Source organism: Williamsia sp. M5A3_1d, from assembly GCF_053345315.1.
Window position 1 is genome coordinate 685,746 of the sequence record NZ_JBKEZX010000001.1, and the last position, 57,671, is coordinate 743,416.

The window sequence follows — 57,671 nt, forward strand, 5'->3', positions numbered from 1 at the left end:
ATCTCGAGGTGGAGTTGATCGCCGGTGGCCGGTCGAACCTCACGTTCATCGCCTCCGACGGCACCACGAAGTGGGTGGTGCGCCGACCGCCGACGAGTGGGCTCACCCCGTCGGCACACGACATGAACCGCGAATGGACGGTGACCCAGGCGCTGCAGCACACCGCGGTGCCCGTCGCCCCGACCATCGCGTTCGACGCCGACGGCGACGTTCTCGGTGCCCCGTGCACCGTCGTGGGGTTCGTCGACGGCACGGTCATCCGGTCCGCGGCCGATCTCGACGCGCTCGACGACGCGACCCTCGACCGCAACGTCGACGCGCTGATCCGGAGCCTGGCCGATCTGCATGCGGTCGACCACGTGGAGGTCGGACTCGGGGAGTTCGGGCGGCCTGAGGGTTTCGTGGCGCGGCAGGTGAAGACGTGGACCCGGCAGTGGGAGATCGTGAAGACGCGCGATCTGCCCGATGTCGAGAAACTGGCGGCGGCGCTCGCCGAGAACATCCCGACCGACAGCGCGAATGCGATCGTGCACGGCGATTATCGCGTGGACAACACGATTCTCGGTGCCGACGATCCCGGAGTCGTTCGCGCGGTGGTCGACTGGGAGATGTCGACGCTCGGCGACCCGCTGACCGATGTCGCTTTGATGTGCGTCTATCGGCAGCCCATCTTCGACAGGGTGCTGGGCTTGTCGGCGGCGTGGACCAGCGATCGCTATCCCGACACCGACGAACTCGCCCAGCGCTACGCCACCGCCGCCGGGGTGGAGATGGCGCACTGGAACTTCTATCTCGCGCTGGCGAATTTCAAGCTCGGCGTGATCGGTGAGGGCATCGCCTACCGGGCGTTGCAGGGCTCGTCGTCGGGGGCGAACTCCGACAAGGCCGCCGAGGCGACCGCCGAGTTCATGGCCGCGGGACTGCGGGCACTGCAGACCACGGGCTGACCCCGGGGTCCGGTCAGCGGAAGGTCATCAACGATCGGTCGGCGACGAGATCGACGTGGGCGTGATCGTTGATCGACACGATCGAGCACCCCGATCCGCCGACGATGATCTTCGTGATCGAGGTGTTGATCATGGTGCGGGCCAGGGTGAGCCAGCGTTCGTCGTCGAGACCCCACAGGCGGGCGAGTACCGCACAGATGGTGCCTGCCGAGGAGACCGCCAGCACCGTGCGGCCCGAACCGGCCTGTGCGACGGCGTCGTCCATCGCGGCATCGGCACGTGATCGGTACTCGGCCCACGTCTCCGACCCGACGACCCGTCGGGCGATCCAGTCCCGCAGGGAATCGTCGAGGTGGGCCTGGAACCGCTTCTCCGTCGGGCTCTCGGTGCGGTCGGTGTCGCTGATGATGGCCTCGAGGTCGTACTCGTTCCACCGCGGGTCGAGGTGGGGATCCGGCGCTGCGGTGTCGGGACCGATCGGGAACTCGGCGAGGATGCGCGCGAGCGTCTCGCGCTGTCGCGCCAGGTCACCCGACACCGCGTGGTCGATGCGGCCGACACGAGCCGCCAGTGCCACCCCGGCTCGGCGTGCCTGCTCGGCGCCGGTCTCGGTGAGGCCACCCTCGTGCTGCGCCCACGCGCCCGCCCCATACGCCTGCGCACGCGCCTGCCCGTGCCGGACCAAATAGAGAACACCCATGTCCCCATCATCGTTGCATCACTCCGCTGTGAGCGGAATCGGCTCGTCGTCGCGGCGTGACGCGACGGAGCCCCACTACGTTGGGGAGCACATATACCGACGACAGCCGGAGGCATCGATGGCAGATCATCTCCACGTGGTGGCACCGGCCGACCCGGAACCGGCCGCTGCGCCGCTGCTGCGCCAACTGCTCGGCGACACCCTGCGGTCGGCACGCCGACGTCAGGAGCGCACCCTCAAGGACGTGGCCGAGCGCGCCGGGGTGTCGATGACCTACCTCTCGGAGATCGAGCGCGGCCAGAAAGAGGCGTCGTCGGAGGTCGTCGGTGCGGTCACCCGTGCACTGGGCGGCAACCTCGTGGACCTGCTGACCGAGATGACGACCCGCGCCATCCCGGCACCCGCCCCGGCCGTGCACCCCGGAGGCGACAAGGTCGCCATGCGCGCCGTCGCCTGAGGCTCAGCCGCCTGTGATCCGTGGGCGGCTCAGCCGCCGATGTTCGGGTTGTCGTCTTCCTTGATGTCGACGCCGTTCTTGCTCGACGACGAACTGATCGAACTGATCGACGAGTTCACCGCGTCGACCCCCGACGCGTCGCCACCCTTGAGCTTGTCGAACGCGGCCTCCACCGTGTCACCGACCTTCGCGAGCGGCGCGGCGATCGCCTTGCACAGCGTCGGGTTCGCCTTCACGTCCTCGCTCGCCAGGCGCACCTCACGCTTGATGAACAGGGCCGCGACACCACCCTTGACCGTGGCGGTGATTCGCCCGTCGGCGCCCTTCTTGAAGGTGCCCGCTTTGTACGGCTTGTAGAGATACCGGTGGAACGCGCCGAAGGCGAGACCGCTGTGCAGCACGAACTTCGTCTTCGCGAACGAGGTGGTGTTGCTCGTCGGGCAATCGGTCGAACTCGAGTCGGTCGAATTCGGGCCGGGGGAGCTCGCGACCGCGGCGCTGGTGGGTGCGGCACTGCTCGAGGCCGAATCCGACGACGACTTGCAGCCGGACACGATCAGGACCGGCGCGAGCAGTAGGACGAGAACGGTCAGCAACTTCTTCATCGACACTGCCTACCACAGCGCGGCTCGACCGCCTAGGGATCCGAAAGGCATTGCGCACCAATCGGACACATCGGACACGCGGGCGGTTCAGGCGCGTTGCACGCCCGCGTCGTGGACCAGCAGCGCGATCTGCACACGGTTGGTCAACGCCAGCTTGTCGAGGATGTGCGAGATGTGGCTCTTCACCGTCGCCACCGTCACGAACAGTTCGCGGGCGATGTCGGCGTTCGAGAGGCCCTGTGCGACAGCGACGGCGACGCGCTGCTCCCCGGGGGTCAGTTCCGCGATCTGGCGGGTCGCCGTAGCCGACCGTGCGTCGCGGTCGGGTTCGGTGACCTGCTCGATCAGTCGTCGGGTGACCTGCGGCGAGAGGATCGGGTCGCCGGCGACCACGGCGTGCAGCGCGGCGACGAGATCGGCGGGTGGGGTGTCCTTCAGGAGGAACCCGCTGGCGCCGGCCCGCAACGCGGCGACCACGAGATCGTCGGCGTCGAACGTGGTCAGCATCACCACATGCGGGGGCGACGGGAGCGCACAGAGGTGTTCGGCGGCGGTCAGTCCGTTCACCCCCGGCATCCGGATGTCCATCAACACCACGGTGGCGCCGGTCTCGGCGACCAACTCCGCGATCCCGTCGCCGTCCGCCGCCTCACCGACGATCTCGATGCCGGAGTCACCGCTGAGCATGGTGCGTAAACCCGCGCGCACCAACCACTCGTCGTCGACCAGCAGGAGTCGGATGGTCTCAGGCATCCACAGCCCCTCTCTCCCAGGGAAGTCGCGCGCTGAGCACGAACCGGTGATCGACGACGCCGTGCACCAGCTCACCCCCGGCCAGGGTCACGCGTTCGTTGAGTCCGGTCAGACCCGTTCCGGTGCCGGGGATGTCGGGGAGTCCGATGCTGTGGTTGAGCGGCTGGCTCACCGAGATCGCCAGTCCGCGCCCGGGACCGCCCTCGATGTCGACGGCCACCGGCACGCGGCCACCGTGCTTGCGTGCGTTGGTCAGTCCCTCCTGCACGATCCGGAAGGCCGCACGCCCCACCACTCCCGGGACGTCATCGGCGCGATCGACCTCGATGTGCGGGGTGATCACCGCGCCGGCCAGACGCGCCTCGGCGAAGAGGCCCGGCACGTCGGCGAGCGACTGCGTCTGGGCGGCGAGATCGTCGGATTCCTCACGGAGCATGAGGATCACGTCGCGCAGGTCCTCGAGCATCTGGTGGACGCCGCTGCGGATCACCCCGGCGGCACGGGCGATGTCCTCCGGAGGCGCGTCGGGCCGATATTCCAGCGCACCCGCATGAACCGACAGCAGGCTCATCCGGTGGGCCAGCACGTCGTGCATCTCCCGGGCCAGGCGTTCGCGTTCGGTCGCCCGCGCGGCGCCCAGTCGTTCACGCTGTTCGGATTCCGCGCGTCGCGCGCGCTCGGCGAGCGAGATGAGGAGCTGCCGTCGATTGCGGACCGACGTGCCCCACCCGACTGCCCCGGCGATCAGCAACACCAGGAACACGGCGTTGAAGAAGGCGCCGTTCTCGGAGCCGATGATCGCGAGATTGGCCATACCCGCGGCGATCCCCAGCGCGGCGACGCCGACGGTGTGTCGGAAGGGGCGATGCACCGCGAGGGAGAAGATCGCCATGTACGCCGCCCCGCCCGCACCGGCGAACGGGATGGACATGATGTTGATGACGATCGCGATCGGCAGCGGCCACCGTCGGCGCCAGAGCAGCAGCAGGCAACTGATCGCTCCGACCGTCAGATCGACCGGCAGGTCGAGGGAGTTCCCGTGGAACCTCGGCAGGGCGCCGAGCAGCCCGATGAACGCGGCGAGCGAGATGACGAGGATGTCGACGACGACATCGCGGGGACTGCGGCGGCCGGTCTGCGGTCGCGGGTCGTCCTCGAGTTCGGCGCGCACCGCACCCGGCAGCCAGGGGCGGCGTAGCCCATGGGCCGGCGGAGTCACCGGGCCCGGCATCGCAGAGATCGACATGGTGGTCTCATCGTGACCCATCGGTGGCGTCGTGCGCATCCGGCCAAAGGCTGATCCGCGGCGATCTCGCGTCGACGTCACCTCAGCCCAGTGGTCGGGTGCGGGCGTCAGCCGTGTGCCGCGGTGGCCGGGAGGCCGAAGCGGGCGAACTCGGCCACCAGGTCGCCGGCGAAGAACGCCACCACGTGGCGCACCGAGCCGTCGGCGGCGAGATCGAGCACCTGCAGCTGGAACGGCCGATGCACCCCGTCGTCGCCGATCATGTAGAGCCCGAACGCCGGCTGCCCGCCGTTGGCGGTGGTCGGCAGCAGGATCTGATCGCCGGCCTTCTCGGCCGGGCAGTTGCCGCGGATGAGCTTGCCGATCTGCTCGCCACCGAGGTACCAGCCGGTGAACGGCGGCATCTCCCAGATGGAGGAGTCGGTGAACAGCGACACGATGGCGTCGACGTCGTAGTCCTGGAACGCGGCCACGTAGCGGTCGAGGGTCTGCCGCTTCGTCGTCTCGTCCAGCTCGACCACCGAGTCGCGCTCGGGGGCAATTTCTTTGAGCTGTGCGCGAGCCCGCTGCAGCAGGCTGTTCACGGTGGCGACCGTGAGCCCGAGGGTGTCGGCCACCTCGGCGGCGCGCCAGGCGAGCACGTCGCGCAGGATCAGGACGGCGCGCTGTCGTTCGGGCAGGTGCTGCAGCGAGGCGATGAACGCGAGCCGGATCGATTCGCGCGACCCCACGACCTGGGCCGGGTCGGCCGATTCGGGCGGCGCTGCGGTGTCGTCGGCATAGGGCTCGAGCCACGGGACCTCGTGGTCCTGCAGCAGCGGGGCCTCGGGATCGTAGGCGTCGCCGCCCAGGCCGCTGGGCAACGGTCGTCGCTTCTTGCTCTCCAGGGCGGTGAGGCAGGTGTTGGTGGCGATCTTGTGCAGCCAGGTGCGCACCGACGCCCGCTGGTCGTAACCGGCGTACCCACGCCAGGCCCGGATGTAGGTCTCCTGCAGCAGGTCCTCGGCGTCGTGGTGGCTGCCCATCATGCGGTAGCAGTGCGCCATGATCTCGCGACGATACGGCTCGATGATCTCGAGGAACTCGCGATCGGTCACCGTCTGCGCGGGTGTCTTCGCTGCCGGCGCGGTGGGCTGGGCTGTCATGCGTGTCAGGGTACGAAGTATCGGACAGCCGCGCAGGAGTTATGGCGCCGGAAACCGGCGTGCATTGCACGTTCCTGGAGGTCGAATTCTGAGTCGTCCACGTCTGAAGACGTCGACAACATGCGGTTGGATTGTGTCCGTGGCTCACAACCCCGTCATGACCCGAGGATCCGGTGTTCCGGTGCTGCTGATGCACGGGTGGGCCGTCGACCACCGGATCATGCTGCCGCTCGACGAGTCGTTCGCCTCGCACGCTCGTGGTTGGCGTCGGATCTATGTGGATCTGCCCGGATTCGGGAGCTCGGTGGACGGCGCGTCGTCGATGACCTCTGCCGACGACATCGCCGCGGACCTCGACGACGTGATCGACCGTGAGATCGGCGACCGTCCCTTCGCCGTGGTGGGCAGCTCGTTCGGCGCCGGTCTCGCGAGACGTCTCGCGGCGCGTCGCCGGGACCACATTCTCGGGGTGGCGATGCTGTGTCCGACCGCCGAGCCGATCGCGTCGCGCCGACTCCCCGTGGCCCGGTCGGTCGAGGTCGATGAAGCGCTCCTCGCGGGGCTCGACGACTCCGATCGTGATCAGTTCACCGCGGTCACCACTCGGCAGACCGCCGACGTGTGGCATCGGTTCGAGCGCTACGTGCTTCCCGGTCTGCGCGCGGCCGACCGCGATCTGCTCGAACGTGTCCGCCCGGCGCTGTCGCAGTCACCGGAGACGGCGGGCCCGCCGTACCTCGGTCCGGTCCTGATGATGTTGGGGCGCAACGACACCGTCGTCGGCTGGCGCGACCAACTGGAGCTCGCCGAGCACTACCCGAACGCGACCGTCGCCGTCGTCGACCGCTGCGGCCACAACGTCCACCTCGAGTATCCCGACCTCACCCACCACCACCTCCACGCCTGGCTCGACGCAATGCGCTGAGAATGTGTAAGTGGTGCTGACTGTGCGGAAAGCGGTCGGTGGTGCTGACTGTGCGGAAACGGCCGTCGAGTGTGCTCGCCGCACGACGTGAGCCAACAGCGCAGCGACGCACACTCGGCGACCGGCTTCCGCACAGTCAGCGGTAGTAGAACGCAACCACCCACCCGAAATACACCAGCTTTCAACAACTTTCACTGAAATCAACCACGCACCCCTCGAACATCCGTGCTAGTATGAACGTACAGAACCTGGGGAGGGGGCAGGCCGATGAACGACATCCAGTCGGATTACGCTGCCCTGGAACAGATTGTGGATAGAATCCTCATCGCTGACTCTTCCTCGTGCACCGAGGAGGAGGTCGCGGATCTCGCCGTCCGCAACGAGCGCATCGCCCGCCAGTTGGAGGCCGCCGGCAACAAGCGGATCCTCGAGGTGTCCGATCGCGACGCCCACCGTGTCGTCGGATGTGTGAACCTGGCCGAGTTCCTGAGGACGACACTGCGGGTGACGCAACCGAAGAAGCGTCTGAAAGAGGTGCAGGCCCTGGAACCGATGCACGCCATGACCGGAGAGAAGCTGCCACCGGCGTGCCCGAACACCGCTCGGGAGTTGGCGGCTGGTTCGATCGGCCCCGACCATGTCCACGCAGTCCTCGATGTCATGGCCAAGATCCCGACCGCGGTCGAGCCCGAGCACCGGGCGTTCGCAGAGCAAACCCTCGCCGAGTTCGCGACCACACTGACACCGAAAGAGATCACCGCCGCCGGTACGCGGATCCTGGCGCATCTCGATCCTGACGGGACGCTCACCGACGACCGCGACCGGGCGAGGAATCGGAAACTGAACCTCGGTTGCCAGGACTCGCAGTTGATGTCGAAACTCACCGCGACCCTCGATCCGATCACCCGCGCGCTGTTCGATGTCGTACTCGCGAAATGGGCCGCACCGGGGATGAACAACCCCGACGATGACCAGTCCCCGAAGGGCGATCACGGCGATGCCCATCCGGAGCTGCTGAAACAAGCAGCAGATCGGGACTGCCGGTCGCAGTCCCAACGCAACCACGACGCGCTCACAGCTCTGCTCGATGCCGCGGTCAACGGTGGGTTGCTCGGCGGCTCACATCGAGGGTTGCCGCCGCAGATCATCGTCTCCATCACCGACGCACAGCTGCGTGAGCACGCCGGCGTCGCACGCACCACCACCGGGTGTGATCTCCCGATCAGTGGCGTTGTGAAGCTCGCCGCCGACGCCCAGACGCATCTCGCGGTGTTCAGCGACGTCACCGGCGAGCCCTTGTTCTTCGGCCGGACCCGCCGGTTGGCGTCGCACGCGCAACGGCTGATGGCCTTCGCGCAATACCGCGGCTGCAGCAAAGACGACTGCGGCGTCGCCTTCGCCCACACCGAAATGCACCACGCCGAACAGGATTGGGCTGACGGTGGACTCACCGACTCTCGGCACCTAGCACCAGCGTGCGGGCCGCATAATCGGGCCGTCGGGATCGAACCGCATCAATGGTCGACGGAGAAGATCACCGACGGCCCAGACAAGGGACGCTACGGCTGGCGACGCAACACCGACCCACCCGACCAACTCCGCGCCAATCACCTGCACCGGATCGACGAACTCCTCGAACGCCACCTTCGAGGTGACGACCGATCGTGCCCCGAGCAGCTGGAACCAACGCCGGTACGCACGCTCGACATCACCTGGCCCCGACACCCGCTGTACCCCGCTGCCTAGCGGAGGGCTGCGTTCTACCGCCGCTGACTGTGCGGAAAGCCGTCGCCGAATGTGCGTTGTTCGCGTCTCGGCTCACGTCGCGCTGTGAGCACATTCGACTCGGCTTTCCACACACTCAGCTCTACCGACTCGACCCTGCACACACTCAGCCGTACCGACTCGCGCTCTCCACCCACTCGGCAGTACCGCCTTTCCGCACGGTCAGCAGTTCCTTCGGCGTGACTCTATGCCAGTGAGGATGAGGTCGAGGCCTGCTAGGAATTGGTCGCGGTCGTCGTGATCGCGGAGTTCGGCGGCCATCTGGCGGACGAACGGGAACTCGGCGGGATCGAGGTCGGCCCACCGATCGGACATTGCGGCGAGCTGCGTCGCCCGGTCACCCAGATGCGTACGGGTGCGCGCGGTCTGGGCGTTCTCGGCGTTTTGGCCCGCGACACCCAGAACGTAGTTGACCAACGCCGACGTCGCATCGAACGCATCCCGGGGCGACACGGCGCCGAGGGCCACCACTCGACTCCCGATGCTTTCGAAGAAGCTCATCAGCGACCGCTGGCCGGCCTCCCTCGGCAGTTGCCCCCCGACCCACGGGTGCGCGTCGATCGCGTCGAACATCCCGACCGCGACGGTGCGAACAGCCTGCGCCGGATCGGCCTCGTCGACAACCGACGACACGACCGGTTCGACGATGACCGCCGTCGCCGCGCCCAGCAGCTCGTCCTTGTTCGCCACATGGTGATAGATCGCGCCCGCGCCGGTGTGCAAGCGCGTCGCCAGAGCGCGAAACGTGAGACCCGCGGCGCCGTCCCGGTCGAGGATCGCGACCGCCTCGTCCACGATGCGGTTTGTCGACAACGCATCGCTGCGGCGCCCGGCCCGCTCACTCGGTGACATGAGGCCATCTTGACATTCATGGAACGCCGTTCCAAGCTGCACGAAGATGGAACACCGTTCCATAACAGCGAGGAGAGACCCATGACCACGAACGTCACGATCATCGGTGCTGGCCTGGGCGGCCTGGTCCTGGCGCGGGTCCTGCACATCCACGGCATTGCCTCGACGATCTACGAGGCCGAACCGTCGGCGACGGCCCGCACCCAGGGCGGCCAGCTCGACATCCACGAACACGACGGACAGGTCGCACTCGCAGCCGCCGGACTCACCGACGAGTTCCGCGCGATCATCCACGAGGGCGGTGAGGCCATGCGGATACTCGACCGACACGGATCGCTCCTGTACAAGGACGTCGACGACGGCACCGGCGGACGACCCGAGGTGCTGCGCGGCGATCTGCGCCGCATCCTCATCGAGTCGCTGCCCGCCGACTCGATCCGGTGGGGCGCGAAAGTTGTTCGTGCCCTCGCGCTCGGCGAAGGACGTCACCGGGTGGTGTTCGACGACGGGTCGACGACAGAGACCGACCTGCTCGTGGGCGCGGATGGCGCCTGGTCGAGGGTGCGGCCGCTGCTGTCGGATGCGCTACCGCAGTACTCGGGCATCACGCTGGTCGAGACCTACCTGCACGACGTCGCCGAGAAACACCCGGAGGCGGCCGACCTAGTCGGCAACGGCGCGATGTTCGCACTCGCCCCCGGACGGTCGATCTCGGTGCACCGCGAAGCCGGCGCAGTGCTTCACGCTTATGCCGCGCTGGTCGAGCCGCTCGAATGGTCCGACGGACTCGACGTCGCCGACCCCGCCGGCATGAACAGGGTCGTGGCCGGTTTCACCGACTGGGCTCCGGGGCTGACAGCGCTCATCACCGACCACGACGCGACACCCGTTCTCCGCCCCATCCCCGGCCTGCCCGTCGGACACGAGTGGTCACCGCGGTCGGGGGTGACCCTCGTCGGGGACGCCGCGCACCTGATGCCGCCGGCCGGCGACGGTGCGAACCTCGCGATGATCGACGGTGCCGACCTGGGCCTGGCGATCGCGGCACATCCCGACGACCTCGACGCAGCGGTCGCCACCTACGAGCAGACCATGTTCCCGCGCAGTCGGGCCGCCGCGGAGGACTCGGCCACGATGCAGGAGCTGCTGTACGGCGATCGCGCACCGGAGTCGCTCGTCGAGTTCTTCACCGGCGCGCAGTCGAATGCGTCGACCGCGGACCGATAGCGGTCAGACCGTGGCGTGCAGTGGTGGCGGCGTTCCACGTAGGACGAAGCGGCCGATGTGCTGGTACTTCCAGCGGACGGGGTCGTGCAGGGTGTGGGTACGGGCGTTGCGCCAGAAGTGCGACAGGTTGAGTTCGTCGACAGCACTGCGGGTTCCGCTCACCTCGAACAGCGCTGACGACACCTCGGTCGCTGCCCGATCCGACACGATCTTCGCCGTCGCGACGGCCGTGGAGGCCTCGGCGGCGAGCAGTCGGGGGTCATCAGATGAGGTGATGGTGGCGTCGACCGCACGGGCCGCGGCGTCGAGTGTTGCCTCGGCGGTCGACACGAGCACCGAGAGTTCACCGAAGCGCTGCACCAGCAGCGGGTCGTCGATGGCGTTGTCGACCCCGGCCTCGAACCACGGGCGCGACTCGTTCCGGACGAAATCGACTGCGGCGTAGAGTGCGCCGGCGGCGATACCGGTGTCGATGGCCGCGTGGATCAGCTGCGAAAACGCCCCGTAGCCGGCGGGAACCTCCACCGCAGGCGTGCGCGGAACCAGGTCGTCGGCGGCGACCGCGACGGAGGTGAACCGTGCGGTCCCGCTGCCGGTGGTGCGCTGTCCGATGCCGTTCCAGTCGTCGACGAGTTCGACTCCCTCGGCCTCAGGGGAGACGAACACGACGTACTCGCCGGGCTTGTGGTCGCCGTCGGCCTCGTCGAGGCGGGCCAGCACGGCCAGGCGTGTGGCGAACAGCGTTCCCGTGCAATAGAACTTCTCGCCGTCGAGCCGGAAGACGGCGCCGTCACGTGTGATGCGGGTGTCGACACCGTCGGCGAATGCAGTCGCCCGCTCGGCCTGGGCATTGGCGACCCGGCCGCCGGCGAGCACGTGCGAGAAGTGTCGCGCCTTCTGCTCGTCCGTCCCGGCGAGGCGGAGCAGGTTGAGATTGGTGAAGTGGCTGTGCGGGATCTGCGCCACGTTCGGGTCGGCCGCGGCGAGGATCCGGACCACCTCGGCCACCGTCGACGGCGGTAGATCGGGCCCGCCGAACGACGAGGGAACGGTGATCGCGAGCAGTCCCGACGCCGACAACGCCTCGATCTCGGCGTGGGGCAGCTGCCGCTCCCGGTCGCGCTCCGCCGCGCCCGGACCGAAACGCGCGGCCAGACAGCGAGCGGAATCGACTGCCTGGGTGTGCGTCTCGATACGGGCGGCGACGGATGCGGTCATGACTAGGCCGAGACCTTCTCGGCGGCCTCGAGCTCGCGGACCAGCGGGAGAACCTTCTCGCCGAAGTACTCGATCTCTTCCTGGAAGTGCAGGAAGCCACCGAGGATGAGATCGACGCCGAGCTTCTTGTAGGCGACGATGCGCTCGGCGATCTGCTCCGGGGTGCCGATCAGCTGTGTCTTGAAGCCGTCGTTGTACTGCACGAGGTCCTCGAACTTCGAGTCGGCCCACATGCCCTTGCCATCCGAGGTCGACTTCCCGGCCTGCTGCACCGAGTCCTTGAAGCCCTCCACCGCAGGCTTGTTCGCCTTCTCGATGATCTCGCGCAGGGTGTCGCGGGCTTCCTTCTCGGTGTCGCGGGCGATGATGAACCCGTTGAGACCGAACTTCGTCTCGCGGTTGTGCGCCTGCGCGACCGAGCGGAGATCCTCGATCTGCTCGGTGACGCCGTCGAAGTCCTTGCCGTTGGAGAAGTACCAGTCGGCGAACTGGCCACCGTTGCGACGGGCCGCGCTGGAGTTGCCGCCCTGGAACAGCTCAGGGTTGGGGCGCTCAGGGGTGTTGAGCGGCTTGGGCTTCAGCGTGAAGTCACGGATCCGGTAGAAGTCGCCGGCGTACTCCACGTTGTCCTCGGTCCAGATCTTGCGGATCACCTCGAGGAACTCGGCGCTACGGCGGTAACGCTCGTCGTGCTCGAGCCACGGCTCGCCGAGCGCCTTGAACTCACCGGCGAACCAGCCCGAGACCACGTTGATCGCGAAGCGACCGTTCGAGATGTGGTCGGCGGTGGCACCGAACTTGGCGAGCACGGCCGGATGCCACAGGCCGGGGTGGATGGCCGCGATCACCTTCAGCTTCTCGGTCGCGCCGAGAAGCGCGAGGCTGAACGAGGTCGACTCGTGCTGGAACTCCGCGCCGTAGGAGGCCATGTAGCGCACCTGCGACAGGGCGTACTCGAACCCGACACGTTCCGCGGTCTGGGCCAGCTTCTTGTTGTACTCGAATTCCCAGTTGGTCCGCTGCTCGATGTCGCTGGTGACCAGGCCACCGCTCACGTTGGGGACCCAGTAGGCGAACTTCAGTTCGTCGGCGATCTTCTCGGTGCTCATCTCATGACTTTCGTGTTCGGTTGCTGATCTGATTCGGTCGGTGGTCTGGTGGGTTCGGGACGGGTGTCAGGATGCGCCGGCGCGCTCCAGGGTCGGGAGGAACGCCCCGCCGACGGGTTCCGTGATGGCGGTGCCCCCGTCGATGAGACCACGCCGCGCGAGTGCCGGACGCACACCCTCTCCCACGTGGTAGGCCTCCTCGAGGTGCGGGTAGCCCGACAACACGAAGTGGTCGAGGCCGAGATCGGCGTACTCCGCGATCCGATCCGCGACCTCTTCGTACGACCCGACGATGGCGGTGCCGGCACCGCCACGCACGAGCCCCACGCCGCTCCACACGTTCGGGTGGATCTCGAGCGCGCGGGCGTCGCCACCGGCGACGAACCCCGATCCGCCGCCGTGGAGCTCGCGCATGCGCTGCTGTCCCACCGACTCCGACCGCGCCAGGGCCGCCTGTGCGTCGGCGACGATCGCGGGGTCGAGGGCGCCGAGCAGGCGGTCCGCCTCGGCCCACGCCGCCTCGGAGGTCTCCCGTGCGATCACGTGGAATCGGATCCCGAAGTCGACGGTGCGACCGGTGGCGGCGGTGAGGTCGCGGATCCAGTCGAGCTTGCGCCCCACCGCGGCGGGCGGCTCACCCCACGTGAGGTAGGTGTCCGCGTGTCCGGCGGCGACGGTCCCCGCGGCCGGTGACGATCCGCCGAAGAAGATCGGTGGCAGCGGATCCGGGCGCCGCGCGAGGGTCGCGCCCTCGACCCGAATGTGCTTGCCGTTGAACGTCAACGGCTCGTCCGAGGTCCACAGGTGTCGGACGATGTGCAGGAACTCGCCGGACCGCTCGTAGCGCGCGTCCTTCGAGAGGAAGTCGCCGAAGGCGCGCTGTTCGGCCGATTCGCCACCGGTCACCACATTGAGCAGCAGCCGCCCACCCGATTGACGCTGCAGCGTGGCGGCCATCTGCGCGGCGAGTGTCGGACTCGTGAGGCCGGGCCGCAGCGCCACCAGGAACTTCAGGGTCTCGGTCGATTCGACGAGCATCGCCACCGACAGCCACGCGTCCTCGCACCACAGGCCGGTCGGGGTGAGGACCGATTCGAAGCCGTTGATCTCCGCGGCCCCGGCGAGCTGACGCAGGTACCGGAGGTCTGCGGGCCGGTCGCCCGACATCGCGGCGCCGTGGCCACCCGCCATCAGGTTCCGCGAATCGCCGTATGTCGGCAGGAACCAGTGGAGATGTAGGGACACGGTGTCCTCTCTGGGAGATACGGGCCGGAAGTGAAGGGTCCGAGCCCGAGCGTGTTCGTGGACGAGGTCGCGCTCCAGTCTCGCCGTGCACCCATCGACGGGTAGGGGTTGGAATCGCGATGATCGAAACGGCGTGGTGCGGCTGCCTTTGCCGTGGTCGGCGGCTCTTGCTAGATTGCGCTCATGCCGAGCACGACGTCGTACATCCCGGAGGTCACCTACGTGATCACCGCGTTGGGCTGCCGTCTGCCGTTCGCACGTCTTCTCTGTCGCACGAATCTCTGACCTCTTTTCAGACATTCGTTCTCCACATCCACGCAGTTCACGCGCGGTGTGGCACATTCGACGAGGACACCTTCATGACCGCTTCACTCGATCAACTCTCGACCCGTACCCGGCGTCCGGCGCAGTCCCGCACCCGGCTGTCCGGCCCCCGACCCGGTAGTGGTTCCCGTCCGCTGGCGATCGGCGTCGCCGACGGGCCCCTCACCGGCCAATCGCTGCGAACCAGGACCCCGACCATCCACATCGCGACCCCTCAACTCCAGCTGTCGACACGACCGTCGGCCGTGGTGTTGCGGACCGCGCGACTGCAGGGCCCCATCTTCCGAGACGACGCCGCGGCAGGGTCGGGGTTGTCCATCTCGACGGTGAACCGGCAGGTCAGCGCCCTGCTGAAGGCTGGCTTGGTGCGCGAACGCGCCGATCTGGCCCCCGCCGGCGCCATCGGACGCCCCCGTCTGCCGTTCGAGGTCAACGTCGCCGACTTCCTCACCGTCGGCATCCACATCGGACTCAAGGTCACCTCCATCACGACCCACGACCTGCTGCACCGCGTCGTCGGCGCGATCCAGATACCGACCCCCGCCGGCGACAACCCCGAACAGACCCTCACCGCGATCGGCCTGTCGGCGCGTCGCTTCGCCTCCCGGTGGCCGTCGCAGCGACTCCTGTGGACCGGAGTCGCCATCGGTGGCCGCGTCGCCGAGGGCGGCTTCGTCGACCATCCGCGACTGGGGTGGACCGGCGCGCCCGTCGGCCCTGTGCTCTCGCAGACCATCGGATTGCCGGTGTCGGTCGCCTCGCATGTCGAGGCCATGGCCGCCGCCGAACTGCTGGTCAACCCGCAGCAGTCGCTGGGCACCGACGAGCCGGGCAGCTTCCTGTACTTCTACGCCCGCGAGATGGTGGGCATCGCGTTCACCGTCGGCGGCACGGTCTACACCCCGAGCGCCGGCCCGCCGGTGATCGGGCATTTCCCGAGCGGACCCACCACGCTCCTCGACCCGCGCCGGACCGGCACCCTCGAGGCGTCGGCGAGCGACACCGGGGTGGTCGACGCGGCTCGGGCCGCCGGACTCACCGTGGAGTCCATCGACGACGTCCACGCCGCGGCCGCCGCGGGCGACGAGACCGCGTCGGCGATCCTGCTCGAACGCGCCGAGGTCCTCGGTCGCGCGGTGTCGCTCATCGCCGACATCTTCAACCCCGACCACGTGATCCTCGGTGGTCAGGCCTTCACCGACGCACCGTCGACACTGCCCGCGGTGGCCCGCGCCGTGCGGGCGACCCCGGCGGCGAGCAACCGCGACGTCCGTGTGACGCGCGCGGGTGCCGGTGTGCAGCAGCAGGCCGCCGGCGCGGTGTCCCTCGACGCGATTTACAGCGACCCGCTGGGAGCGCTCGCCCTCACCGCGTGAGACCCGGGGCAGCTACCGGTTCGGTCTCGCTCGTGAAGTCGATCGCGGTGGCCTGCGTGCCCACCAGGGTGAGCACGGCCACCGCGACCGCGGCGATCGCCACGGTCACCGACAACGCCATCGGGTAGCCCCACCGCTCGGAGAGGTGTTGCTGGATCGGCAGGTTGAGCGCGGCGATCACGTTGCCGAGCTGGTAGGTGACGCCGGGGTAGAAGCCGCGGATCGCGTTCGGCGACATCTCCGACAGGTGCGCGGGCACCGACGCCCAGGCACCCTGCGTGGCGGCCTGGATGAGGAACGAACCGAGACACAGCATCCCGGCGGTGGTCGAGTAGGCGAAGATCGGGATGATCGGTAGCGTCAACACCGCCCCCACCAGAATCGCGCCCTTGCGTCCGATCCGGTCCGACGCCCAGCCGAGGACGAAGCCGCCGATGATCGCGCCGACGTTGTAGACCACGGCGATCCACGTGGCGGTCGTCGCGTCGAGACCCGCGCCGCGGTTCTCGTCGGATTTCAGGAACGTCGGGTAGAGGTCCTGGGTCCCGTGCGACAGGAAGTTGAACGCGGCCATGAGTATCACGAGGAACACGAAGCGCCGCAACACCTTCGGATTCAGGAACACGGTGCGCACCGAGGTCTTGTTCTTCTCGAGCAGCGCCTTGGTGTTCACCCACACCTCGGACTCGCGGACGTTCAGTCGGATGATGAGGCTCACGAACGCGGGCAGGATCGACAGAGCGAAGAGATACCGCCAGCTCAGCCCGAGCCACGAGTTCACCACCAGGAAGGCGACCGACGCCAGCAGGTAGCCGCCCGCGTACCCGCCCTGCAGGATCCCGGAGAAGAATCCCCGACGATGCGCGGGCACCTTCTCCATCGACAGCGCTGCCCCGAGCCCCCACTCGCCACCCATCCCGATGCCGTACAGCAGTCGTAACACGAACAGCACCCAGTAGTTCGGGGCGAAGGCGCACAGGAAGCCGATGACCGAGTACAGGCACACGTCGACGATCAGCGGTGTCCGGCGACCGATCTTGTCGGCCCAGATCCCGAACAGATACGCCCCGACCGGACGCATCACCAGGGTCACCGTGGTGAGGTAGGCCATCTTGTCGAGGGAGACACCGAAGTCGTCGGCGATCTCCTTGTAGACCAACACCAGGATGAAGTAGTCGAACGCATCCATCATCCAGCCGAGATAGCTCGCCGCGAAGGCCGAGCGTTGGTCGGTGTCGAGTCGCTCGCCGGCTGGTCGCATGCGTGAGTGTCCGTCCCGTCGCCATGGTGTCCGTGGCTAACGGCTTACCCCAGCGTGATGCGAAACACCAGACAGCACAACGGTTCAGACCGGATTACGCGCTATGTCCGAAATGGATCAGTCGACGGTGCGCTTGTTGTAGGCGCGCAGCGCGAACGGCGCGAGGATCGCGGTGAGGCCGATGGTCCACAGTACGGTCGCGAGCGCCGGGTGGTGCAGCGGCAGCTGCGCCGACGGGGCGGCGGCGGGTCCGTTGCCCCACAGTTCGCGCATCGCCTGCACCAGCGACGAGATCGGGTTCCACTCGGCGATCACGCGCAGCCAGGTCGGCATCGGCCCGGTCGGCACGAAGGTGTTGGCCAGGAACGTGATCGGGAACAACGCGGTGAACATCACGCCGTTGACCGCCTCGACCGACCGCATCAGCGAGCCGACGAGGATACCGAACCAGATCATCGCGAAACCGAAGAGCAGGATCAGCGCGAACGCGAGGATGGCATCGCCGAAGCCGCCGCGGATGCGCCATCCGATGAGCAGACCGGTCACGGCCATGACCGCGATGCCGATCGACGAGTGCATGAGGCTCGCGATACTGCGTCCGATCAGTACCGACGACCGCGCGATGGGCAGCGACCGGAAGCGGTCGATGATGCCCTTCTCGAGGTCGGAGGTGATGCCGGTGGCCACCACGAACGCCGAGAACACGATCGTCTGGCCCATGATGCCGGGCAGCAGGAACTCGCGGTAGGAGACGCCGCCGGTGTCGGTGATGGACGCACCGAACACGAACGCGAACAGCAGCACGAACATGATCGGCTGGATGGTCACGTCGGAGAGCATCTCCGGCATGCGCTTGGTGTGGATCAGGTTGCGCTTGACCATGATCCACGACTGCTGCGCGAGGTTGGTGTCGCGGATCTCGGGACGGGCGATGACGACGGTGGGTGCGGGGGCGGTGGTGGTCATACCGAAGTCTCCTGAGCTCGGGTCTCCTGTGCGGAGGTGGGATCGGTGTCGGCGTTGCCGTCGTCGGTGGTGTGGCCGGTGAGCGAGAGGAACACGTCGTCGAGGCTGGGACGTGACAACCCGATGTCGTCGACGGCGATGCCGCTCTCGGTGAACCAGCCGATCACCCGGTTGAGGTCGGCCAGGCCGTCGGCGGGGGCGGTGAGGCGGCGGGCGCCGAGATCGACGAACACCTCGCCACCGGTCTTGCGCAGCAATCCCTCGGCCGCGCCGATGTCGTCGGCGTGCGACACCGTGAGCACCAGGCTGGCCTGACCGGCCTGCTCCTTGAGCTGCAGCGGCGAACCCTCGGCGATGATGCGGCCCTTGTCGATGACCACGATGTTGTCGGCGAGTTGGTCGGCCTCCTCGAGGTACTGCGTGGTCAACAGCAGTGTGGTGCCCTGCTTGACCAACGCGCGCAACACATCCCACAGTTCGGAGCGGCTGCGCGGGTCGAGTCCGGTGGTCGGTTCGTCGAGGAACAGGACCGGGGGAGCCGCGAGCAGGCTGACAGCGAGGTCGATGCGACGACGCATGCCGCCCGAGTACCCCTTGACCGGCCGGTCGGCGGCATCGGTGAGCGAGAACTGCTCGAGCAGCTGATCACCGATGGCCTTGAGCTGCTTGCGGCCGATGCCGTAGAGCCCGCCGATCATCATGATGTTCTCGCGGCCGGTGAGGATCTCGTCGACCGTGGCGGCCTGACCGGTGAGTCCCATGGCGCGACGGATCTGCTTGGGCTCGCTGACCACGTCGTATCCGGCGATGCGTGCGGTCCCGCTGGTGGGCGGGGTGAGTGTCGTCATCATGCGGACGGTGGTGGTCTTGCCGGCGCCGTTCGGGCCCAGCAGACCCAGGACGGTGCCCTCGGGCACGGTGAAGCTCACCCCGTCGACTGCGGTGTGGTCGCCGAACTTCTTGACGAGGTCGATCGCCTCGATGGCGGGCGCGGAGGTGGGTGCGGACATGGGTGTCAAGGTAGCGGTCGAGTCCGACATATCGCCATCGGATTTGCGGGTCGTCACCTCGGGTGCAGGGGGCATGGGAACGGGCTCCTCGGGAGATCGGGCGTGATGGTCGCGGTTGCGTCGGCGGATGGCACTGGGGATGCAGGGGTTGACCGACGCGGTACGCGGAACTCATCGGTGATGTCGTCGGAAACGTGCGAAATCCGGCGGTATCGTCGGTACGCGCTCGCCGTAGTTTCCGGGGAAGGCTGGGAACAGATACAGCGCCCGTCCGCGTCCGGCCAGCGCGTGAAGTGCGGATAGACCGGCAAGGCCTCCGTCCTACGTCTCGCCGTCGATCGGTGCGCGGCGCTTATGTTCTTTTGCGTGCCCGCAGTCCGCGCAGCGGATCCAGCTCGACGGCAAAGCTCGGCCCGGCCGCATCAGCAGGGGAGCCGTTCAACACAACAGGTCCGCACTGGCACTTTGCCAAGTTCAGCACCGTCCCCGCCACGGGTCGAAGGCCGACGGTGGCTGAAAGTCGGTGATCGGGAAAAGCCAACGCTGGGTGGACTCGCCGTACAGCATCTCTTATCGAATCGGCTTTCGGTGAGCGCGTTGACCTTCGCGAATTGTCCTTACGCCTTTCGAATTGAGAATTAGGGCTGTACTGAAACATCAATTTCTCTGGTCGGGATGTCAACGCAGTTTGCGCCCTCGCTTATCCAGCCAGGTTTGCGTCTGTTGCAACCCCACGTCACACCTTATGATCGCGGATCATCGGCACTTCAAATTTACGCCTCTTCCGATCACTTCGACGAACGTTCGGGTATCTCAATCAGTCGTCACCCGCCTCTCGCTTACAAAGATCCGCGATTTTCGTACCCCGTAGCGAAGGGAAGCAGGACCTATGCGGCTGAGACCCACTTCGGTTGTGCGACCAGGCGCCCGCCCACGTACAGAAGGCCAGTCTGAATCAGCCGTTCGAACTACACGGTAAGCGCAAATCGACCGCTAGACTTTTCGCGTCAACCTCTCTTGATCTCTTCGGAGAAAGTGGGTCAATGTCCACCTCAAAGGGCCAAAGGGCTTGTACGTTCATTATCGCCTTGCTTGCCTCGAGCTCTCTTGCATTTTCGGCACCGGCGACTGCCAACGCCGCGCAATCAAATCTTAGTCAGACGAACCAGATTACTCCCTGGTGTGCAAAGAACATTTGGGGCAACAGCTGGCTGGCCTCAGCTAGTCCTGATGACGCTCTTAATCCGTATACATGGAGATGTAGATACGGAACCTCGTCACGTGGCATGGACATGAATGCCGTATGCCGAACCTACTACGGTTCGCGCGCCGTCGCTGTGGTGACCAATCAAAGGTGGGCGTGGTCGTGGGCCTGCCGATACTGATTGCTTGAAAGACCGCCCAACGATTTCGCATATTCTGAAAGTGCGCCGCGACACAGCCCACCCATCACGTACGTGGCGGCCGTGTCCAGCCGCTGGGCCCAGTCCCTGGGCACGTTGTGAACGGAGCTGCGCTCGGTGAGTGATTTGCCGCAGATCCGGTGGTTGGTCAGTGGTGCTTCTGGATGTGAATCCAGGCCTGCGATACGTCGTTGCTCGCTTCTCGCCGCTGAGAAGCGCCCGCGCGCAGACCCATTCCGCAGCCAGGGCGCGATTCAGTCGTTTTAACTCACTCTCGGTCTGCGGTGGTCCTTCATTCTACGGAGCGTAGTCTTCTTGACGCAGCGATCAGCGGCGGTTGTGTCCCGGTCAGGACTAGTTCCCGATCTTCGGTGTCGATCGTTCCACCCCGTGTGACGTACCGAAGGCGGATGACGATGCTGTTAGGGGTCGCCGGTGTCGAGTTCACCAGGCTGACCGAATCGATCGTCTTCCAGAAATTCAGGTAGCCGCTCCATGAGATCTCTGATTGATAAGCCGCTGTCAAGTGAGACCAAGTCGTCTGTAGGTCCGAAGGCAGAGATGCGTAATGACGCCGAGCGAATTGGGTCATCTCTTCGAACGAGGGCTTGGTTGTCTCGGCTTTCGACGGGGCTGGCGAGAACGGAACGGACTGCAGGGGTGTCGTGACCGATGTCGGCGCGGGCGCAGCAATGATGGTCTGGGTCCTCGTGACCATTACTGACCTCGTCGCCGGCTGCGAGGCTGACATAGGAGGCTCTTCATCGACGAGGGTGAGCGCAATTGCGATCGCCCCGACACATACGGTGATGCCGACGGACCACCACAGTCGGTGGTGAGAGCGCCGTCGCCCATTTGGCTCGGGCGAGACACCGGGTGGATGCGGGAAGATCGGGGCCCGATGTGGTGGATGGGTGCCGCGCCGCTCAGGTGCCCCGTTCTCGTGAGACATCACCTCAGCACCCGACCTCAGGCTCGACACCGGAACCGGGCGGTGTCAATGCTGCCTCCGCGGGCCTGGTGGGAACTCAGGCAACGACGCTACGGGCACAACGGAGCTCACTTTCGAATGTGATCTGCAATCCTCGGACTGGTTTCAAAGGGAACCCCAGGCGAAGGTCTCAGCGGGACTGACTGCCGATGGCATTGATCAAACCCCAGACCATCCCCGTAGCCAACCGGGTGAGGACGGTTGTCGTCTGAACATACCAATACGCATCTTCAACAGTCCTCGACCACTTCTCGGTCCCAGCGGTTGCCCTAATGTTGCGAGTCTGTGCTGTCGCACTCCGAACGGAGGCACTGTTTGAAGTCGGTCAAGTCCTTCCCTCCGTCTGTGATGCGGTCGTGTTCGTTGGTGATTTCACCGGTCGGGCTTCTGGGTCGCCGCACCCGCCGCGGTACACGCGATCGTTGTGATGGGTGACTTATTCACGATGAACGCACTGATCGCGACCGACTTCCGGGAACGAGGTGATAGTCAGTCCTGGGTCGGGTATCGCGACATTCTGTGCGGTTCCGGGCCAACAGGCAGCCATCCCGGGTTACCCGGTCTCTCTAGTGGGAGATCCGATCAGACGGCCCACCACAGTGAACTCTCGCTTCGTGCGTGGCGGTCTAGCAGGACCCACACCCGCCAACCAACCAGCGAACCAGATCATCTGCTGCCTCGACATGACGACGCGCATCGCCCGGAGGAGGATTAGAATAGTGGCCGACGCACCGCCGCCCGACTTCTCGGGCCGCAACCCCGACAACACATCGACCTACGCCCAGCCTGTGTTCCCCGGTCGTCCACTTCCCCCACCATCTGATGACAGCGGATCCCCCGGCCGTAAGAAGAGGGGGCTGATCATCGGCGGCTGTTCGGTCGTCGCGATCATCGCGGCCGTCGCTCTGGGACTTGCCGCCGTCGGCGACGAGGGTGGCCCAAAGGTGGCGGCGCTCAGCGCCTCTGCCGCGGGACCGGGAACGTCCGCCAATCCCTCAGAGGCGAACTGTGATCAGGTGCAGCTGTCGCCGGCGAATGTCCGGGGCGATGGCGACACGTTGGTGGCCGAGGTCGAGTTCAAGGGTCCCTGCAGCGAAGCGGTGCTTGCTAGTTCTGAAGTCCCGATCGTCATGCGCGACGGGCCGCTCATCGTGGGCGCCGCGGTCTTCGACTTCTCGAACACGCCGCTGTCGGTCTCGCGCACTGGTGGCACCGCACAGCTACGCTTCGGTCCGGACCAGCACTGGGCACTCCCGTCGTCGGTCACTGCAAGCGATCTGCAGGTCTCTTTCGGAAGCGCGGTCGAGGTCGACGCTGACGCGTCCACGTCAGGGTCATCGGCGGCCGATCCGGTGTCGGCGAGTTCCTTTTTGCCCGAGGGGGTCGACGTGCAGGGGGTCGCTGCGGAGGCGCTCCAACGTCTGCGGCAGGAGGACCGGATCTCCGTGGATCAAGATGCCGCGGAGCGGTGGGTTCCCCAGCTCAGTTCTAAGCAACCGGGTCTCGACGCCGAAGGTCGCATCTGGACGAACGTCGACATCCTGCGCGAGCAGTTCGAGCTTCGTGCCCGCTACCCGCAGACGCGGATCGTGTGGACCGATGACTGGTCCGCATTCGATCTACGCGGGTGGTGGGTCGCCATCGTCGCGCAACCCTCCTCCTCGCCGGACGAGGTCCTCGACTGGTGCGTTGCCCAACGTCTTGACCGCGACCACTGCATCGCGAAGAGACTGGCGCGCCAGGGAGGCTCGGCCGGCACGACAGTCCTCCAGAAATGACCGCGGTCCCGAACGCTGTGCCGTGTCGTTTGATCGTATGACTCATGCCGAGGCGCAGTGCGTTGTGGCGGACGGCGTCCTATTCTCACTCTTGCCGAGATGCGAAACCGCATCTGCCGCATAGAACTCAGCGAAGGAACGTATTTGCCGCCGCCATCGAACCCCTTCGACTTCAGCGACTATGGTTCCGGTGGATCTGGCGGTGTCAGAGAACCGCAGCAAGCGGCTGACGGCCGCCTCGCGAACTCGGACGACCCCTTGGGGCTTGGCGGGCCGCCGGACCTGACGGCACCTTCCGGACTGCGCCCCGACCTCGGCGGATCGGGAGCTTCCAGCTCGTTCGACATCGGGTTCGGTCATGCCCCGGCGTATCAACCGGACGCTGGCACCGCGTCCGGTCCACCGGTGGTCTGGTGCGTAATGGCGCTAGTCGCGGCCCTGGTCGGCATCGCGCTGGCGATCGTTGGGTGGAACGAAGGCCTGATCGCGACAATCGGTTGGGTGGCGACCGGCCCGGTTGCGATCGGGTTTCTCGCTCGGCACACGATCGTCGACACCTCTCGCAGCACCAACATCTTCTACTCGCGTCCTGCTTGGTCGGGTCCCTCGTACTACGGGACCCTCGTCTGCGCGATGGCCGGAGTCGCTTTGTGCGCGTGGCCGATCGCGCAGTGGGTGGCGCGCGCATGAGCCGGCACAGTCGTGCCGGGAATCTGCTCTGTGTGGCAATCCTGGCCGTTCTCGGACAGGCGTTCATGTTCTCGTCGACGGCGGCGGCAGCCCCCGAGGAGACTCAACCAGGAAACGCCGTCTCCAATTACGGAGCGTGTCTAGCCGGGAAGAAGTCCGGCGACCTGCTCCTGATGATCGACCAGTCCGCGAGTCTGCAGCGATCGGATCCGTCCGCTGCGCGTGTCCTTGCGGCGAACAACCTGCTGGACAGGCTCGTCCAGTCAAGTAGGGACAGTGGGATCACCGTCGACGTCGCGGTCGCGGCGTTCGCATCCGACTTTCAACCCGTTCGCCAATGGACCGCGCTGAACGGTGAGTCCGCACCCGCGGTCACCTCTACCGTGGACACGTTCCGTGCCCGCAACGGCGGACCGGACACTGACTACTGGACCGCCCTGACCAAAGCCGAGGCGTTCTTGGCCGAACACCGACCGGAGGGAGGCGGGAATCGCTGTCAGGCGATCGCCTGGTTCACCGACGGCAAGCTTGAGTTCACACCCCGCCCGGGTCTCACTCGCCCCTTCGCGCCAGGGGAGGTCCTGGACACGCGAGCTGCTGCCGACGGCGCTGTGTCCCGTGCGATCGAGTCCATCTGTCGACCGGGTGGCGTTGCCGACCAGTTGCGATCCTCGGGTGTCGTGACTTTCGGGATCGGTCTGGCCGCGGGCGGAACGACTCAGTCGGATTTCGACACGATGCGATCCATCGTCACGGGTGAGCCGCGGGGGACGAACGAGTGCGGTGGCGTCGCGTCGCCGAGGCCGGGTGAGTTCTTCCTGGCGCAGGACATAGACGATCTGCTCTTCGCCTTCGACACCCTTGGTACGCCCGGACAGGCCCCGCTTTCGACAGCAGAAGGTGTCTGTGTCGGTCGCGTGTGTGACACGGCACGACATCAGTTCGTGCTCGATGACTCGGTCAAGGACGTGAGCATCCTCGCGTCGGCGGACCGCCCGAGTCTTGAGCCGTTTCTCGTCGGGCCCAGCGGAGCGGCCGTGAGCCTGGGCAAGCGCGATCCGGTCGGCCGCGGAGCGACCCCTCTCGACGGAGCGCAGGTCGACTACCAGTGGAAATCCGACCGCACCGTCAACGTGACGATGGCCAAGTCCAGTGGTGCCTGGGCCGGACCGTGGGCAGTCGTCTTCGTGGCACCGGTGGATTCACCGCCTTCCATCCGCTCGAAGACCAACATCCACATCTCCGGTGGACTCCTCCCGTTCTGGTCGGACACGAAGGCGCTCCATGCCGGGGAGAAGACTTCCGTCACGTTCGGCGTAGCGGCCGGCGACGGATCGACGGTGTCACCGGCGGAGATCCTCGGTACCGCCTCCCTCACCTCAGAACTGATCACGGCCGAGGGGCGATCGATCGCAACGACAGCTTCACAGGACAAGCGAGCAATCGGGACACCGGTCGCGCTCGACCTCTCGCGGGCGGTGCCCGGTCAGGCCTCGCTGAGGCTTACCCTCGCCGTGACGACGGCGGACGCACGCCTCCCTGACGGCCGGCCGGTGCCTGGAACCGTGCTCACGCCGCGTGTGGTCGATGTTCCGCTGACCGTCGCGGCGCCAGAGGGATACCCCACGGTGGGCAGTTCGATCGACTTCGGTCGCCACGAGGGTGCAGGTCGGTGGGATCAGAAGGTGCCGGTGTCCGGTTCGGGGTGTGTCTGGATCGATGCCCCCGAGAAAGCGGTGCTACGCGGGGTCCCCGATGGGGTCGGCGCCGTGACGGTATCGTCCTCGGCGGTGTCGCGGGACACCTGCGTGAAGGTGTCGCCTGGTGCCACCGCACTCCTGCCGGTGTCCGTCAGTACACAGCAGTCGACGAACGGAACGCTTAACGGATCCGTGACCGTCATGCTGGCGCCGGACGGTGCTGGGGAGCCGGTCGCGCAGCGGGTGGACTTCACCGCCCAGCTCACGAACCCTCTGAACCAGCCACTGTTCGTGGGGGCACTGATCGTCACACTTGTGGTGGGCATCGGGTTGCCGTTCCTGTTCCTATACCTGGCGAAGTGGTGGACGGCGAAGATCCCTGGCGATCCCTTGGTGTTCGACGAGATCGCGATCTCGGTCGTCGACGGCATGGTGCTACGGGACGGAGCGCCCTTCACCCTGCAAGAGCAGGACCTCGTGACCCCGGTGACGGGCCTTGGGCGCGGTTCGCGGCGCGTCACGGTCGGATCGCTGGAGCTGCGGACCCACTCCGGACTCACCCCGTTCGGCGCGGGATACGTTCTCGTGGGGAAGAGCTCGCTTCTGAGCGGGTCGTCGGCGACGCCGTCGTCGGTGAAGTCTCCGCCGCGCGCTCGGCTGGGCCTCGCAATCCACAACTCTTGGATCGTTGTGGTTGATCCCGCGGGACCGGCCGATGGGGCACGCCTCGTCCTCCTCGTGGGCGGACTGACATCGCAGGATCAGCGAGAAAAGCTGGTGGAGGACATGTGTAATCGCGCACCCGGCGTCATCGCGGATCTGCGCAGCACCGCGACTGGTCTAGCGACCGATGCCGGACCGGAGTCGACACCTTTCGGGGCCGAATCTGGTGCCCGCCCAGGGACTGATCCCTTCGGGCCCGCCGGCTTCTCGGATGCGTCCCCGTTCGGGGTCGCGCCGACGCAGTCGGCGTCACCCGGCCCTGGTCCTTCCCTGGGCTCCTCAGCGCAGGGCAGCGATGGCAGTGCGGCTTCCGGCGGATTCGCGGACGCCCCCGACCCTTTCGGATCGTCTGATCCGTTCGATCCACGCTGATGTCAAACCTACAGGCGGCGAGAGGATGCCAAGGTATCCGATATGTCTGCGGTAGAAGAACTTTCGAGAGGTTGTAGACAATGAGGCGCTTTCTGATCGTGGGATGCGGCGGCTCCGGCGGCGCGACCCTGGCATACATGATGGACCAGTTGCGTTCCGATCTCGCAGCACATGGGGTCGACAGGCTCCCGGCCGGTTGGCAGTTCGTGCAGATCGACGTCCCTAGTGGCTCGGGCGGTGGACCCGAGGGGGTTTCCGGGCTCGAAGAGCAGGGCGGCAGCTACCTCGGAACCGGTCCCCAGGGAACGAGCTTTGCGATGCTCGACAGCGCGCTCAGTCAGCGGCTCGGTTCCACGCGGGCGCTCGACGCCACCGCGACCTGGGCCCCGCGGGACCCTGCTTCGGTCCCGATCCCCATCTCGGCAGGTGCAGGCCAGTATCGCGCGATCGGTCGCCTGATCACATTGAACAAGTCGAACGAGGTGTACGCGAAGCTCCAGGACTGCTGGGCCGTTCTCAACCACGACTCGACTCGTGCCGAGATGATGGAGCTCGAGAGTCGGGGTGTTCCTGGCCTCGGCGACTTCAATCCGAACCATGACCCGCTCGTACTAGTCATCTCGTCGATGGCGGGCGGTGCCGGCGCATCCATGGCACTGGACGTGTGTCGACTCCTCACTCTCGTCGACGGCGTCAACCCGAAGCTCATGGGTGTTTTCATGGTCACACCGGACATCTTCGACAGCCTGCCCGCGGCCGCTCGTACGGGCGTGCGGGCGAACGCGCTCGCGATGCTCGGTGAGATCGTGGCGAGCCAGACCGGTGCCGCCCAGCAGCACGACGAGCACACCTTGTCGACGCTGGGACTGTCGAGGGGACGTGGGGAGGTGATCCCGTTCGCACGGGTGTTTCCGGTCGGGCGAAAAGTCGGCGCCGAGGGCGCGATCTTCGGCGATGGCACACAGAACGTCGTGTATCGCGGTCTCGCAAGGGGTCTCGCGGGCCTCATGATCAGTGGTTCCGCGACTCAGCAGTTCGTCGAGTTCGATCTCGGCAACACGGGCTCGCCGGCGGGTAACCAGGATTACCTGGGTTGGGGGACGCAGATCTGGGACACGCTCCCCTGGGGCTCCTACGGGTTCTCGAGTCTGAGTATGGGACGCGACCGCTATGCGGAGTACTCCGCCCAGCGACTTGCCCGTGGATGTGTAGACAAGCTGTTGCGAGGGCATCTTCAGCCGGGGAACACGGCGTCGTCGGTTGAGCAGGCGACGTCGCTTCTCGACAGCCAGTGGACGAATGTCCTCTCTCGAGCCGGACTTCCCGTCGCTGCCGCCGGTGGGCCGACTGTGGGGCAGTGGCTCGCCACCGCTGCGATGGACCGGACCGTCGTGGATCGCACTGTGGCAGGCGTCGTCGACACCCAGCTCCGACCATTTCTGCCGCAGCCCGCGGGTATGACGGCCTCGCAGTGGGTGCCCATGCTGCGCCACGGGGTTGCAATGCGTCGTGAGGCCATGAACCAAGCGGTCCAGGCGGCTGCGTACGAATGGGCTTTTCAATGGCACCAGGACCTCGCGTCTCGCATCACCGACGTCGTCGGTGACGCGATCGCGACTTCCGGCCTCCCATATGCGATCGCCGTCGCCGAGCGTCTGCGTTCGTACCTGACCGATGTCGTGATGTCCTCCACCGCGGACCTGACGTCTCACGCGGACTCCGACATCTCGGCGATCCCAAGCACCATCGAACCCGCTCTCGGAATGCTCAAGAAGTCGATCCCCAACGGTCCCCAGATCCTGGAGAACCTCCTTGGTGGTTACCCAACCGCCGTCCGCATGCACCTCCTCGCTCGAGCTGCGGGCCATGTGAGCACCGCATCGGGCGCCATTGCTACCGAGGTGCTCGGCCCTCTGGTGGACGCGTTGAGCGAATCTCAACGACTCCTCGAACAAAAGTCGGTCGAGCAGGTTCGCGACCTCGGGCTGGCTCGATTGTCGACGGATCAGATCCCCGCGTGGCCCTCCGACTCGGACGAGCGGGTGCATGCTCGCTTCGCCGAGGCGAACAACGAGGTCCTCCTCACGAGCTCCGCACACTTCAAGGGCCAGTACGAGATCTCTGACCTGCCGAGGTCGGTGGCAGTGGAGGCGACCGTCCCGCCGTTCGTCGACGCGGTCCGCACGGCGAGTCGTCAGGTAATCTCCGGACTCTGGCCGACGACTGGAGGACTTCGGCCGCCCGGCGGCCTCATCGAGACGACCGCGCTGTGGCGGTCGAAGGCGTTCACCCTCGATCCATTCAGCGGCGATCCCCGGCAGCCGTCGCTCGCCCGGTACGACGTCCACTGTCGGCCGGCCGAACTTCTCTCGCGCGCTAGGGAGTTCGTGGCGCGACCCGGCGAGTCGTTCGCCAAGTTCGTGGGTGTTTCGCTCCGGGAGTACGTGACCGGTGCCGACGGTGCGCCGGAGTCGGAGATGACAGGACGGCGCGACGCAGTGTCGGTCAGGTTCACCGAGGCGCTCTCACTCGCGCGGCCACTGGCCACCGTGAGTGACGAGGCGCTGGGTGTCTTGCACGGCACGCAGCTGCAATACAGGTACAAGTTCTCGGCTGTCCCGTTCGGTGGTCATGCGCTCGGCGATGAGCTGCTTCGACTCGTCGAGAGCAATCCACGCAACGACGGACCCACCAAGGGGAATCTCGAGCGCTCCCTCTGTGACGAGACCGGCATCCGGAAGATCGACATCTTCGGCTCCTACCCGAACTACTCGCCGCTGGCCTTCTCGTCGGTCTTGAAGCCGGTCGCCGAGCAGTGGTCGCAAACCGCCGAACAGGGGCGAGAGTCGTTCTGGCGCTGGCGCCGCGCCCGACCGCTCGAAGCGGCGCTTCCGATGACCGACGTCGAACGTCGCACCATGACCGCGGGATGGTTTCTCGGTCAGATCATCGGGAGGATCGGCATCCCCGACGCTCCATATGACAAGCCTGTGCAGGTCTGGGACGGCTCGGCCGGGAGGTGGCTGGACTTCCCGCACCCGCTCCTCACCCCGCCGCGACGCTTCCTCGCGGCCTACGACTGGTTGCCAGCTGTGATGGAGAGTGTGCTCATCGCGATCGCCTATTCGCATCAGTCGCCGGCGATGAGTTCACTCCTGCCCTATCAGACACTTCGAGGGCTCTACGACGACGCGTCGAACGAGCCCAGTTCGGGACTTCTCGAGAAGTCCGCTGTCTCGTCGCTCGCCGGTTGGTTGCGAACGGGCCGCACGGACAGCGGGCGTCCTTCGCGGGTAAGCGCGGCGGAAGCCGAGACCACGCCACAGGGACGAGCTGCTGCAGTTCAGGCCTGGCTGTCGGGAATCGGCGCGTTGGCACGTGACAACTTCGTCCGGGAGGGGGTGCTGGGTTCCTCGGGGACAGGACAGTTCGCACACATCGATTCGCGGCACGTTGCGTCGTCTACACCGATCTTCCGTGATCTCGCACCGGATGTGCTCTGGGCGACGACTGAACTGTCCGGTGTGGTCGAGCGGGCGCTGGAACTCGCCACGACGCTTGAGCACTCGGCGAATGTCGTCGGCAGTGGCGGCTCGGGAAGGCCCGACGACATCTCGGTCCCGCAGGGCGGGACATTCTGAAATGACCGATCTGACCGTCTTCCTGGGCTCGTCTGCGGTGGGCGCAGCCGTCCTGGATGCACTCCGAGATCTGTCTGCGGGGGGCCTGACCGATAGGTTCTACTGGGTGGACAGCGGCGATGTCGTGAGTTCTTCCGTAGTGGCGCAAGAGGTCGACGCCGGTACTGCGCGGCGTGTGGATCTCGCGGACATCATCGCGTCCCGGAACCATGCACGCACCCGCCTCTGCGTGGTGGTCCCGCTCGTCGCGGGTGCGATGGCGCCGGCTGATTCGGCGATCGGGTTCGTGGACGACCTGCTCGCGACCTCCGCGGGTGCCGCGTCGATGACTCGTGTGCGCGCCATCGTCGCGCGGTCGGGATCACCTGCTGCAACCAGCATCGCGGTTGAGGGGTGGCACAACACCCTGATCGCAGCGGAGGATGCACGTGGGCCGAATGCGGGCCGTGTCGTTTTGAGTGACACGTCTGACGTGGTCGCTGTCGGTCGGCACACCGCTCCGGCGATCGCGAGCATCGTCGGGCTGTGGGGTGACATCGCCGACGGACCGTTTGACGCCGAACTCGCGGCGCCCGGGCAGGTGATCCGGGTCTGCCGCTCGTTCTACCGCAGATTCGACACCGACGACGCGGAGTCCGCCCTGCGGCGCGCGGTTTTCGACACCGGCAACACGTTGCCCGTTCCGCGTGGGTCCGCGGTGGGAAGTGTCCGCCACGTGGACGATCCTGCGCTCGCGGCGGATCAGATGGCGCGGGCTCTATGGACGAAGCATCGCGCAGTGCTGAGGTCCGCGCGCATCGCGCCGACGACCACGGCTCCGGAGAAGATCGGTGTTTGGGCCGCGATTAGGATGTTGGCGAGTTTCCTCGTCGCGGCGTTCAAGAACGCTCCGGGGCAGTGGTATGCATCGATCGTGCGGAGATCGTCCACCCGTGCTGCTCAGCTCGTACACACCACCGTCTACGGGACTGGCGACTCGGCCTACTCGGTCGTCGTGAACGGAATCGACGCGACCGGGTCCCCTGCGGATCTCGACCAGATCGGTGCGGCCGCCTCGCGCATGGACGATGCGTTGTCAGAGGTGGCCGGGGACCGCACGCATAGCGCATTGCCCGATCTCGGACCTGTGTGGGAAGACTTCGTCGGCGGTGCGATGACTCTGGCGGATGGTGGAGAGCGCGTGCAGGGCATGCCCCCGATTCAGATCGGCGCCCAGCGCGGCGTCCTGAGGTCTGTGTCGGACTGCGTCGCATCGGCGGAGGAGAAGTTCGACATCGCCGGGCCGGTCGCGGCCGTCGTCGGTTCGACGTCGATCGGAGCGAACGAGGGCCACCGGCTCACCGACCTCGCCAACCGCCTCCGTGCTGCGGAGGCGGACCCGATGGTCGGCGTGGCGGCGCGTGCGACGTTCGAGGAACTAAGGAAGTGGGCAGCGCGCCACAGCGCCAGCTACGGGGCCCGGGTTGGGTCCATCCTCCTCGGGGAGATCACCGCCTGCCGCCGCGAGATCCAAGGGCTCCTCGCCCGGATCGCGACCGGCGCAGCTCATGGCGACCCTGGCGCCGAGGCACAGAATCGGCAACGCGCGCTCGCGCGCTTGCTGCAGATCGTGAGTGTGGTCTTCGCGGTCGTCGTCGCGACCTTCGTGGTTCTCGCCGGGATCCGGATCGTCAATCCCCTTGTAGGAGCTGGCCTTGCGGTCGCAACTCTGGTCGTGTGGATGATCACAGTGGTGATCACTTTCGTCCGGGGCCAGCGGGATCTCTTCCAGGAGCTCTCGAGACGGCAGGCCGACGAAGCGCAATCCGAGGCGGACAAGGCCAACCTGCGTGCCGCCGTCCGCGACCTACGACGCATGGCTTTCGCGCACGGGCAGTACCAGTCCTGGGCGACTGTGGTCGGCGAGGTTCTTCGTCGTCCGTTCGGTGTGCATGACGACACCGAGAACATGTCGCCGCTGATCGGGTACGGTCTGCCTCTAAGCACGAAATTTGCTGTGGCACATCCTGATCAAGACGTCGTGGCCGACGCAGGTCTTCACTATCGACGCGAGTTGTTCACTGTCGGTTGGCTCGGTTCGGTATGGCAGGAGTGTCTTGTTTCGGCCGGTCGCGGGATAGGAGCGGTCGGCCAGGATGTGCGTGAGAACCCGCGTCTCATCTATTCCGAGCCCGGGGTCGGGTCTGGGTCAGCCCTGGACCTGTTCGCACGGAGGATCGTTGATGAGGCCGTCACCGACGAAGGTTCCGAGGCGCTGTGGTCCAAGGTCGTGGCTTCGCTGACCTCTCCAGGATCGGCAGTCGCTGCGACGTTGATTCAGCGGGTCACGACGGTGACCGATGGTGCGCTCCAGGAGTCGTCAATCGAGGATTTCATGGCCGGGATCGACTCAGAGGACCACGGAGTGCAGTACTTCGACGACGCATTGTTCTCCGATGTCGCTGTGGCCGCAGGAAGGAACCGGATCGCGACGACCTTCCGACGTGTAGTCCGCACCGGGCTGGGATCGGTTGGTGTCGCGACACAGCTGAGCGAAGCGCTTCCTGAGTTCGACTTCCGTTTCGTGACCACGGACCAGTCCGCGACGCCTCGACGCGGCGGGGTGGGCGCGAGCGCTGCGGACGATCCGTTCGAAGAGTCGTCCACTTCTCCGTCGACACCGGCAGGTGTCGAGGCTCCGGGGGCGGGATATGTCTTCTGACCTGGGTTTTGCAGGCGAGTGAGTTCGGTGACGGCGGAGAAGCGGCAGAAGGTCCTCCTGAACTGGCGATCCCAAGTCGAGGCCTCGGGTCTCGGGGTGCCGAGCGTGGAGGCGATTCAGCACATCGCAGCGAAGAACTATCTCGGAGTCGATGACTCCGACGAGGCAGTTGCGGTATGGCGACCGACACTCGAATGGTTGCTGCACCAAGTGAAGATGGGAGTGCACGATCCCGTGGCACAGATGCCGGATGAGCTCAGTCGACCTGCTGGCGAGGTTGCGCCGCCACCTCCCGCACCAAGAAAGGATTCCTCACCAGTTGCGTCGCCCGCCACGGCGATGGATGCCCTCAAGGCGTGGAGACGAGAAGGGATTGATTCGGCCCGTCGGGAGCTGGGCTCCCTGAAGGAGTCGTTCCTCGTACCGATCGCGCGGCTCGGACTCACGGAGGCGGACGAGATCAGGGAGAAGCTCCCGCCGTCTGCGCAGCCGCTTGCCGAGGAGATCGCGTCGGTGATGCGGGCGTTTGTCGGGTCGGGTCAGTCGGCCCCCACCCTGGTGCCGGACGAACCGCTGTCCGCGGATCCCTCGCTCACACCCCAGCCTGCCCCCGCGCCCGCACCGCCGGCAGCGACCGACCGAGCGGACCGGTCTCATTCCACGCCGGATGCGCTGGGCGACAGCGGAGTCGGACTCTCGCCCGACGACTTTGCCGAGTTCGACTTCACGACCTCCCCGGAGACCGTCCACTCCATCCGTGTGCGGGCCGGCGGGGCCGCAACGGCGGTGTCCTGGCCGCAGGCGCAGACCGCGGCCGGCCAGGTCGCGGTCTATCGACTGGTCTTCAGTGACGACTATCCGCCATACGCGCCAGAGAGGGCTGACTTCGTCACCGCGACGACGAAGTGCTCGGCGAGCTTCTCGATCCCGTTCACCTCTGCCGTACGCCATCTGCAGGTGTGGGTCAACATTGGGTCCGATACGGCGGACGCGGTCGCGGAACAGCCTGTCCTGCAGGCAAATCAGCCAATCGTCGCGCCGGTCACCGAGATCACGATCCGCGAGGACGAAGGTCGTGTCATCGGGGAGTGGTCGGTGTTTCCTGGGGTATCCGCGGTCCAGGTCTACCGGATCCCGATCGAGAGAGCGGCCTTCGGCGGCGACGACCCCCAGTATCGGATCCGCTCCGCGGACGCGAACCTGGGTGGGTTCGTTGACACCGGGGCAGAACGCGGTCGTCGGTACCTGTATCGGATGCGGGCAGAAGTCGAAATCGATGGCACAACAACCCTTTCGGCGCCCGCGCAGGCTGACGTCGAGGTGAAGGCCGTCCTCGAACCTGTCACCGATCTATCGGTGGCCTCTCCGAACGACCACGAGGATCTGAGTTTCGATCTGACGTGGACGGCGCCCGCAGCAGGAAAGGTGGTCATCTTCAGGACCACCGGAGGCCCGAACGCGGGATCGGACTCGACGGCCATCCCTGAGGGCTCACTCGCGCTCGCAGGTCTCTCGCCGGAAGACAAGCTCGCGCATCCGATTGTGGCAGGTGCCGACAGTGTGAGCGCGATGCGCGATGTGCCGTGGCCCCGCGAGTGGAACAGGGCCTACTTCACCGCGGTGACGGTTCTCGCGGGACAGGCGCGGGTGGGTTCGACCGTCTCGAAGACACGTACCGGTCGTCTCCAGGACGCGAGGGTCGTCGAACGGGTCCACAAGCAGATCGTCACATTCGAGTGGCCTGACGGGGCGGCTTCAGTGCTGGTGTACGTCGCGCCCCGGGGACACTCCGCTGAGGCGGGGGTCAGTGGGCATCCAATCGAGGTCACGTCGGGTGTCTACGAACGCTTCGGCGGTCTTCACCTGCCGAGTCCGCTCCCGAATGGGGGATGCGCCCTGCACCTCGTGCCCGTCGCGTTCTCGAACGCCCGTCGGGTCCTCGGCACGCCGATCACCCTGGACTACCCTGGCCTCTTACGGGTCTCCTATGACATCGAGGCCATCCGCAAGCGCGGAAAGGACTCCGGTCACGCCGTCGTGCGTATCGCGGCCGAGGTCGCCGTCGACGGATCACCACCTTTCGTCCTCGTGCACAACCTGGACCGCCTCCCGCTGAGCGCATTCGACGGCTCGGCGTTGTCTGTGACGCCGTTGGACCGACCCGATGTGCCCGCCATGCGACAGTTCTCACCTCGGCGACTCACGACAACCTTTGACGGCGAGCAGTACAAGGTCGACCTCCAGGGGCTCACCGGATTCGTCCGACTGTTCGCGCAGCTGCCCGCCGAGCGACTCCGCACGTTTGCTCTCCTCGATCCTCCGATGGCGAAGCTCTCGCTCGGGCAGTCGGGCCGACGATGATCAACGGCACAGGGACCGCCGATGTGGTGGCTGGCGTGAACGCGGTGTTGCGCGACGCGGCGCAGATGACCTACTCGTCATTCGACGACGGGTCAGGCGACGGCGGTGGTTGGCAGGTCAAGCAGACCGTGGGGGTTCTGAGCAATGCGGAGCAGATGGCGCTCAAGTACTGGGTGTCCACAACCTTCGACACGGTGGACCCTCTTCCCCAGTACCCCTCGCCCGAGGACATCTACGCCTTCCCCCGCCGGCTCGTCTACACGGCGATGGAGAGTGGACGAGTCGGTTTCTGGCACACGGCTCCGGCAGGGGCGGACGGTTCGGGGCGTCCCGGTAACGTCTTCGCGCACCTGATCCTGACCCGCGGGGGTGATCTCCACGATGAGGCGCTTCGTCCCATCGACCTATGGCGCTCGCCGGACTGGCTGACGCCATACGGACCCGCAGAGGTCACCGCTGCCGTCATCACGTCCCCGGGTGTGAGGCGAGGAACCGAGGTCAACCGCGACCGTGTCATCGACTTTCTCTGCGATCCGACGGAGTGGCGAGCGGGTGTCCTGGCAGTGCTGCTCGATGCCGCGGCGGCCGCGATCACCGGCGGACCCACTGTGGTCCTCGGCGTCGCGTCCGCAGATGCCGCTGCGATGTGGATAGGGTGCGTCACACACTTCATGTCGGCGCCGGTGGCGAAGTCGTTCCACTTCTCGACCTTCGAACGCGCGGACGATCTCCCCATCGTGATCGCTCGCGGCGTCCATCTTGTCGCAGTTCCTACTGCGGATCTCGCGCGCCTCGGTGAGGTCGAGAACCTGGTCGTCGTGTCCGGCGATGAGACCCCGGGTCTCGGCGATCTCGGCGGAGCTCCGCACACGACCTCCTCGGGCTCGGTGGTGGAGGTGACCCCATGGTCTGTCATGGCGCAGAGCGCACTGACTTCGACCGAGGTGGCGCACGACATCCTGCATAAGCAGGACGCCGTCGCAGCGGCTCTGGGTCCGGTCGAGACACATCCGGCATGGGCCGTCGCCATGGCGGTCGCCGCCACCGACGATTTGCACGACGAGCTCGTCGATGAGGCCGCCGCGGTCATCGCCCGCCACTCACCGGAGGGGTTGCGCTCCATCGCGGCGCTGGTCGACAGCGCGGCGAGTCTCCTTGGTCGCGCGATAGGTCAATCTGCTCAGGACGCGTGGGAGTGGCTGGACGGTGCGAAGCCGACCGCCGAGGGTTACTCCGTCAGCGTCGAGATGATTCTGGCCGTGTACGTGGAACGCGCACTCGCGGACGAGGACTGGCTGGTTGCCGGCGAGCGTGTGCCTGCGCTCCCGAGTCCTCCCCGGGCAGAATGGGTCCCACGCCACCTGGCAGACGTCGTCCGGCGACTGGTCGACCGTCTGTACGAGATGTTCGTTCGTCCGGATGCGAATGCGTCCATTCGACTCGTTCGGGTGCTGGACCTCTTGGTGCGGTGCGGGTGTATCGGCCCGACCGCAACTAATGTCGAGCACGGTTCCACCCCAGGCACTATGGCGCCGGATCAACTCCCTGTCATGGAACGCTGCCGGGTGATGTTCGATCGGTCGGTCGTGCCTATTCTGGTCTCGCCCGATGCAGACGGTTTCGTGGATCGATGCGGCTCGGTCAGCGCCAGGACCTCGGCGATGATCTTTATACCGGTGATCGCTGTCGCACCTGCGCTTCATCAGGGCGCTATAGGGTCGCGTCTGTCTACAGTGGTCCTGAGTTGGCTGCTCCCACAACTCCCTGACCCGCCCCGCACCGACAGCCTCGCGGATGGCATCGTGCGCCGGCCGGACCTCGTTCTCGCTGCGGAAGCGGCCTATATGGGATTGCACGGACAGCTGTCGTCGGCCCGACCGATGGCACGTTATGCACCTCTCGTGCTGACGCGGATGTGTGAGCAGTCGTCGAATCCGCTGGTCGTCCCGGCGGATCCGTCTCCCGTCTTTCGGTTCCCCTTCCGTGACGTTCGTCTGTTGAGTTCGCTGTTGGCCGGTGCATCAGACGCACACCAGAGTCTGTTGCCAGCGCGGTTTCTCAGCTCGCTCCTTGTTACGGAGCCCTGGTCATCAGATTTGCAGGATTTGGCGGTTCGTGCGGAATGGAATACGCCCGAGAACGGTCGGCGCCCGCTTGCCGATCCGTCTCCGTCTGATGTCGCCGGAGTTGCGATGGCGGCGATCCGGCTCCGATCTCAGTGGTCGGAGATCGGCGTCGAGGAACTTACGTCCCTACAACGACGGCTTCCGACTGTGTTGACGTCACTCAGATCGTTTACTCCGTCGGAATACGCGGCGGGAATCGCTAGGACCGTGACGATCACTGCGGTGGTTGCCATGACCATCGATCCCGAGGTTGATCTCGATCTCGATGTCTTGGAACCGATAGTTCTGCACGCGCATGCATCCGCTCGACCGCATCTGATCAGCTCGTTGTCGGAAATTGCGCGACGGCGGCTGATCGACCAAGGGCATCTGGCGGTCGCGGCGATCATGGGTACGGCGCAGCCATCCCGGCTCCCCACCCCCATCGAGCAGCTGTTCGGCTCACTCTTTGTCGAGGAGGACGACGGGGACCAGTCGCTGCTGGACGCGGTGGTGAACGATCTTGTCGAGCGGGGGGTCTATCGCGGACCCCATGACGTAGAGGAGGTGGAGGTGCTCCTCGGCTCCCGGATGAGGCTCATGTCGAATGACGGGGCCGACAAAGTGTTCGGGCAACATCGCAAGCTCATCCGGCACTGGCTCGACGATCGAGGGCTCGGTTCCGGCGGACTGATGTCCAAGCTGAGGCGCAAATGACAAGCCAACCAGTACTTGCATACGAATCCGATGATCGGGAGATGACCAGATGCCGACATACGTACTAGAAGGAAGCGGACGTGCTGTGTTCGCCACCCGACCGCTCGTCGCCTCGATGACGGTCACCGGGGCGTCTGGCGATGTCAAACTGGAGGTCATCCCTACAGGCGACGCGCGTGTGGACGTCGTGCGGCCTACGCCGACACTTGCGATCCTGCCCCGGATCGTCACGCCGGTCGTACTCCGCCTCGTGCCTGCCCCGGGCATCGCCGAGTTCCCGTTGGGCACCGAGGTCCATCTGGCGTTGACGGTCGAGGACCGATCCAACGCAGATCCAGACCCCGACCGCGCCGTGCTCGGTCCGATTGCGGTCGGCGGGGAGAAGAAGCTCGACGTGGTCACGATCGAACCCTCACCCGAGGGCCTGGTGATCGCAGCACTCCGTGCCGCACCCGATGTGGATCTCGGTGAGGTAGGGAACCGCGCTCGTAGTGAGGCGAGAGCTCTGGCCGGCGTCGATCAATTACCCGAAGCGGATCAGGTCGACCTCCGGATCGCCGTGGACCCGTCTGTTTCGATGCTGCCTGTCATGAACAGCGGACTCCTCGCGGCAGCATGTGACGTCGTCGTTGGTGTCGCGGCCGTGGTGTCACCCCGGTCAACGCCACGATTCTGCATCGCGACAGGATCCCCCGGTTGGATCGAGACTGACTCGCCCGCCGACGTACCCGGAGCGGTCGTCGCGGCTTTGCGCCGCTCGCCCATGGCAGTCGGGTTCGCGAGTGCTTCCGTAGCAGTACCCAGGGACACGAGAAAGTCTTCGTTCATCGTCGTCATATCGGACGCTGTACCCGCCGACTGGCCTGAACCCACGAGTGACTCCGCGGGCGGACCAGGCCGCCACCTCCTGGTCGCCGCAAAGGAGGGGCAGGCGGTCCCGGACGCCCGGCCCGCGACGACCACGGTGATGATCACGTCGCAGGCGACGCCCCCGACCGTTTCCCCCGAGTCCTTGCGGTCGGCGGTCGCGGGTTTGGTCGCTCAGTGTGGCGCCCTCACGGGAGGTTCGTACCTGTGACCAAGTGCCCGAGATGCTTCGCATGGATTCATCCGGACACCTACAAGTGGATGTGCCAGTCCGGCCGGTGCGAGACAGCCCCGGATCCGATTGCCACGGCGTTCACCGGCGGTCCTGTTTCCTCGGGTCCGTTGCTGTCCCTCGAGCGGGCGTCTGTGCATCGCGACTTCTGGCCGCCTCAGGCTGAGGCCGCGCAGTGTCCGGAATGCGAGGTCACTGCGCCCGAGGTCTGCTCGGTCTGCCACTACGTGTATCCGGCTGGCTGGAGGTCGGCGCAGGCGACCTGTATCGCGATGGCGGGCGCGCGTGCGACGGGGAAAAGCTTCTTCGTAGCTGTGGGAATCCAACAACTCGAGACCGCTCTCGAGCGACTTGGTGCGTCGCTGGAGCCTGCGACAACCGCGACCCAAGAGACCTTCAGAAAGGTTTACGTCGAGCCGCTGTACGAGAAGCGGGGTCTGTTGGCCGTTACCCGCAAGGCTGAGGTGGAGGGGTCACATCAACGGGAGCCCTTGATCTTCCGCATCGGCGTGTGGGGCGGGGTGACGCGGTATCTCGTAATGCGTGATGTAGCAGGGGAAGATCTCGAGGACGTCGAGGCGGGAGGGACGAATTTCGGGTTCTTCGCCCACGCCGATGCGGTCTTCTTCATGTTCGACCCGCTGAAGTCGCAGGAGATCAGGGATCAGCTCCAGGATCTCATCCCCTCGCAGCAGCGGCTCGGCGGCGACCCGAAGACGGTCTTGAACAATCTGTCTCGGCAGATCGCGTCCGGTCGTCCGAAGGTGGCGGTGATCCTCTCGAAGTTCGACGCACTCCAAGCATTGGAAAGGGTGGAGGGTTCGGAGTGGGGGCAGGTCATGTCAAACCCCGGTGCGGCGTTTCACCGGGAGCCGGTCCAGACGCAACAGTACGACGACAACGACGGACTGTTGCTTCACCACGAGACGAGAAGCCTCCTGATGAAGTTGCATGCAGGACCGATCGTGGCTGCCGTCGAAAGCAGAAGCGGGGGAGTCGATTCGCCGAATCACCGATTCTTCGCCGTGTCGGCCTTAGGTGACTCGCCGGTCGGCGAGTTGGTCAACGCCAAGGGGATCGCGCCGTTCCGGTGCACCGATCCCATTCGGTGGGTACTGGCCGGAAACGGCGTCTTGTGAGCTGTGACAACACGATCAGAGAGATCAGATGATGAGCAATCCATTCAGTGCAGGTGACCCATTCGGGCCTTCTCGCGGGCGGTCAAACGATCCGTTCGGGGCACAGGCAGGCCTCGGGTCTCCACCGCCGATCCCGACGGGCTCGTTCGCCGCAGATCCTTTCGGCGCCGGCTATCCGTCGACGCTCTCGGGCGCGGCCGCTGCGGGACCGGGGTTGCCTGTGGCTGTGAGCGCGGTCACCCGTGTGCCGAACACGATCTGGGTTGGTTTCGGTGCGATGCTCGCGGCGGCCGTGGTCTGCCTCGTGTCCGCGGTGATGCTGATCTCCTGGGTTCTGGACCTGAAGGGCCAGGCCACGAACGCCGCAGACGGATTGCTGTCCGAAGATCCCACCGGCATCTCATCGGCCCAGGTCGGCTCGTGGGCGCAGAATGTCGCGACGTCGGTGAGCTTGACGATCGCCGGTCTGATGATCGCGACCGCGTCTGTATATGTCGTCATCGCGTTCCTCACCAAGGCCGGAAGAAACGGCGCGCGGGTCACCGCTACCGTGTTGGCCGCCTTCTCTGTGTTCGGATTCCTTTTAGGGCCCCTCGCTATCGCAATCGTGATGCTCGGAGTCTTCGCGGTGGTGATGCTCTGGCTCCCGCAGTCGTCGGCGTACTTCCGCTCTCGCCGCGCTATCCGGTAGGCGCGGCGATCAGATAGCTCGTCGGTGACCGCCTTGTGTCCGTGCGCAGTGACCGCCGCACTGACGTCACCTGCGGCATGCCGTTCCCGCCAGTCGTGGTGACCATTTGAGCACCCAGTTCGAGAGTGTGTCGATGAGGCGCACACCGGAGGCGAATGTGCCGTCGTCGGGCCTTGCGGCGATGGCGACCCCAATGTTCGCCCCGCGAGCGGGGATAACGGCCATCTGGCGCACGAGATAGCGACCGTCGGCATCGGGGCCCCATCCGCCTTTCGCGGCCATGCCGCGGGCAGCAAGCCCCCATCGCTGAGATGTAGTGATCTTGCGCATGAGCTCGTAGACAAAGCGTGCGCCTCTGATGCACCGCATGTGCGCCGCCCACGAAGCCTGCTCAGCGATCGGCCACATCGTTTGACCGAAAGCTGTGAAACCAATGCGGATCCTCTCGGTCTGTACCCGGGTCGTCGTGTCTCCGCCCGCCGCGAGTACGTTCTCGACATCGCGCCCGGCCGACGTCGGCGCGCCCAGCTCGCTCCACAATGATTCCGCGGCCGAATTATCCGACTCAGTGATCGCAGCTTCAACAAGACCGGCGGTCCGGGCGTCGCCCGAGGCGCTCGTGGCGGCTAAGGCCAAGGGGACCTTGATCGTCGACCAGGCCGTGATCGGGACGTCTGCTCCGAACCGGCGCACTCCTGCGTCGGTTGCGATCGCCACCCCCAGGAGACCATCAGAGTCGGCCTCGATCCGGGCGAAGTCGGCAGACATCTGGTCGAGAACGCGTCTACCCGACGCTGACGGCGGATGGATCTGTGATCGCATAGTCGAGCTTGCCGGTCGTGCAGGGGAGGTTACATCGAGTGCGATTGGTGGTTCTGTGGCGCAACCGGTGCACGCGACCATCAAAGTGCAGAGTGAGGACAGGGTGAATCGCGTTGTCAATGCAACCATGTCAGTAGATGTACACCCGTGCGTTCTTACCGCCCTGGCAAGTGTTCCACGGATCGCCACCCAGAACTTGGCACTGCATCACGAAGTCGTCGCCGCTGCACCGAGCGCCCGTCGTCAGACACGAGACTGTGCCCGCAGCGGTGATGGTGCGTGGCGCAGGCGACGGTGTCGAGTTCGCCGAGAGGTATGCCCTCAGCACGCTAGCCGCGAAGGCGCACGAGGTCTCCTCAGATCCGCGAGCGGAGTGGGTTCCCCAGTCGCTTCGACCGGGTGTCGAGTACCCAGAGCTGCAGTCGACCCCAAATGTATCGGCACCCGCTACCGGTGGCGGTGCGATCACCGGCCGAGTCGACGGCGCTGCCGCCAGTTCAGACGTATCGTTTGTCTCGGTCGAAGGTGGGGTGGTTGTCTGCTCGATCATCGAAGCGGCTGACTCGGATTTTGGGCGGTCACTTGCCGAAAAAGCTCCTGCGACAACCACGCCGACCAGCGCAAACGCGGCAGCCATCGAGATCGCAAGTACTCGAATACGTTTGTGTCGCTGCGACTTTGTCTCCCCCCCGGCAGCAGTGTCCGTTGCGTTCGGCCAACCCGGGAACACTGGCGCCGGGTAGTGCTGGCGCCGCGGCTCGGAGAAATCGGGTTCTCCCGGCGGCTGCCGTTCACCATCGGACATCCACCAACCTCCTGACCTCGCGGTTGCGTCGGCGCCGAGCGCACGACCGCACGAACTCTCCTTCAGTTCGACGTTAGACGATCTGTTCCGCTGGCCACAGGTCAGTGAGAAAAGACGACTTTTGGAGCGCTTATTCGGCGACATTGGTCCGGACGCCGACCTTCACGACGAGGCGATCGCCTCAACGGCGGGCGGGGAGGCGGTTACCGGGGGCCGTGGAAGCGGCTCCTGAGCGATCGGGCGGGATGGTCGCGGTTGCGTCGGGTGCGGCTGTGTCTGGTGCAGGGGTTGACCGGCGCGATACGCGGAACTCATCGGTGATGTCGTCACGGGAGCGGAGAATCCGGCGAAAGCCGAAACCTACGGTACCGTAGGTTCATGGCAACGACGCCGCCCATCGCGGTGACCCTGGACAACGTCGACGAGGTGTACGGCTACTACGCCGTGCATCGGCAACCCCGCCTGAAGGCGCGATTCGCCTACATCGCGCTCGCGGCCAAGTTCCGTCCGCGGGTGTCGTACGAGGGCGACGCGCGGGCGGAGCTCGTGCAGGCCGTGAGGGGCCGGGTCAGGCTGGTCATCTGCATCAATCATCTCGCCGACACCGACCAGTACATCGCGGCCGCCGCCGTCGCGCGCTCGCCGATCCGAGCGCTGATCGGCCACATCCGGGTGTTGGCGAAGAACGATCTGTTCGACGATCCCCGGCAACGCGCGAACCTCGACATGATGGGGTGCATCCCCGTCTTCCGTGCGCGCGACAACCACCCAGAGACCGCGGCGGCGGCGAGCCGACGCATGATCGAGGTGTGTGTCGACCGCGGTGTCGCCGGCGACAGCATCGCGGTGTTCCCCGAGGGCACGCGCAACGACGTCGACCCGTCGACGCTGCTGCCCCTCGCATCCGGGTTCGCGCAGATCGCCGTGGGCATCGCCGCGCAGGCGCCGGTCGCGGTGGTCCCGATGGCGATCGCCTACCGATCCGGTACCCGGGTCGGCGCCGAGGTGGTGCTGGGTCGCCCACGCGTCGTGTCCGAGGACGAGGCGGTCGCCGACGTGGCCGGTGCGCTGCGTGATCGCCTGCAGCACGCGGTCGATCTCGCCCGGTCGACGCACTGACTCGAGGAAGGCAGGGGCCACCGGTGGACGTCACCCTGGAGAACGCCGACGAGGTCTACGCCCACTACGCCGTGCACCAGCAACCGGTGATGCGGGCGCGGGCCGCCTACGGTTACCTCGCCGCCAGATACCGGCCCAGAGTCGGGTACCAGGCGGACGCCCGTGAGCAGATCCGTGCGCTGCTGAGAAGTGACGTGCGATGCGTCGTGTGCGCCAATCATCTCTCCGACACCGACCAGTTCGTGCTGGCCGCCACCGCATTCCGGTCACCGCTCCGACGACGGATCGGACACACCCGTGTCCTGGCCAAGGACGAGCTGTTCGCCGACGCGAAGCAGCGAGCGCAGATCGACATGATGGGTGGGATACCGGTCTTCCGCCCCAGGGATCACCAGATGCGGGCCGCCGTCGCGGCGGGTCGACTGATGATCGATGTCTGCGTCGAGCGGGCGGCCGCCGGGGGCGACAGCATCGCGATCTTTCCCGAGGGGACCTGCAACGAGAACCCGGCGGTGTTGCTGCCCATCGCGAGCGGGGTCGGACACATCGCCTCGGGCATCGCGCGGCGGACCCCGGTGGCGATGGTGTCGATCGGTATCGCCTACCCCGATGCGAGTCGCCGCGACGCCGAGGTCGTCATCGGTGAACCCCGCACGATCGCCGCCACCGACACGCCCGCCGCGATCACCCGCGGCGTGCGGGTCGACCTGCAGCACACCGTCGACATCGCGCGCGAGCGGCTCGCCGACCGGGCCCGTCAGCCCCGGTCGAGGTAGAAGTCGGCCGTCTCGGTCGCGACGGCCGCCACGTCGCGCGCGGTGTCGGTGTCGATGTCGTGCTCGGAGTGCAGGGCCGCGGCCAGCGCATCGCCGCGCAGATCACGGGTGCGCAGCAGATCCCACGCCAGCTCCACCAACCGCACCGAGGTGGGGTGATCGAGGGTCGGACGGTTCGACCTCAGCGCCGTGGCGGCCCAGTCGGCGTCGAAGGTGCCCCGCGGCGGTCCGAAGACGCGCTCACCGGACGAGTAGGGATCGGACACCTCGCGACCGTATCAACACTGTGGCCGATCAGGGATTTGGCGAACTCCGTCCACCGGTACCGCCGGGTGGGTGACCATTGAGCCCGACAACGTGCCCGTAATGCAACGAACGTGGAGACATCATGTCCACCTACATCGTCACCGGTGCGACCGGCTTCCTCGGACGTCGGGTCGTCGCCCGACTTCTCGAGCGTGAACCCGCCGCAACCGTCCACGCGCTCGTGCGCGCCTCGTCGGTCCCGCGGATCGAGCGGATGGCCTCGGAGTGGGTCGGCGGCGATCGCGTGCACCCGCTCGTGGGTGATCTGACGCAGCCCGAGCTCGGGCTCGGCGACGAGCCGCCCGCGGCCGATCACATCATCCATCTCGGTGCGGTGTACGACATGACGGCGTCGGCCGCTCAGTCCGAGGCGGCGAACGTGCAGGGCACGAGGGCGGTCATCGACCTCGCCCTGCGTCTCGACGCCGTGCTCCACCACGTGTCGTCGGTGGCCGTCGCCGGCGATCACGCCGGCCCGTTCACCGAGGACGACTTCGATCTCGGGCAGGGGCTGCCGTCGCCGTACCACGAGACGAAGTACATGGCGGAGAAGATGGTTCGCGACGCCGTCGGGCTGCGGTGGCGGGTCTACCGGCCGGCGATCGTGGTCGGCGACTCCGAGACCGGCGAGATGGACAAGATCGACGGTCCGTACTACTTCTTCACCGCGATCAGGCTCCTCGGGGCGCTGCCGCAACTGCTGCCCGCGGTGGTGCCCGAGGTCGGCGACACCAACGTGGTCCCGGTCGACTACGTGGCGTCGGCGATGGTGGAGCTCATCCACGCCAGCGGACTCGACCACCGCGCGTTCCACCTGGTCAACCCGCGTCCGCAGTCGACCCGCGAGATCTTCGGTGCACTGGCCAAGGCGGCCGGCGCGCCGACCGTGGTGGGCTCGGTGCCCGCACCCATCTCGACCGGAGCGCTGCGGCTCAGTGAACTGCCGGGCATCAAGATCGCCCGCGACCTGCTCCTCGATCAGGTCGGGATCCCGCCGGTGGTGATCGACCACCTCACCTTCCCGTCGGTGTTCTCGTCGGAGAAGACGCAGAAGGCGTTGGCGGGCAGCGGATTGGCCGTCCCCGAGTTCGGCGACTACGCCGACGTGCTCTGGCGCTACTGGTTCACCGAACTGGACCCGAACCGCGCGCGTCGCCCCAATCCAGCGGGCGAGCTCGCCGGGCGCCGGGTGATGATCACCGGTGGCTCGTCGGGCATCGGGCTGGCGACGGCGCACAAGGCGGCACGACGTGGTGCCCGGGTCATCCTGGTGGCCCGCGGGGTCGAGGATCTCGAGGCGGCCGTCGACGAGATCCGCGCGTCCGGGGGCGACGCCCATGGCTATCCGTGCGACATCACCGACGACGAGTCGGTCGACATGATGGTGAAATCGGTTCTCGACGAACACGATCACGTCGATTTCCTCGTCAACAACGCGGGCCGGTCGATCCGGCGCGGGGTGGTGTACTCGACCGAGCGCATGCACGATTTCGAACGCACCATGAGCGTCAACTACTTCGGCGCCGTGCGGCTGGTGCTGGCGCTGCTGCCGGGGATGCGGGAGCGACGGTTCGGCCACATCGTGAACATCTCGTCGATCGGTGTGCAGACCAAGGTCCCGCGCTTCTCGGCGTACGTGGCGAGCAAGGCCGCGCTCGACGCGTTCAGCGACGTGATCGCCTCGGAGGTGCACGACGACGGCATCACGTTCACCTCGATCAAGATGCCGCTGGTGCGGACACCGATGATCGCGCCGACGACGATCTACCAGTCGTTGCCGACGTCGTCGCCGGATGACGCCGCCGACATGGTGATCCGCGCGCTGGAGAAGCGGCCGGTCCGCATCGACACCCCGGTCGGCACCATCGCGGAGTTCACCGGGATGTTCGCGCCGCGTTTCAAGAACGCCCTGCTGCACCAGGCCTATCGACTGTTCCCGGAATCGGCCGCGGCCAAGGGCGAGAAGCCGGTGGAGTCGTCGAGCGCGGACAAGGGTGGCAAGAAGTCGTCGCGTCCGCCGGTGCCGGTCCCCAACGCGGGACTCCCGGAGTCGGCCAAGCGCATCGCGCGGCTCATCCCCGGCGTCTACTGGTGAGCTCAAGAAACCACTCTGTTTCGCGGACGCGCCGATACACGAGCAACGGTGTGGCGCTTGAGTGAAGGTCAAGCGGCGACTCTACGCAGCCTCGGTACCCAGGATCAGCAAGCAAGACATTTTTGTCCACTGAACGGGTTATAGCGACTAGCAGAGCCGTCTGGAACCGTCGGGTATTCAACCACGATGAAGAAGGAGACTTCATGAAGGTCGATTACCTGATCAAGCCGGGAGAACCGGGGTTACCGCTCATTGCGGCGGCACCGGTCCGACTCACGATGAACGAATCGGAGGGCGAACCGCTTTCGCATCTATACGACGCGGCCACTCAGGAGACGATCGGTCGGATGGAGCAGTCCTACTGCAACATCGACGAAAGTATCGGAGTGCCCTTTAACTCTACGGCAGACTCCAAGAAGGACGACTGACCCACTCAAGCGACGAGCGCAGGAAGGCGGAGGCGACTGCCTTCGCCTTCCTGCGGCCATGAAATTGGGAGCGCTAATCTATGGGTGAACCAAAAGTCCTTGCAATCACAAGTCAACCAGACACGCATCTGAATGGGGTCCTTCGAGAGCTAGCTGCGGGCGGTCTCGAAATGATTCGCTTGAATAGCGACGACCTATTTACCAACTGCGTTGTTGATCTGACTCCCGCTGATGGGTCCGGTCGAATTTCCATAATTGATAGCGGCCAGTCGTTCGAAATCGAAGATGTAGTCGCTGTCTGGTACCGGAAACCTGAAACTCCGTCTATTGCGCACCTCGCGGTTGACGAATTCGCGGAAAAGCAATTCTTCGAGGCGGAAGCGTACGAAGCCATGCTAAGTATCTATTCGGTGCTGCAAGATGTCCCGTGGATCAACAACCCCCTCACCACGCGTCTTGCATTTCGTCGATTCCACCAGCTAAGAGTTGCAAAGACGCTGGGCTTTCGCACGGTGCGGTCTCGATTTTCGAACGATGAAGACGCGGTCTTGGATTTTGCTGAGGGGATTCAGGGTCCAGTGGCGTTAAAGTCTCTCAGCTCGCTTTCGGTTAGTCGAGTTGCGGACTCAAACATCGAAATTATGAATCAATACGGAATTCTCACTAGAACCATTGATCAACGAGAGCTTTTGGCGTTACGGGCTAGCATCGGGGCCATGCCTACATTTGTGCAGGAGTACATCGACAAATCGGCCGACCTCCGGGTTGTGTGTGTGGGTCGGGAGGTCTTTGCCTGTCGGATCGACAGTCAGGTCGATGACCTCACACGGTTAGATTTCAGGATAGGTACTAAGAGGTTAAGCCACGAGATAATTGATCTTCCAGATCAGTTAATCGTCAAGATACAAATGTTTCTCGAACGGCTGAATATTGAGTTTGGATGCTTCGACTTCCTGGAAGACGGAGATCGTGAACCCTACTTCTTAGAATGCAATCCGAATGGTCAGTGGTTATGGATCGAACAGCAAACCGGTGCGCCGATTAGCTCGGCGGTCGCCAAACACCTCACGGATCTGGCCGGATCGCGATGAGCAAAGACTCAATTAGTGAGGGAACCCTTCTCCGTCTCCTTGACCCGGTCACGCCGGGCGAATTTTTCAATTCTTATCACGGTCTGTCTCCTTTGCATGTGGGGCGAAAAGACAAGCGGTACTTTGCGGATATGCCCACGTTGGACGACATTGATTCGATTCTCACCACAACCGTCGTGAAAACGGATTCTGCGAACGGGCAGTTGGTACGGACCACGTCGCCTGATACTACGGAGAAATTGTCTTTCCCATACCGGAATGACGGCCGAATTGATATCCAAGCTGTTTATTCTGCTTACGCAGACGGGTATACGCTAATCATAAACTGTGTCGAGAAGAGGTCCGCTGCGGTAGCGGTCATCTGTCGCAATTTGGAAGCCGAGCTCGGCTGCCGTGTGAGTGCGAACATCTATTTGACGCCGCCAGCATCGCAAGGGTTCGTGGCGCATTTCGATTCGCACGACGTCTTCATAATTCAACTGTCGGGGTCCAAGAATTGGCGTGTGGGGCATATGCCATACGTCGGGGAGCGCGAGCCAGGCTTGGCGCGCCCCGATTTCTTGAATGAGTCGTGGAAGAGGGTGCTTAACTCAGGGGACACGATGTACTTACCGAAGGGCTGTCCACACCAGGCCTTGACCGGGGAACGCTCGTCATTACACATCACCTTTGGAATCGTGCCGTTATCGTGGTCTGACTTGGGGGTCGATGAAACGTTAGTTGATAAATTCCCCGTGCCGCTGACGCTCGAGGAACTTATGTGTACAAATGACCTATCGAATAGTTCCCTGTCGAAAGCCGTAAGCGGGCGTCAGCGGGCCGAGTACGTCAGCCAGTACTTTGACAGATTTACTTCGCGTTCGGGACACTTTAAATCCCTAGACCTGCTGGCTCATATTACGACTGACTCTTTGATTGAAAGATCAATTTCGGGCACGATTCGTTTTCGCTACGACAGTGGCTTCACGCGCATCGATTATCCCGGAGGCCTTATATCGCTTCCGGTCCTACCTCCTCCCGCAGTGGTGTTCCTGAAAAATACTCGTCGGTTCGCCATAAAAGATCTTCCGGGGTTTGTTGACGACGCAGCTAAAATTGAGTGCGTAGACACTCTAATCCGAGGAGGACTGATGCATCTTTGGGAAGATCTACAGGCTCGCGAATCGATACCGTGATACTGCCTCTTAGCGTGACCGGGAAAGATGATCGTGGATCAGGTTCGTCGACTCAACTGTTCAGAGGACTGTTGTCGTGAACCACGTTATATAAGCTATTGCCATGACTTCGGTTAGAGAAATTTTGATCGAGCGCCTTCACTCGCAGCTCGCACTGCAGCACGGCGAATTAGGGTTCGATTGGGGAGTTTTTCCGAGCTCTGACACCCCGATGGCAACTTGGATGCGGGATGGCACGGTGTTCTTCCACGTAAGCGATGAAATCGAGAAGCTCACCGTGCGTGTCGCTCTTGTAAGTAATCTGAGTGTTAGTGAAGGCATTTTGGATTGGATACACGAAAGAAACTCGAAACAATTTGCGGGGCACTACTGGCTGCGCCCAGGTGCTGATGAAGCGCACTGGCAGCTTGTATGCGAGCTGAAGTTTCCTTGGGTGTGGATTGACGAGCACCTCGCGGAGGTCATCTTGCAGTCATGCCCTGGGTTGGGTGGGGTTTTGAACGGGGCCATCGCGACGGAGTTTATGGCCAGGTTTGGCGGCGAGTCTTGGTGGAACTCGCAAGGCGACGCGGATTTTATGAATTCTCAAGTTCTCGCATTGATGGACTGAATAACGGCAATAATGTTTGGTCTTGATGCCGCGGGCCGGATGATCGCTGGTTTACTCCGATGTTCCGGCGTCGAATGGGACGCTTTCCAATCAGCGCCAGGTGATGTCGGCGTCGGCGAGGCGCTCGAGCCGGACTGCGACCTCGGCGTCGAGATGTCCACTCACCGGCACGATGCTCAGGCTGATGTCGCCGCCGCGGATGGTCGCGACATCGGTGCCCGGCAGCGGTTCGGGGCCGGGTTCGAAGGTGAGTGCGTAGTCCGGTCCGTCGCCGGTGTAGCCGATACGCCCCATCGGGAAACGATCCGGGGTGGTGGCCACGAGCCGTGCTCCCGCATCGTGCTCGGGTGCGGGCACGTTGACATTGAGGACTGTCCCGTCGGCCACGAGTCGCCTCGGTTCGGCCCAACCCAGCAGCGCCACGACCACTTTCGTCGTCGCGTCGAACTGATCCCTCTCGGGTTCGGTGGCCCACGGCAGGTCGGTCGACACCGCCACCGCGGGGACGCCGAAGCTCGCGGCGGTGACCGCAGCACCCACCGTGCCCGAGAAGTGCACCGCCTGACCCGCATTCGCACCGGCGTTCGCACCGGAGACGACGATGTCGGGGGCGGCGTCCGCGAACACCTGGGAGAGCCCGAAGATCACCGAGTCGGCGGGTGACCCCTCGACCGACCACACGTCACCCACGCCGTCGGGACGGGTGACGGTGAGGTCGCGACCGGCGCTCAACCGGGCGCTGGCCCCGCTCTGGTTGCCCGACGGCGCCACGACGGTCACCGTGTGCCCGGCCCCGCGGAGTCCCTCGGCCAGGGCGGTGATGCCCGGTGCCTGCCATCCGTCGTCGTTGGTCAGCAGGATGCGCAGGCTCATGGACACGACGCTATCGGCCGCCGGACACGCGACGCACGCGGGCCGGGCACGATGGGGGAGTGCCCGAAGGTGACAGCGTCTATGTGGCCGCCCGCAAGCTCGACGTACTCGTCGGCCGCGTGGTGACCCGCGGCGAGTTGCGCGTCCCCCGGCACGCGACCGCCGACCTCTCCGAGCACACGGTGCTCGGCCTCGACACCCACGGGAAACACCTGCTCACCCGGTTCTCCGACGACCTGACGCTGCACACGCACATGCTGATGAGCGGCACCTGGACCGTCTCCAGGGCCGGCAAATGGCTGCCGCGTGACCTGATGGCCGAGGTGCGGGTGCTGCTGCGCACCGCCTCGGCAACCGGTGGTGAGGGCCCCGCGGCGTACGGCATCTCGATGCCGATCGTCGAACTGATCCGCACCCGCGACGAACACACCGTCATCGGACACCTCGGGCCCGATCCGCTGCGCGCCGACTTCGACGCCGACGAGGCCGTGCGCCGGATGACGGCCGAGCCGGGTCGGGCGGTGTCGGCGGTCCTGCTCGATCAGCGGTGCGTCGCCGGCTTCGGCAACCTCTGGGTCAACGAACTGTGCTTCCTGCGTGGACTGAACCCGTGGACACCGATCGGCGAGGTCGACGTGCCCGCACTCCTCCGCCTGGGCCGCACAGCCCTCCACCACTCGGCGACGGTGCGCGGCGCCTATCAGGTCACCACGGGCAACAGTCGCCGCGGAGAGCAGCACTGGGTCGCCGGGCGACGCGGTCGGCCGTGCCTGCGGTGCGGTACACCCATCCGGGTGGTCGCCGAGGAGCCCAACGATCCCGAACGCCGCCGCACCTGGTGGTGCCCGCGGTGTCAACCCGGCCCCGACGCCCCACCGCGACGGTGATCCCGCAGTAGATCCGCACGTGCGGATCAAAAAGCCGACTGGCGACGCGTATGCGTAGACTCCGACGGGTGGAACACATCCGCGTGCGACGCGCCGCTGAACTGCTCGGCGTCAGCGACGACACCCTGCGCCGATGGATCACCGCCGGCGAACTCTCGTCGTCGACCGACGACGCCGGTCGGACCGTCGTCGACGGCGCCGATCTCGCGCGGTTGGCCAGCCGCCGTGCCCCCGACCCCGTCGCCGACGGCATCGGCGTGGAGCGATCGGCCCGCAACCGCTTCGTCGGGTTGGTGACCGACGTCCGCTCCGACACCGTGATGTCGCAGGTGACCATGCAGTGCGGCCCGTTCGAGGTGACGTCGCTGATGAGCACCGACGCCGTTCGCGACCTCGGGCTCGACGTCGGCGTCGTGGCCACCGCACTCGTCAAGGCCACCACGGTCATCGTCGAACGCCCGGACAGCTCCCTCGAGAAAGAGAACTGATGACCCGCAACCGGATTCGCGTCGCCGGCCTCGTGATCACCGTCGCCGCCCTGGCTGCCGCCTGCTCGGCGGGCGACAACTCGGGCGCGTCGGGCGCGTCGAGTTCGTCGGCGAGCGGCTCGCCCGTCACGCTGACGGTGTTCGCCGCCGCATCGCTGAAGAAGGGCTTCACCGAGATCGTGCAGGACTTCGAGAAGGCCCACCCGAACGTCACCGTGACGACCACTTTCGACGGGTCGTCGGCGCTGGTCACCCAGATCGAACAGGGGGCGACCGCCGACGTCATCGCCACCGCCGACGAGAAGACGATGACGTCGCTCGGCGATGCGGCCGTCGACCCGACGACCTTCACCCGCAACGTGCTGATCATCATCACCGCGCCCGGTAACCCGAAGGGCATCAACGCCGTTCGAGATCTCGCCCGAAGCGGTGTCACGACGGTCCTGTGTGCGCCGCAGGTCCCGTGCGGCAACGCCGCGGCGACCGTCGAGCGCAACGCCGGAGTCGACATCCGACCGGCCAGCGAGGAGACGTCGGTGTCGGGCGTGGTGACCAAGGTGACCAGCGGCCAGGCCGACGCCGGTCTCGTCTACACCTCGGACGCCAAGGCCGCCGGGTCGAAGGTCGCGACGGTGAACGATCCCGCCTTCGCCGCGGTGGTCAACGAGTACCCGATCGCGACGGTGAAGGGCACGAAGCACAGCACCGAGGCGAAGCAGTTCATCGATCTCGTCACCGGCAGCACGGGTCAGCAGGTGTTGCGCGAGTTGGGGTTCGGCGCCGGGCGGTGAAGCCTGTCCGCGGAGTTCCCAGCTGGCTGTACCTACCGGCGTTGATCGGGTTGGCGTTCGTCGTCATCCCGCCGATCGCGCTCACGCAGCGTCTGCCGTGGCGCGACTTCTGGTCGTCGATCACCTCCGAATCATCCCTGCAGGCACTGGCACTGAGCCTGCGGACCGCCGCGATCAGCACCGTGCTGTGCGTGATCATCGGGGTGCCGATGGCGGTGGTGTTCGCCCGGTCCGACGGTGTCGTGCTGCGGATCGTGCGCGCCCTGGTGCTGCTGCCGTTGGTGCTGCCGCCCGTCGTCGGAGGGATCACGCTCCTCTACGCCTTCGGTCGCCGAGGCCTCATCGGCGAGCACCTGACGGTGATCGGCATCGACATCGCCTTCTCCACAACCGCGGTCGTGCTCGCGCAGACCTTCGTGGCGTTGCCGTTCCTGGTGATCAGTGTGGAAGGGGCGCTGCGGGTCTCGGGGTCGTCGTACGAGCAGGTGGCCGCCACCCTCGGCGCCGGTCCGACCCGCACACTGTTGCGGGTGACCATCCCGCTGGTCGCCCCGGCGCTCCTGAGCGGACTGGTGCTGGCGTTCGCTCGGGCGATGGGGGAGTTCGGGGCGACGATCACGTTCGCGGGCAATGCGCCGGGTGTCACGCAGACCGCGCCCCTGAAGATCTACGTCGACGAGATCAACGATCCGCAGCAGGCGCTGCCGCTGTCGTTCGTACTCATCGTGGTCGCACTCGTCGTGGTGATCGCGGTGCATCTGCGTCGACCGGGCGCGCAGGCGGCCCTGTGACCGGCCTCCGGATCCGGGCGACCTCGGTCGCCCCCGACCTCGACGTCGACATCACGGTGCCCGACGGGTCGACGGTCGCGGTGCTCGGTCGCAACGGCGCGGGCAAGAGCAGTCTGCTCCACCTCGTGGCCGGGCTGCTGCGCCCGGCGTCCGGCGAGATCAGCGTGCACGGGCGACCTCTCGCCGACAGCGACACCTTCGTCGCACCCCACCGCCGGTCGGTGGCGCTGCTCGGGCAACGTGCCCGGCTGTTCCCGCACATGACGGTCGCCCGCAACATCGCCTTCGCGCCCGCTGCGGCACGGTTGGGCCGCACCGAGATCCGACGCCGCGTCGAGCACTGGGCCGACGCGGTCGACGTCACCGACCTGCTCGACCGCAAGCCCCACCAGCTGTCCGGAGGGCAGGCGCAGCGCGTCGCGGTCGCTCGAGCCCTCGCCGCCGATCCGGCGGTGCTGCTGCTCGACGAACCGTTCTCCGCGCTCGACGTCGACGTCGCGGCACGCCTGCGCACCCTCGTCTCCACGGTCCTCGCCGACCGTGGACGCATCGCGATGCTGGTCACCCACGACCTCGTCGACGCGGTGACCCTCGCCGACACCGCCCTCGTGCTGGCCGACGGCCGGGTCACCGCGCAGGGGCCCGTACGCGACGTACTCGCCCGCCCGACCGACGATTTCGCGGCCCGCCTCGCGGGACTGAACCTCATCGCGGGCCGGTGGGACGGTGCGGGCGTGACGGTCGGCGACATCCGCGTGGTCGGTGCGGTCGGCGCCGAGATCGCTCCGAAGGTCGGAGCCGCGGTCACCGCGATCTTCGACCCGTCGGCGGTCGCCGTCTACACCGATCCGCCCGTGCACGGGAGCCCACGGAACGTCCTCGCCGCGACGGTGCGCGAGATCGCCCCGGTGGGTTCGAGGGCTGCGGTGCGCTGCGCCGTCTCGGGTGTCGACATCACCGCCGAGGTGACCTGGGCCGCCGTCGCCGATCTCGCTCTCGTCACCGACACCGACGTGTGGTTGACGGTGAAGGCGGGCGAGGTGCAGGTGTACCCCTCCGCCTGAACGGTCAGTCGGCGTGGACGACGTCGAAGATCTGCTTGGTGATCCCGTTGCCGTACGCCTCGTTCTCGACGAGCCGCAGGTGCGTGGTGTCCTTGTCGGCCTCGCTGAACAGGCGCTTGCCCGCGCCGAGGAGAACCGGGAACACCAGCAGGTGGTAGCGGTCGACGAGTCCGGCGTCGGCGAGTGAGGCACCGAGAGTTGCGCTGCCCTGCACGAGGATCGGTCCGCCGTCGGTCTTCTTGAGCTCGGCCACCTCGTCGACCGAGCGCAGGATGGTCGCCGGCCAACGCTCGTCGTCGGATTCCAGCGACGTCGAGACGACGTAGCGGGGGAGGGTGTTCATGTGGGCGAACTCCTCCATCGTCGGCCACACCGGAGCGAACACCTCATAGGAGGTGCGACCGAACAGCAACGCCCCGGTCTCCTGCTGCTCCCGACCCTTGATCTCGTAGGCCGCGGGGTCGAACTCGATGCCCTCGAAGGTCCACCCGGAGTTGCGGTAGCCGGGCTCCCCGCCGGGTGCCTCCATGACCCCGTCGAGTGAGACGAACGCGGTGACGATCAGCTGGCGCATGGGAACTCCTGGGGAAGCGGGATGGTCGGTCGGCGATGTAGACCGTGACTGTCGCCGGAACTCATCGCGAGCTGTCGGACTTGTCGTGATCGCGGTCGAGCTCGATGACCCGCGCCTTGAGATGCCGGTACCCGCGGACGCTCAGCGAACCGATCGACTTGAAGAAGTACCGCTCGTCGTCGACGGCGTCGGCGAGCTCCGCGTCGCACAGCGATGTGCCGGGGCGCGCCGAGCCGGTGAGTCGTGCCGCGATGTTGACCGGTTCGCCGAACACGTCGCCGAACCGGGTGAGCACGCGACCGTAGGCGAGACCGACCCGCAGCGGCGGGATCTCGTCACGCTCGGTGAGCGTGTGCAGCTCGAGCGCGATCTGCGTCGCCTGCACCGGGTCGGCCACGGTGAACATCACCGCGTCGCCGAGCGTCTTCACGATCTGTCCGTCGTGATCGGTGATGATGTCGTTGGCGCGACCCTCGAACGACTCGAGCAGCGCGTTGAGATCGTCCATCCCGATCTTCCGGGACAGGCTGGTGTAGCCGACGATGTCGCAGAACCCGACGACGAGTTCGTGCCCGACGGCGTCGTCGGGGACACGGTCGGAGTCGATGTTGCCCCGTTCTGTGTCGATGTTGCCCCGTTCTGTGTCGATGTTGCGCAGTGCGGCCGCGAGGTGACGCCGCCAGATCAAGGTCTGCACACGACTCATCGCCATGGCCATCTGCCCGAGGCTGGTGTCGACGCCGCTGTCCCGGTCGAGTTCGTCGAGCCGGTAGGCCTGCCAGTCGGCCAGCCGCGACATCGTCTGTCCGATGGCGCGCGCCGCGGCGACGGCCTGCCCCTCCGGCGCCGAGCGGTAGGCGGCGATGACCAGTCCCATCGCCGACAGGTCGTCCTCGGTGAAGATCGGCTGATCACGGGAGTCGTGCGCGAAACCGAACGCCCGCCAGATCTCGTCGGCGAATTCCGAGTCGATGTCGAGTTCGTCGACGGCCTGATCTCGGGTGAACACCCGGGGCCCGCCGAGCAGCATCTCCTCGACCGCGGCCAGTCGATCGTGCGGGGGATCGCCCTGCGGGGTGTCCTCGGCAGCGGTCACAGTCCCAGAACGCCTTTCATCATCAGCGCGAGTCGTCCGGGGAGCTCCGGTCGGTCGCGTCCCCGCCGCATCCGCATCGCGTCGTTGGCGATGCTGAGTGCGGCGTGCACGGTGACCGCGGCCTCGGCCCGGGGGAGCCCGGGATCGATCTCGCACACCAGCTCGATCCAGCGTCGCACGTACTGGCGCTGCGCGGCGAGCAAATCACGCGCATCGACATCCCGCAGCACGGTGCCGTTGTGGAAGGCGACGGCGAGGTCGGGGGTCGCGGTGAGCACCGTGACGTAGGAGTCGGCGAGCCGCGACAGGAACTCCTGCGGGGTGCGCGACGCGGCGTGGGCGGCCATCGCGCCGGCCTCGAGGCGCGCTGCGCTGCGCTGACCGATGCTGGTGAGGATCGCGACCTTGCTCGAGAAGTGCCGGTAGACACTGGGTCCGGTGATGCCCACGGCCTCACCGATCTCGTCGACACCGACGTTGCCGAACCCGCGTCGCTCGAACAGGATCGACGACGCGTCGAGGATCTCGTCGCGCCGACCCATCGGCTCGGGTCCGGGTAGCGCGTCGGTCGCGAGCATCGGTGCGTCGGCGGTGCGCACCGACACGACCCGGGTGATG

The 57,671-nt window shown here is 66.0% G+C and carries 46 protein-coding genes and 1 pseudogene (2 of these 47 cut by a window edge); 29 read left to right on the forward strand and 18 right to left on the reverse strand.

Translation table 11 applies throughout. From position 1 onward, the window contains the following. Positions 1-947: the 3' portion of a phosphotransferase family protein gene (locus ACLBW1_RS03315; protein ID WP_447810069.1), read on the forward strand. Its footprint begins 85 nt before the window's first position; the window shows 947 of its 1,032 coding nt (coding positions 86-1,032); the start codon falls outside the window, past its left edge; it ends in the stop codon at positions 945-947. Positions 948-960: 13 nt separating this feature from the next. On the opposite strand, the gene ACLBW1_RS03320 is transcribed toward ACLBW1_RS03315, so the two are convergent. Further along, positions 961-1,647 (reverse strand): histidine phosphatase family protein, encoded by a 687-nt coding sequence (locus ACLBW1_RS03320; protein WP_447810070.1) that lies wholly within the window; start codon positions 1,645-1,647, stop codon positions 961-963. Positions 1,648-1,765: 118 nt separating this feature from the next. Between ACLBW1_RS03320 and ACLBW1_RS03325 the strand changes: the two genes are divergently transcribed. Continuing rightward, positions 1,766-2,104 (forward strand): helix-turn-helix domain-containing protein, encoded by a 339-nt coding sequence (locus tag ACLBW1_RS03325; protein ID WP_447810072.1) that lies wholly within the window; start codon positions 1,766-1,768, stop codon positions 2,102-2,104. A 29-nt stretch (positions 2,105-2,133) separates the two neighbouring features. Here the strand turns inward: ACLBW1_RS03325 and ACLBW1_RS03330 are convergent, their stop codons facing one another. From ACLBW1_RS03330 to ACLBW1_RS03345, 4 genes are all read right to left on the reverse strand, one after another. Then, positions 2,134-2,709, reverse strand: a complete 576-nt coding sequence (locus ACLBW1_RS03330) for a hypothetical protein (protein ID WP_447810073.1) — start codon at positions 2,707-2,709, stop codon at positions 2,134-2,136. Positions 2,710-2,796: 87 nt separating this feature from the next. Continuing rightward, the gene (locus ACLBW1_RS03335; protein WP_447810074.1) at positions 2,797-3,462 is read right to left on the reverse strand and encodes a response regulator; all 666 of its coding nucleotides are present in this window, start codon (positions 3,460-3,462) and stop codon (positions 2,797-2,799) included. Then, positions 3,455-4,708: a sensor histidine kinase gene (locus tag ACLBW1_RS03340; protein ID WP_447810075.1), complete on the reverse strand. Its 1,254-nt coding sequence runs from the start codon at positions 4,706-4,708 to the stop codon at positions 3,455-3,457. Before ACLBW1_RS03340 ends, ACLBW1_RS03335 begins: the two co-directional genes overlap by 8 nt. 107 nt (positions 4,709-4,815) lie before the next feature. After that, on the reverse strand, positions 4,816-5,853 hold the full coding sequence (locus ACLBW1_RS03345) for a sigma-70 family RNA polymerase sigma factor (protein WP_447810076.1): 1,038 nt from the start codon (positions 5,851-5,853) through the stop codon (positions 4,816-4,818). Positions 5,854-6,010: 157 nt separating this feature from the next. On the opposite strand from ACLBW1_RS03345, the gene ACLBW1_RS03350 reads away from it, so the two are divergent. Continuing rightward, positions 6,011-6,778: an alpha/beta fold hydrolase gene (locus tag ACLBW1_RS03350; protein ID WP_447810077.1), complete on the forward strand. Its 768-nt coding sequence runs from the start codon at positions 6,011-6,013 to the stop codon at positions 6,776-6,778. Positions 6,779-7,045: 267 nt separating this feature from the next. Beyond that, complete coding sequence (locus ACLBW1_RS03355; RefSeq protein ID WP_447810078.1) at positions 7,046-8,524, forward strand: DUF222 domain-containing protein; 1,479 nt, start codon at positions 7,046-7,048, stop codon at positions 8,522-8,524. Between the two features lie 201 nt (positions 8,525-8,725). On the opposite strand, the gene ACLBW1_RS03360 is transcribed toward ACLBW1_RS03355, so the two are convergent. Beyond that, the gene (locus tag ACLBW1_RS03360) at positions 8,726-9,415 is read right to left on the reverse strand and encodes a TetR/AcrR family transcriptional regulator (RefSeq protein ID WP_447810079.1); all 690 of its coding nucleotides are present in this window, start codon (positions 9,413-9,415) and stop codon (positions 8,726-8,728) included. A gap of 81 nt (positions 9,416-9,496) precedes the next feature. On the opposite strand from ACLBW1_RS03360, the gene ACLBW1_RS03365 reads away from it, so the two are divergent. Beyond that, positions 9,497-10,642 (forward strand): FAD-dependent oxidoreductase, encoded by a 1,146-nt coding sequence (locus ACLBW1_RS03365; protein ID WP_447810080.1) that lies wholly within the window; start codon positions 9,497-9,499, stop codon positions 10,640-10,642. A 3-nt stretch (positions 10,643-10,645) separates the two neighbouring features. On the opposite strand, the gene ACLBW1_RS03370 is transcribed toward ACLBW1_RS03365, so the two are convergent. The 3 genes from ACLBW1_RS03370 to ACLBW1_RS03380 form a co-directional block, all read right to left on the reverse strand. Next, entirely contained in the window at positions 10,646-11,860 is a 1,215-nt protein-coding gene (locus ACLBW1_RS03370) for an SfnB family sulfur acquisition oxidoreductase (protein WP_447810081.1), read from the reverse strand. A gap of 2 nt (positions 11,861-11,862) precedes the next feature. Further along, positions 11,863-12,969 (reverse strand): dimethylsulfone monooxygenase SfnG, encoded by a 1,107-nt coding sequence (sfnG, locus tag ACLBW1_RS03375; RefSeq protein ID WP_447810082.1) that lies wholly within the window; start codon positions 12,967-12,969, stop codon positions 11,863-11,865. 66 nt (positions 12,970-13,035) lie between these two features. Then, entirely contained in the window at positions 13,036-14,214 is a 1,179-nt protein-coding gene (locus tag ACLBW1_RS03380; RefSeq protein ID WP_447810083.1) for an LLM class flavin-dependent oxidoreductase, read from the reverse strand. 359 nt (positions 14,215-14,573) lie between these two features. On the opposite strand from ACLBW1_RS03380, the gene ACLBW1_RS03385 reads away from it, so the two are divergent. Next, positions 14,574-15,914 (forward strand): ROK family transcriptional regulator, encoded by a 1,341-nt coding sequence (locus tag ACLBW1_RS03385; RefSeq protein ID WP_447810084.1) that lies wholly within the window; start codon positions 14,574-14,576, stop codon positions 15,912-15,914. On the opposite strand, the gene ACLBW1_RS03390 is transcribed toward ACLBW1_RS03385, so the two are convergent. The 3 genes from ACLBW1_RS03390 to ACLBW1_RS03400 all read right to left on the reverse strand — a co-directional run bounded on the left by ACLBW1_RS03390 (position 15,904) and on the right by ACLBW1_RS03400 (position 19,151). Beyond that, complete coding sequence (locus tag ACLBW1_RS03390; RefSeq protein WP_447810085.1) at positions 15,904-17,175, reverse strand: MFS transporter; 1,272 nt, start codon at positions 17,173-17,175, stop codon at positions 15,904-15,906. The genes ACLBW1_RS03385 and ACLBW1_RS03390 overlap by 11 nt on opposite strands. A gap of 117 nt (positions 17,176-17,292) precedes the next feature. Further along, the gene (locus ACLBW1_RS03395) at positions 17,293-18,141 is read right to left on the reverse strand and encodes an ABC transporter permease (protein WP_447810087.1); all 849 of its coding nucleotides are present in this window, start codon (positions 18,139-18,141) and stop codon (positions 17,293-17,295) included. After that, entirely contained in the window at positions 18,138-19,151 is a 1,014-nt protein-coding gene (locus ACLBW1_RS03400) for an ATP-binding cassette domain-containing protein (RefSeq protein ID WP_447810088.1), read from the reverse strand. The genes ACLBW1_RS03395 and ACLBW1_RS03400 overlap by 4 nt, the downstream gene beginning before the upstream one ends. Positions 19,152-22,264: 3,113 nt before the next feature. On the opposite strand from ACLBW1_RS03400, the gene ACLBW1_RS03405 reads away from it, so the two are divergent. From ACLBW1_RS03405 to ACLBW1_RS03455, 11 genes and pseudogenes are all read left to right on the forward strand, one after another. Beyond that, positions 22,265-23,323 (forward strand): hypothetical protein, encoded by a 1,059-nt coding sequence (locus ACLBW1_RS03405; protein WP_447810089.1) that lies wholly within the window; start codon positions 22,265-22,267, stop codon positions 23,321-23,323. Positions 23,324-23,422: 99 nt separating this feature from the next. Beyond that, the gene (locus ACLBW1_RS03410; protein ID WP_447810090.1) at positions 23,423-24,013 is read left to right on the forward strand and encodes a hypothetical protein; all 591 of its coding nucleotides are present in this window, start codon (positions 23,423-23,425) and stop codon (positions 24,011-24,013) included. A 173-nt stretch (positions 24,014-24,186) separates the two neighbouring features. Next, positions 24,187-24,525, forward strand: a pseudogene (locus tag ACLBW1_RS03415) (VWA domain-containing protein); the annotation flags it as partial. A gap of 525 nt (positions 24,526-25,050) precedes the next feature. Continuing rightward, positions 25,051-26,808, forward strand: coding sequence for a hypothetical protein (locus ACLBW1_RS03420; protein WP_447811194.1), 1,758 nt, complete (start codon positions 25,051-25,053; stop codon positions 26,806-26,808). An 80-nt stretch (positions 26,809-26,888) separates the two neighbouring features. Continuing rightward, complete coding sequence (locus tag ACLBW1_RS03425) at positions 26,889-30,449, forward strand: tubulin-like doman-containing protein (protein WP_447810091.1); 3,561 nt, start codon at positions 26,889-26,891, stop codon at positions 30,447-30,449. Position 30,450: 1 nt separating this feature from the next. After that, complete coding sequence (locus ACLBW1_RS03430; RefSeq protein WP_447810092.1) at positions 30,451-33,150, forward strand: hypothetical protein; 2,700 nt, start codon at positions 30,451-30,453, stop codon at positions 33,148-33,150. Positions 33,151-33,489: 339 nt separating this feature from the next. Next, on the forward strand, positions 33,490-35,511 hold the full coding sequence (locus tag ACLBW1_RS03435; RefSeq protein WP_447810093.1) for a hypothetical protein: 2,022 nt from the start codon (positions 33,490-33,492) through the stop codon (positions 35,509-35,511). After that, positions 35,508-38,333 carry a GAP1-N2 domain-containing protein gene (locus tag ACLBW1_RS03440; RefSeq protein WP_447810094.1) on the forward strand — a complete coding sequence of 942 codons (2,826 nt, stop codon included), beginning with the start codon at positions 35,508-35,510 and terminating at the stop codon, positions 38,331-38,333. Before ACLBW1_RS03435 ends, ACLBW1_RS03440 begins: the two co-directional genes overlap by 4 nt. Positions 38,334-38,382: 49 nt before the next feature. Further along, on the forward strand, positions 38,383-39,411 hold the full coding sequence (locus ACLBW1_RS03445; RefSeq protein WP_447810095.1) for a hypothetical protein: 1,029 nt from the start codon (positions 38,383-38,385) through the stop codon (positions 39,409-39,411). Then, positions 39,408-40,571, forward strand: coding sequence for a hypothetical protein (locus ACLBW1_RS03450; protein ID WP_447810096.1), 1,164 nt, complete (start codon positions 39,408-39,410; stop codon positions 40,569-40,571). The genes ACLBW1_RS03445 and ACLBW1_RS03450 overlap by 4 nt, the downstream gene beginning before the upstream one ends. 226 nt (positions 40,572-40,797) lie before the next feature. Beyond that, positions 40,798-41,262 carry a hypothetical protein gene (locus tag ACLBW1_RS03455; RefSeq protein ID WP_447810097.1) on the forward strand — a complete coding sequence of 155 codons (465 nt, stop codon included), beginning with the start codon at positions 40,798-40,800 and terminating at the stop codon, positions 41,260-41,262. Between the two features lie 66 nt (positions 41,263-41,328). Here the strand turns inward: ACLBW1_RS03455 and ACLBW1_RS03460 are convergent, their stop codons facing one another. Then, positions 41,329-42,030, reverse strand: a complete 702-nt coding sequence (locus ACLBW1_RS03460; RefSeq protein WP_447810098.1) for a hypothetical protein — start codon at positions 42,028-42,030, stop codon at positions 41,329-41,331. 1,237 nt (positions 42,031-43,267) lie between these two features. Here ACLBW1_RS03460 and ACLBW1_RS03465 point away from each other — a divergent pair. Next, the gene (locus ACLBW1_RS03465; RefSeq protein ID WP_447810099.1) at positions 43,268-44,008 is read left to right on the forward strand and encodes a lysophospholipid acyltransferase family protein; all 741 of its coding nucleotides are present in this window, start codon (positions 43,268-43,270) and stop codon (positions 44,006-44,008) included. 23 nt (positions 44,009-44,031) lie between these two features. Next, complete coding sequence (locus tag ACLBW1_RS03470; protein WP_447810100.1) at positions 44,032-44,784, forward strand: 1-acyl-sn-glycerol-3-phosphate acyltransferase; 753 nt, start codon at positions 44,032-44,034, stop codon at positions 44,782-44,784. Here ACLBW1_RS03470 and ACLBW1_RS03475 read toward each other — a convergent pair. After that, positions 44,766-45,050, reverse strand: a complete 285-nt coding sequence (locus ACLBW1_RS03475; RefSeq protein WP_447810101.1) for a hypothetical protein — start codon at positions 45,048-45,050, stop codon at positions 44,766-44,768. The genes ACLBW1_RS03470 and ACLBW1_RS03475 overlap by 19 nt on opposite strands. 122 nt (positions 45,051-45,172) lie before the next feature. Here ACLBW1_RS03475 and ACLBW1_RS03480 point away from each other — a divergent pair, with 122 nt between their 5' ends. The 5 genes from ACLBW1_RS03480 (at position 45,173) to ACLBW1_RS03500 (ending at position 50,489) form a co-directional block, all read left to right on the forward strand. Next, complete coding sequence (locus ACLBW1_RS03480) at positions 45,173-47,185, forward strand: SDR family oxidoreductase (RefSeq protein WP_447810102.1); 2,013 nt, start codon at positions 45,173-45,175, stop codon at positions 47,183-47,185. Between the two features lie 203 nt (positions 47,186-47,388). Next, the gene (locus tag ACLBW1_RS03485; protein WP_447810103.1) at positions 47,389-47,613 is read left to right on the forward strand and encodes a hypothetical protein; all 225 of its coding nucleotides are present in this window, start codon (positions 47,389-47,391) and stop codon (positions 47,611-47,613) included. Positions 47,614-47,693: 80 nt separating this feature from the next. After that, positions 47,694-48,704 (forward strand): MvdC/MvdD family ATP grasp protein, encoded by a 1,011-nt coding sequence (locus ACLBW1_RS03490; protein WP_447810104.1) that lies wholly within the window; start codon positions 47,694-47,696, stop codon positions 48,702-48,704. Beyond that, complete coding sequence (locus ACLBW1_RS03495) at positions 48,701-49,879, forward strand: cupin domain-containing protein (RefSeq protein WP_447810105.1); 1,179 nt, start codon at positions 48,701-48,703, stop codon at positions 49,877-49,879. The genes ACLBW1_RS03490 and ACLBW1_RS03495 overlap by 4 nt, the downstream gene beginning before the upstream one ends. Positions 49,880-49,982: 103 nt before the next feature. Then, entirely contained in the window at positions 49,983-50,489 is a 507-nt protein-coding gene (locus ACLBW1_RS03500; RefSeq protein WP_447810106.1) for a hypothetical protein, read from the forward strand. Between the two features lie 90 nt (positions 50,490-50,579). Here ACLBW1_RS03500 and surE read toward each other — a convergent pair whose 3' ends face one another. Next, the gene (gene surE / locus ACLBW1_RS03505; RefSeq protein ID WP_447810107.1) at positions 50,580-51,362 is read right to left on the reverse strand and encodes a 5'/3'-nucleotidase SurE; all 783 of its coding nucleotides are present in this window, start codon (positions 51,360-51,362) and stop codon (positions 50,580-50,582) included. A 59-nt stretch (positions 51,363-51,421) separates the two neighbouring features. Between surE and ACLBW1_RS03510 the strand changes: the two genes are divergently transcribed. The 5 genes from ACLBW1_RS03510 to ACLBW1_RS03530 are packed head-to-tail and all read left to right on the forward strand — an operon-like array spanning position 51,422 to position 55,383. Next, the gene (locus tag ACLBW1_RS03510; RefSeq protein WP_447810108.1) at positions 51,422-52,249 is read left to right on the forward strand and encodes a DNA-formamidopyrimidine glycosylase family protein; all 828 of its coding nucleotides are present in this window, start codon (positions 51,422-51,424) and stop codon (positions 52,247-52,249) included. Between the two features lie 50 nt (positions 52,250-52,299). Beyond that, on the forward strand, positions 52,300-52,737 hold the full coding sequence (locus ACLBW1_RS03515; RefSeq protein ID WP_447810110.1) for a TOBE domain-containing protein: 438 nt from the start codon (positions 52,300-52,302) through the stop codon (positions 52,735-52,737). After that, positions 52,737-53,528, forward strand: coding sequence for a molybdate ABC transporter substrate-binding protein (gene modA, locus ACLBW1_RS03520; RefSeq protein ID WP_447810112.1), 792 nt, complete (start codon positions 52,737-52,739; stop codon positions 53,526-53,528). Before ACLBW1_RS03515 ends, modA begins: the two co-directional genes overlap by 1 nt. After that, positions 53,525-54,319, forward strand: coding sequence for an ABC transporter permease (locus ACLBW1_RS03525; protein ID WP_447810114.1), 795 nt, complete (start codon positions 53,525-53,527; stop codon positions 54,317-54,319). Before modA ends, ACLBW1_RS03525 begins: the two co-directional genes overlap by 4 nt. Next, the gene (locus tag ACLBW1_RS03530) at positions 54,316-55,383 is read left to right on the forward strand and encodes a sulfate/molybdate ABC transporter ATP-binding protein (RefSeq protein ID WP_447810115.1); all 1,068 of its coding nucleotides are present in this window, start codon (positions 54,316-54,318) and stop codon (positions 55,381-55,383) included. The genes ACLBW1_RS03525 and ACLBW1_RS03530 overlap by 4 nt, the downstream gene beginning before the upstream one ends. A 4-nt stretch (positions 55,384-55,387) precedes the next feature. On the opposite strand, the gene ACLBW1_RS03535 is transcribed toward ACLBW1_RS03530, so the two are convergent. The 3 genes from ACLBW1_RS03535 to ACLBW1_RS03545 form a co-directional block, all read right to left on the reverse strand. Beyond that, positions 55,388-55,957 (reverse strand): dihydrofolate reductase family protein, encoded by a 570-nt coding sequence (locus ACLBW1_RS03535; protein ID WP_447810116.1) that lies wholly within the window; start codon positions 55,955-55,957, stop codon positions 55,388-55,390. 61 nt (positions 55,958-56,018) lie between these two features. Continuing rightward, positions 56,019-57,053, reverse strand: a complete 1,035-nt coding sequence (locus ACLBW1_RS03540) for an adenylate/guanylate cyclase domain-containing protein (protein ID WP_447810117.1) — start codon at positions 57,051-57,053, stop codon at positions 56,019-56,021. Next, positions 57,050-57,671, reverse strand: partial view of a TetR/AcrR family transcriptional regulator gene (locus tag ACLBW1_RS03545; protein WP_447810119.1) — the 3' portion only. 572 nt of this gene lie beyond the right edge of the window; 622 of the gene's 1,194 nt are visible here — the last part of the coding sequence; its start codon lies off the right edge, out of view; the stop codon is at positions 57,050-57,052. Before ACLBW1_RS03545 ends, ACLBW1_RS03540 begins: the two co-directional genes overlap by 4 nt.

What these genes read in the sequence shown, in the direction of transcription:
- ACLBW1_RS03320 (WP_447810070.1), bottom strand. Translation starts at nt 1,647, where the DNA reads ATGGGTGTTCTCTATTTGGTCCGGCACGGGCAGGCGCGTGCGCAGGCG.
- ACLBW1_RS03325 (WP_447810072.1), top strand. Translation starts at nt 1,766, where the DNA reads ATGGCAGATCATCTCCACGTGGTGGCACCGGCCGACCCGGAACCGGCC.
- ACLBW1_RS03330 (WP_447810073.1), bottom strand. Translation starts at nt 2,709, where the DNA reads ATGAAGAAGTTGCTGACCGTTCTCGTCCTACTGCTCGCGCCGGTCCTG.
- ACLBW1_RS03335 (WP_447810074.1), bottom strand. Translation starts at nt 3,462, where the DNA reads ATGCCTGAGACCATCCGACTCCTGCTGGTCGACGACGAGTGGTTGGTG.
- ACLBW1_RS03340 (WP_447810075.1), bottom strand. Translation starts at nt 4,708, where the DNA reads ATGTCGATCTCTGCGATGCCGGGCCCGGTGACTCCGCCGGCCCATGGG.
- ACLBW1_RS03345 (WP_447810076.1), bottom strand. Translation starts at nt 5,853, where the DNA reads ATGACAGCCCAGCCCACCGCGCCGGCAGCGAAGACACCCGCGCAGACG.
- ACLBW1_RS03350 (WP_447810077.1), top strand. Translation starts at nt 6,011, where the DNA reads ATGACCCGAGGATCCGGTGTTCCGGTGCTGCTGATGCACGGGTGGGCC.
- ACLBW1_RS03355 (WP_447810078.1), top strand. Translation starts at nt 7,046, where the DNA reads ATGAACGACATCCAGTCGGATTACGCTGCCCTGGAACAGATTGTGGAT.
- ACLBW1_RS03360 (WP_447810079.1), bottom strand. Translation starts at nt 9,415, where the DNA reads ATGTCACCGAGTGAGCGGGCCGGGCGCCGCAGCGATGCGTTGTCGACA.
- ACLBW1_RS03365 (WP_447810080.1), top strand. Translation starts at nt 9,497, where the DNA reads ATGACCACGAACGTCACGATCATCGGTGCTGGCCTGGGCGGCCTGGTC.
- ACLBW1_RS03370 (WP_447810081.1), bottom strand. Translation starts at nt 11,860, where the DNA reads ATGACCGCATCCGTCGCCGCCCGTATCGAGACGCACACCCAGGCAGTC.
- sfnG (WP_447810082.1), bottom strand. Translation starts at nt 12,969, where the DNA reads ATGAGCACCGAGAAGATCGCCGACGAACTGAAGTTCGCCTACTGGGTC.
- ACLBW1_RS03385 (WP_447810084.1), top strand. Translation starts at nt 14,574, where the DNA reads ATGACCGCTTCACTCGATCAACTCTCGACCCGTACCCGGCGTCCGGCG.
- ACLBW1_RS03390 (WP_447810085.1), bottom strand. Translation starts at nt 17,175, where the DNA reads ATGCGACCAGCCGGCGAGCGACTCGACACCGACCAACGCTCGGCCTTC.
- ACLBW1_RS03395 (WP_447810087.1), bottom strand. Translation starts at nt 18,141, where the DNA reads ATGACCACCACCGCCCCCGCACCCACCGTCGTCATCGCCCGTCCCGAG.
- ACLBW1_RS03400 (WP_447810088.1), bottom strand. Translation starts at nt 19,151, where the DNA reads ATGTCCGCACCCACCTCCGCGCCCGCCATCGAGGCGATCGACCTCGTC.
- ACLBW1_RS03410 (WP_447810090.1), top strand. Translation starts at nt 23,423, where the DNA reads ATGCGAAACCGCATCTGCCGCATAGAACTCAGCGAAGGAACGTATTTG.
- ACLBW1_RS03425 (WP_447810091.1), top strand. Translation starts at nt 26,889, where the DNA reads ATGAGGCGCTTTCTGATCGTGGGATGCGGCGGCTCCGGCGGCGCGACC.
- ACLBW1_RS03430 (WP_447810092.1), top strand. Translation starts at nt 30,451, where the DNA reads ATGACCGATCTGACCGTCTTCCTGGGCTCGTCTGCGGTGGGCGCAGCC.
- ACLBW1_RS03435 (WP_447810093.1), top strand. Translation starts at nt 33,490, where the DNA reads ATGGATGCCCTCAAGGCGTGGAGACGAGAAGGGATTGATTCGGCCCGT.
- ACLBW1_RS03440 (WP_447810094.1), top strand. Translation starts at nt 35,508, where the DNA reads ATGATCAACGGCACAGGGACCGCCGATGTGGTGGCTGGCGTGAACGCG.
- ACLBW1_RS03445 (WP_447810095.1), top strand. Translation starts at nt 38,383, where the DNA reads ATGCCGACATACGTACTAGAAGGAAGCGGACGTGCTGTGTTCGCCACC.
- ACLBW1_RS03460 (WP_447810098.1), bottom strand. Translation starts at nt 42,030, where the DNA reads ATGTCTGCCGACTTCGCCCGGATCGAGGCCGACTCTGATGGTCTCCTG.
- ACLBW1_RS03465 (WP_447810099.1), top strand. Translation starts at nt 43,268, where the DNA reads ATGGCAACGACGCCGCCCATCGCGGTGACCCTGGACAACGTCGACGAG.
- ACLBW1_RS03480 (WP_447810102.1), top strand. Translation starts at nt 45,173, where the DNA reads ATGTCCACCTACATCGTCACCGGTGCGACCGGCTTCCTCGGACGTCGG.
- ACLBW1_RS03485 (WP_447810103.1), top strand. Translation starts at nt 47,389, where the DNA reads ATGAAGGTCGATTACCTGATCAAGCCGGGAGAACCGGGGTTACCGCTC.
- ACLBW1_RS03490 (WP_447810104.1), top strand. Translation starts at nt 47,694, where the DNA reads ATGGGTGAACCAAAAGTCCTTGCAATCACAAGTCAACCAGACACGCAT.
- ACLBW1_RS03495 (WP_447810105.1), top strand. Translation starts at nt 48,701, where the DNA reads ATGAGCAAAGACTCAATTAGTGAGGGAACCCTTCTCCGTCTCCTTGAC.
- ACLBW1_RS03500 (WP_447810106.1), top strand. Translation starts at nt 49,983, where the DNA reads ATGACTTCGGTTAGAGAAATTTTGATCGAGCGCCTTCACTCGCAGCTC.
- surE (WP_447810107.1), bottom strand. Translation starts at nt 51,362, where the DNA reads ATGAGCCTGCGCATCCTGCTGACCAACGACGACGGATGGCAGGCACCG.
- ACLBW1_RS03515 (WP_447810110.1), top strand. Translation starts at nt 52,300, where the DNA reads ATGCGTAGACTCCGACGGGTGGAACACATCCGCGTGCGACGCGCCGCT.
- modA (WP_447810112.1), top strand. Translation starts at nt 52,737, where the DNA reads ATGACCCGCAACCGGATTCGCGTCGCCGGCCTCGTGATCACCGTCGCC.
- ACLBW1_RS03535 (WP_447810116.1), bottom strand. Translation starts at nt 55,957, where the DNA reads ATGCGCCAGCTGATCGTCACCGCGTTCGTCTCACTCGACGGGGTCATG.